Origin of the sequence: Tannerella sp., from assembly GCF_052170195.1 — a bacterium.
Classification (GTDB): domain Bacteria; phylum Bacteroidota; class Bacteroidia; order Bacteroidales; family Tannerellaceae; genus Tannerella.
Genome location: NZ_JBQNAZ010000011.1, coordinates 1 through 57,671 on the forward strand (window position 1 = coordinate 1; position 57,671 = coordinate 57,671).

Genomic DNA, 57,671 nt, shown 5'->3' on the forward strand with positions numbered 1-57,671 from the left:
TTAATTGTTATGCGTGGTACACGCCGAATCATGTATTTAGAAAATAACCATTGACAATTAACCATTGACAATTAATTTCGTCCTTGGGCCTCGGGCGGTGAGCCGACGGAGCAGCGAGCGGGGCGAAAGAAAATCAGGCTGTCCGAGCGAAGCGAGTTACCTGATTTTCCGACCTGCGAGCGTCGCGAAGGCGTGTGAAGCGCACGAAGCCTTGACCTTTTGGTTACTTTTGGGTCAAGCCAAAAGTAACGGAAAGAGCGCTCTGAATGACAAATGTCCCGAACGCCGAGGGACATCCCCCCTCCCCCCCTTCAAAGGGGGGAATGCGGAAGCGAAGCGTTGGGAAAACAGGGCGCCCCCCTCGGCGGAGGGCTGAAAGCCTGAATGAATATGGATTTGGATATTGAACAATAATTATACGAATAAAACATTTACTAGCTAATTTAAAACATTAATAATCATGAAACAAGTAAAACATTTTTCAATTTGGATCATCACCCTATTCCTTGGGCTGATGGGAAGCACTGTCAGCGCATGGGCGCAACAGTATGATTTTACACAGGGAGGCCTGTATTACAAGATTCATGGATCAGATGTCCACATCGTATCCGAGAATGCCACTTCCCCCTATAACACCCAGGGAGGGAGCAATTTCACTATCGAGAAGACGATAACTCACGGCGGAAACACGTACAACGTGACCCAAATCGGAGCGCATGCTTTTGAAGGTCGAAACATAATGTCTGTCATGATACTTGCGGACATCACCGAAATCGGTGAAGGAGCTTTTGCCGGCAATTACCTTTTATGGTCATGCTACTTTAGAGGAAACGGGCTGACAAGCATCGGAAAAAAGGCTTTCTACAGTTGCCAATCTCTGAGGAGCCTCGACATCCCTGAGAGTGTAACGAGCATTGGAGAGAAAGCATTCGGGAAGTGCTTTGCTTTAGAGCCGCGGGTGCATTGGATGAATTCCGGTTCCATCCCGCCGATCCAAGAAAACGTATTTGAAGATATAAGCATCAGCCCTGAATACAGTGTTTTATATGTTCCGGAAGGTACGATGTTAGAGTATCTCAATAGAAATGTATGGAATAAATTTTTTATTGTGGAAGACGTACTGTTATCGTTCAGGCCCAACGTAGTGGTCGTAGAAGCTGCCGGCGGAACAATACAGAGCGGCATCTCCTCTTACTCTCACTATACATTATCCACTACAGATTCATGGATAACAAACCCTTATTTTGGATCTTCGGATAATGGCAGCCAGGTTTTCTCCGCCAAAGTGGCTCCCAATACAGGCCCCTTACGCACCGGAAAGGTGACGGCTACAATGCTCTCCGGAGAGGTCTACACCCTGACTATTGTACAGAAGGGCACCGGCGGCGGCGCCGCCTCACTCTCGGCCACGCCGCTGATCACCGCCACCCACGCCGCCGAGACGGGTAAGACGGTCACTGTCACAGCCTCGGGCTCTTGGACAACGGCCACCACAGCGGCATGGATCACCGGCCTGCCCACGAGTCCGACCACGGGCAACGGCACGTTCACCTTCAACGTGGCCGCCAATCCGGGTAGCGCTCACCGCATCGGAGAGATCACTGTCACCGACGGTACGCTGACACAAAAAGTCATCGTTGTGCAGGACGGCACCGGCGGCAGCGCCACCTCACTCTCGGCCACGCCGCTGATCACCGCCACCCACGCCGCCGAGACGGGCAAGACGGTCACTGTCACAGCCACGGGCTCTTGGACACCCACCACCACTGACACATGGATCACCGGCCTGCCCACCTCCCCGGCCATGGGCAACGGTACGTTCACCTTCGACGTGGCTGCCAATCCGGGTAGCACTCACCGCATCGGAGAGATCACCCTCACCGACGGCACGCTGACGCAAAAGGTCATCGTCGTGCAGGACGGCGCAGGAGGCCCTTCGCTCTCCGCCACGCCGCCGCTGATTCATGTCAGCAACGCAGCCCATACGGGCAAGACCGTTACCGTCACGGCCACAAGCTCATGGACAACTGCCACCACCGAGTCATGGATCACCGGCCTGCCTACCTCCGCGACCACAGGCAACGGTACGTTCACCTTCAACGTGAAAGCCAATCCGGGCGACTACCGTATCGGGGAGATCACCCTCACCGACGGCACGCTGACGCAAAAGGTCTTCGTCGTGCAGGACGGCACGGTCAGCACACCACCGCCCACGGTGATCGAAAAAATCGTGGAGAAGATTGTGGAGAAGGAAGTGCCCGCCAAGAAAGTGCCGGTGAGCGGTGTGACGTTAGACAAACCTTCGCTCATGCTGGAGAATGTCAAAACGGCTCAGCTGAAAGCCACGGTCACTCCCGCCAACGCCACGAATCCGTTCCTCTACTGGCAGTCGAGCGATCCGTTCATTGCCTCCGTCGACGGCAGCGGCTTAGTGACGATCCATAAGAAAGGCAAAGCGACGATCACGGTCAAGGCCACCGACGGCAGCGGCAAGTCAGCCTCGTGCGAGATAGAAGTCCTCTCGGCCGTAGCCAACGAAACGATCGACGGCCTGCGCGTCTACGCCGCCGGCGGCGCACTGCACCTCACCCTGCCCAAGGCCGAAACGACACATATATATAATGTAAACGGCGCGATGGTGAAAATGCTCGCCCTGCCCTCAGGCGATCATGTACAGCCGCTTCCGTCAGGCGTATATGTGGTACGTGTAGGAGAACGCGTAACCAAGGTGATGGTGAAGTGAAGAGTAAAAAGTAGTCAGCATTCAGCAGAATGACAAAAGACTGAACGCAGAGGCGTTCGGATGTGTCCATTCGCGAAATTCGCGTTCGGACAAACAGCAAAATTAAGTAAATTACTCATCAAAATTGAGTAATTTACTCATTGCGTAACTTGGAGAGGCTATTGTATCTTTGTACCGTTAAGAACAATAAACAAGAACGGTCATAAAACAAAGAGGCAGACAAACGCAGCCGATAACACCTCGAACAAGCGTGTTCGAGAAGACATTAACGGTTAAATAATCGGTCCGGTATATTAGGGCGTCTAATAAGCACGTATTAAGGTACCTAATAAGCACGTATTAGGATGCCTAATAAACACGTATTAGGGTGCCTAATAAGCACGTATTAGGGCGGCGCATACGTGGCTGTCATAATGATGTCAGGCTTTCAGCCCTTGTACCTCATGCGAGCGTTGATAATGGTTAATGGTCAATGGTTAATGGTTATGCGTGGTACACGCCGAATCATGTACCTGAAAAATAACCATTAACAACTAACAATTGGAAAACAGCCCTGAAAGGGCGCGTTAATTCAGCCCAATGTGCAGCGAAGCGAAGCGTTGGGAAACAGGGTGACCCCTCGGCGAAGGGCTGTAAGCCTGACGTAATTCAGTTGTTAATTGTCAATTGTCAATTGTTATGCCGGGTACACGGTATCCGAGCGCAGAGGTACATCCCCCCAGCCCCCCCCTTCAAAGGGAGAATGCAGGGGGCTGACGGCTGAATGCTGAATGACAAAAAAAGTGAAGAGTGAAAAACGAAAAATGACTTGAACAACAGAAAAGGAGCAATCAATATAAACAATCTAAATATGTAACATTATGGCCTACACGGAAACAACAAACACAAGTTACGGACAACGGTTGTCCGGTTCAATGAAAGGAATCGTAAGCGGTTTGCTGATGTTCATCATCGGTACATGCCTGCTTTGGTGGAATGAAGGTCGCGCCGTGAAAACCTCGAAAGCGATCAAGGAAGCGGAATCGGTGGCGGTACATGTCGACGACGTCTCGACAGTCGATGCGTCGCTTAATGGCAAGCTGATTCATGCCTCAGCCTTTGCCGATACGAAAGATACGCTTTCGGACGAGCTATTCGGCGTACGGGCACTGGCCATCAAGTTGAATCGCAAGGTCGAATACTATCAGTGGGTGGAAACTTCGAAGAGCGAAACGCGCGACAAAATCGGCGGCGGACAGGAAACGGTCACCACCTATACATACGAATCGAAATGGGTAGACAAGCCTGTTAAGTCGTCGGAATTTAAAGACCCTGAATATAAGAGTCTTAACTTTTCACTGACTACTATAGAAGAAAAAGATCAGTTGGCAGACAACGTGACCTTCGGAGCCTACACGCTGCCGGAGTTCATCAAACGATCGATCAGCGGAAACGTGCCGGCGGATGTACAGATGACCGACGAGCAGGTGCGCGAATGGAACAAGGCGTTGCACACGTCCGTATCGGTGAGAGACAGCGTGTCGCTCGTACATTCAGATAAAAATACGGTCTATTTCGGGCAATCGCCCAACAGTCCGCGCATTGGCGACGTCCGCATCACCTTCTACAAAGTAATGCCGGCTGATATTTCACTTATTGCCAAAGTAAACGGTGAGACGTTTGAAGACTATAAAACCCAAAACGGAGAATCATTCTCACGGGTCGAAATGGGTACGGTAAGCGCCGATAATATGTTTCAGAATGCACAAGACGAGAATAATATGCTGACGTGGATTCTGCGTATCGTAGGATTATTGCTTGTCGTTTTCGGAGTAAAATCGATGTTCAGCCTTTTGCCGACACTCTTTAAAGTGCTGCCCTTCCTCGGTAACATCGTCGATGCAGGCGTAGGACTTGTATGTTGGATTTTCGGCTTGGCATGGTCACTGATCGTCATCGCTATTGCATGGCTCGTTTATCGACCCGTCATCGGCATCCTGTTATTGGTGGTGGCCGTAGCGGGAATTATCTTCCTCAAGAGCAGAAGTAAAAAGACCGTACCTCAATCATAAGTTTAATTATAAAAATCAAATCATGATGAAACGTTTTTATTTATCCTTACTTGCTGCCGTTGCACTGACCGCGTCGGCACAGACAAAAGAAATAACCATTCTTTCCGTAAACGACATCCATGCGGCCATAGAACGGTTTCCTCAATTCGCGGCACTGGTAGACAGCGTGCGACAGGTACACCCCGATTTGCTGCTGCTCTCCGGAGGCGACAACCGTACCGGTAATCCGCTCAACGACATGTATCCCGTCACCAGCTATCCGATGGTTGCACTGATGAACAGCGTACGATTCGACCTCTCGGCCGTAGGTAACCACGAGTTCGATTCCAAGCCCGCCGGACTGCGCGAAGTTATCAACTTGGCGAACTTCCGTCACGTGTGCGCCAACATGTATCCGGCAGATACGCTACGGATGCATGTCGAACCGTATAAAATGTTTGAACGCAACGGCGTACGCATCGGCATACTCGGGTTGATACAAGTCAATTCGCAAGGGATTCCCGACGCTCATCCCCTTGCCGTGAAAGGCATTGCGTTCCGTCCGCCGGAAGAAGTAGCCCGCGAGTATGCATGGCTGCGCGAACGGTGTGACGTACTGATTCTGCTGACCCACAACGGCTACGAAGCGGATATACAATTGGCGAAAGCCTTTCCCGAAGCCGATGTCATCATCGGCGGACATTCGCATACGGCCGTCCACGGTTCCAAGATTCACAGCGGCGTGCTCATCACACAAGCCGAACGCTGGCTTAAATACGTGACGGAGGTAACCCTCAAGCTGGAGAACGGCAAAGTGGTCGACAAGCAAGCTCACCTGATAAAAGTAACCGATTTTCCGCGTAAAGACGAAAAAGTGCAGGCGCTGGTCGATGAGTTCAGCCGGAACGAAACACTCACCCGTGTTGTGACACGGGCCGACGACGACTTCACGTGCAAGCAGGAGCTGGGCTGTATGATGGCCGATGCGCAACGCGCTGCAGCCGAAGCCGACATCGCCGTGCAAAACAACGGAGGGGTACGATTTGAATCCCTGCCCAAAGGAAACATCACGGTGAACGACATCTACCGTCTCGATCCTTTCGGCAACGAACTGGTCGTATACAACCTCACCGGCGAAGAGGTTAAACGCCTGCTTGCCGCTATATGCCGCGCTGATGATTACGGACCGGCTTTCGTGTCAGGAATCCAGTATAAGATCGCACTCGGAAAGGACAACAAAGAAGTAAAAAAGGTAGAAGTAAAGATGCCCGACGGCTCGAAGTTCGACGAAAAACGAACGTATAAAGTCGTTGTGAACAGCTACGTTGCCTCTGTCAGCGACTACGAAAAAGCCGATGAAGGGCAAAACCTTTTTGTTACCAGTGCCGACGAGATGATCAAATATCTCGAGAAGCAACCGTCGGTCAATTACAGGAATGTTGTCCGTATGACCTACACCGGAGGCGAGAATATTGAAAAGTAACCGGGGCTCTATGAAATAAAAATAAAAACATGAACATATAAAAAAGTAATGATATGAAACAAAATCTATTCAAAGTATTAGTTCTTGCAGTGATGATCGGTTCCCTCTCTTTTCCGAATGCCGAAGCGCAGAAAAAAGAAAAAATAATTCTCGACACAGACATGGTCGAAGTCTTTGACGACGGCATAGCCATGATGATGCTTGCCAACACGCCAAGTATCGATTTGTTAGGGGTTACCATCGTCGTCGGTAACACATGGGTACCCGAAGGCACGGCTTATGCCATTCGTCAACTCGAAAGCATTGGAAAGGCCTCCATCCCCGTTATCCCGGGCATTCGCCAACCGATCTATCCCAATCGCTTCGAGACGATTAAAAACGAACGTATCTTGTTCGGCATCGGCGATGCCTATGTCGGGGCGGCAGGATATGAAGAGCCCAAATCGTGGCAAGCCGTCTATCTGCAGAAATACGGCAGCGAACCGACGGTACGGCCGCTCGATATAAAAGCGGTCAACTTCATCATCGACCAGGTGAAAGCCCATCCGGGCGAGATCACGGTCATCGCCATCGGTACATGTGTCAATCTGGCTACCGCCGTGCGTATTGCACCGGAAATCGTACCGTTGATTAAGCGAGTCATCTACATGGGTGGGTCGTTCTTCAGACCCGGAAACACTACGCCAACGGCTGAGTTCAACTGGTGGCTCGATCCTGAAGCTGCCAAAATCTGCGTCCGTACGCCATTCAAAGAACAAATCATTATCGGATTAGATGTTTGTGAAAAAATCTCATTCCGCAAAGATCGTTACAAAGAAATGACCGATATCATCAAAAATGAAAACATCAAGAGCATGATGAAGCGCAACTATCTAAATGTGAAATTTATAGAAAATCCGAATTACGTACACTACATCTGGGATGTGATTGCGGCAGCCATCATGATAGACCCGACGCTTATCAAAGAAGAGGTGACACGTTATGTCGATGTCAATTCACAATTCGGATTCTCGTACGGACAAGCCGTTGCGTTCGATGTCAATCAGCCCATAGGCTGTCGGCAAGCGCGTATCCTGCTGACGATAGACGAAGACCGGCTTTGGGCGATGATTCGGAAATACTGCTCGGAGTTTTAATCTTATCTTAATGGTAAGAGAATATGAAAGTTTTTGTAAACGACATCGAAGTAGACATCTTTCGAGGCGGACGGGCCAAAGATGCCATTCTGAAATATTACAGTCAATCAGGTAAACGTTTCAAAAAACGGAACCTTGATATTCGTGATGAATGGCAAAATACGATAGCCGAAGACAGTCCGATGAGCGAAAACAGGAAGATTTATCTCAAACAAGCAACGTCCGGAAATAAAAAAACGACCTGATGAAACGATGGGGTTTCATATCGACTCTGCTCCTGCTATCGGCTTCGCTGTCGGTAGCGCAAGAGACGCTTGTACACGATGTTGATATCACCGTGCGGCTCGACCGCTCCGGCACGGCTCATATCACCGAGATATGGGACGTGGACGTGCAGACGGGCACCGAATGGTATCTTGTGCAGGGCAACCTCGGCGCCATAGAGATACGAGACCTGGCCATCAGCGACGAGACCGGCAAGACTTATCTCCGCGAAGACGTCTGGGACACCCACCGCACGATCGAAGCAAAAGCCGGCCGCTGCGGACTGATCCGCATCTCCCAACGGCCGGACGAAAAGCGCCCCACCCTCTCGTTTGGCGACGAGAAGCCCTCCGAGATGGTCAAACAGTATTCCGAACATGAATATCAGACCTTGACCGACGTCATTTCCATGCGTCGGGATTTGGAACCCACCGCGTCGGCACAAGACGTCGAAGAGCAGGAAGGACTTATCGGCAAATTAGTCGGCCGCATCAACATGTTAAGCGAAACATACCCCAACCTTAAAGCCGACCGGATTTACCTCTCGACGATGAACGACATGAAACAGTATGAAGAAAACGTGCGCCACAGCCGAATGATTTACAATGACTCGGTGACGCGCTTCAACCGCGCCGTGCGTCAGATGCCCAACAATCTCGTAGCGGGAATGTTCGGGTTCCGCATCCGCGAATACTTGGAGGAAGACGCCAAGAAGCGGAACTTCCCGACAGTATAAACAAAGTAAAAAAACAATACCAATCAATATTATGTATAACAATTTAAATTAAAAAGACATGAAAAAGATTTTTTGGATGACAAGAATAGCGCTACTGGCTATTGTAGGTGTATTATGCTGCACAGCGTGCGACAAAGATGAACCAACCCCGACTCCCGGAGGTAGCGGTGGCTCAGGCGGAAGTGGTGGTACTGGCGGTAGCGGCGGTAGCGGCGGCGGTGGTGGAGTTGCCGTCACAGCCGTCAAACTTGACAAGACGACGCTCGAACTGCAAATCAACGGACGCGAAACGCTTACGGCCACGGTAGAGCCGGCCAACGCATCCGTTAAGATTGTCAGCTGGAGCAGCAGTAACGAAGGTGTAGCCAAAGTATCGACCGCGGGCGAAGTCACCGGTGTTGCTGCCGGTACAGCCACCATCACGGCCAAAGCCGGAGGCGCTTCGGCCACCTGTGCTGTCACAGTCAAGAAAGAGGAAAAACCGTTAGTCGCCCTCGATGTAAAGATTACCGGTAAAATCGACCATACCAACTACACCAAAGGGCAGAGCGGAACGGTCGAGTTCAACCGATTCCCTGCCACGGTCGATGAATTCAAGACCGTGCGTCAAAAGATCGGCGGCGAGCCGCACGGCGCGGTAGCTCTGCAAGTGATGGCTATGGAAATGTACCGCCGCGACCGAAGCATCGGCCTCGAATGTATCAAACTCAACAATACATCATCGAATGTGGGCGAGGTCGTCAGCCGACTCAAAGAACTCTTCGGGGGAGATATCAAGTACAATCGTCCATACCAGATGGCCGCATACCTCAAAGGCGCCGAGCCGGGCAACGGATACAATCCGACCAAACCCTATACGGTCGAAGTCATCGTGGATCCGGCAAAGCCATATCAGCATTCGGGTATATTCCAGAGCAAATATCTGTTCCTGAGAATAAAGACCAAGGGCCGGGATAACGGTTCCAGCGGCCAGAATGGCACTACCGACGGAGTGTGGGTACTCAAGACCAAAGATCCGGGAGAACCGGGAGAAAAAGGCAAATTCTTTCTCGTCAATAACAGCTCCAGTATGCATACGCAGGTGAAGCCTATTTCGTTCGATCACGAGTTCAAAGGACTCGATTAAACGGAATAACTCATATTGAAACAACATTGTCTCTTTTTCATTTTCCTCCTCTCCCGCACAGACTTCCCCGTAGCAGCGCGGAAACCAAGGGAGAGGGGGTTTTTAAAGAGCAAGTATATTTTGATTCGATTGGATCGGCGGAATTATCGCTGACACTCTGAATGACAAATTAATTGTTAATGGTCAATTGTTATGCCGAACGCCCCCCTTTGTCATTCCGAACACCGTGAGGAATCTCGCGGAGAAAAGGGAAGAGATTCTTCGCTTACGCTCTGAATGACAAATGTCCGAACGCAGAGGAACATCCCCCCTCCCCCCCTTCAAAGGGGGGAAGAGCGAAGCGAAGCGTTGGGAAAACAGGCGCCCCCCTCGGTGGAGGGCTGAAAGCCTGACGTAATTCAGTTGTTAATTGTCAATTGTTAATGGTTATGCGTGGTACACGCCGAATCATGTACCTGGAAAATAACCATTGACAATTAACCATTGACAATTAAAATCAGGCTGTCCGAAGCGAAGCGAGTTTCGTGATTTTCCGACCTGCAAGCGTCGCGAAGGCGTGCGAAGCGCACGAAGCCTTGACCTTTGGGTTACTTTTGGGTCAAGCCAAAAGTAACAGAAAAGAGCGCTCTGAATGATAGAGAATGCGAACGCCGCCTCTTCGGCACCGACTGAATCATATCATTCATATTTTATTCATATAAGTATTATATTAAAAACAAGTAACAAGATGAAAGTAAGCATTTTTATGATGACCGCGCTGGCACTGATCCTGACGATCGGTAGCGCAAGTTGCAACGAGAAAGAGGGCAAAGGCGAAACGCCTGCCGGAATGCACGAAGTGACCTATCAAGGCTTCGCTTTCCTCTGTCCCGATGTGCTGAAACCCGCCAAAAAACTTGACAGCGGTGAAACGGTACCCAATATCTTTATGCTCGAAAAGATGGACGTATCGAACACCCTCATGTGTGAAGTCTCGGACACAGACGCAGAGTTTACTCCTGAAACGGGCGAGCTATTTGCCAAAGAGATGCAATCCCAAAACCCGAACGTCAAGGTAGAATGTAAAGTGCTCAAAGACGGCCTTCTGGTAAAAACGGTATCGAACGACCCGAGCTTCAGCTCCGAAACGATCTATACCGCCATGCGCATGTTTTTCAAAGGGAAAAAGATGATTTCCGTCACTTTCATGTATTCCGAGAAGAACAAAGCTACGCTCGGCAAGTATGCCGACGCGGTGATGAACTCCGTCAGAGCCACGGAATAAACAGCCTAAACACATTTACAAACATTAAATTCAATCAATTATGAACAGAAAAATTTTAATAATGACCATCATGACCGGCGCCTTGATCATGAGCGCGGCATGCAGTGGGAAGAAAGGCGGCGAGACAGCCGATAAGACCGCAGAGGACAAGACCGAGATGGCGCAAGGCACGCCCAAAGCCTTCCCGTGGGACTTCCCCGAAGGCATTGCCCTCGAGAATCCCGAGGTGGGACAGTACGTGCTGTCGCCCTACACCTTCTATCCGAACGAAATCGTTGAATCGGACAATCCGGAAGATGAGAGCTACATCTTCTATTCAACCCGGCTCAACAAATACGAAGAGACACACTCGATAGTCGGAGAGGCAGAGATGCCCAACTCACTCATTATCCTGCTGCCCAAAGGGAAAAAGGCTAAAGTCGGCGATGTGCTGCTCACTTGGTGGCAGTCCGGATCGGGTATGAAGCGAGCCATCGTCACCGACGCCTCCGACCCCGAAGCGCCTAAAGTCGATTACTTAGACCTTGACTACAGCGATGATCCCGATAAGCCCTCGATGGCAAACAAATACAGTAACGAGCAGCTGAAAGTCTCCTCGTTCGATGTCATCGAAGACGGAAAATGGCAACCCGGAGCAACCATCGCCGCTTTCGACGAAAACAAGTGGAAAGAGTGTATCCTCATCCATGCCACCGACAACAAGGTACTGGCACTCGGATTCGCCAGCACAATATACGCCTTCGAGCGTTCCGCCTGCAAGCTGATCCCCCTTCATCAGGACATTAAAGTAGGCGACAACGTCATGGCTGTATGGGTAGGCAGCTTCAAGGAAGGCTACAAAGTGACCAAGATCGACCGCAAGATCGGACGCGTCTGGGTCGAAAGAGACGGCAAGAAAGAAATTGTAAACATCCTGCAAGTAGTCAAGTCGCTCTAAACCGTGCGACTTGCAACGTGTAACAAGTGAAGCGCGAACCGAGGCGGGGTCGAACCCGCGCGTTTGCCCCGCCCCGGCTTCTTGTCATTCCGTACATAGTGAGGAATCTCAAAAACAAAGAAGAAGAAACTATTTAACAACAACTTTAATAAAGAACAATGATGAAACGAAGTATTATCACACCGATCCTGTTGATGATCGCCGGTCTGCGAGCCGACGCTGCCTTGCCGCCGATATCGCCCGACTTTACCCAAACCTGCCTGTCGGCGGAAGAGATCGTCGTTTCCTCCTTCAAAGAAGTGCCTTCGGATAGAGCCAGGGCTTATCGAACATCCCCCCAATACCCGGCCGTGAAAGAACGACTCCGCGAGTTTGAAGGCAAACAGTGGACCAACGGATTCGACTTCTTCATCGCAACACCTACAGACGGTTACATCAACTTCAGCGGCGGATCGCTGCACGAAGGAGGCTCGAGCTTCGGCTTGACGCCTGAAGACGATCATTACCGTCTGCGCGGAGGCTTTTTCGTAATCGACGAAGATACACCTGAAGGCGATGGCTACATTGCCATTAACGGTTCCGTAGGCGACAGGGTCGAAGTCCGGCAACTCGGAGAGGCCGGAGTATTCATGGTGGTTTACAATGCAAAAGACATACCGACCGAGGTGCTTCATCCGACAAACGACCTGCGCGAAACGATCGAAACAGACATCGTGACGTATTGTCTCGCCGGCGAATACCGGACAGAAGACGGCCGCACCTTTACTTTCTTCCCCGACCGGAAAGAAGTAAAAGGCTTTGCCGAAGACGGAAAATCCCAGTCTTATACGTTTGGAAACGAATACGAAACACCCGTAAATATCATCATCCTCGACGATGGTCGCTCGTTCCGCGTCGAAAAGTCCGACAATGGTCTCCTGATCCGGAAATGCACCTATTACAGCAGTGAAGATCTCTGGACAGACGGCAACACCTATGCCACCCCTCAGCGAATCCGCTACCTGTTCGAGGCCGGAAACATTTCAGGCGATTTCCCCTTCACAGCCCTGCAGCCGATGACATGCGGACAGATCGAGCACTTCACCCGTAAGGAACTGCGCCTGATGCGTAACGAAATCTATGCCCGACACGGTATGCGCTTCCGATCGGCCGATCTGCAAAAACATTTCGAAGCCAAAGCGTGGTATACCCCCACGACCGACGACGTCAGCGAGCAGCTGAGCGAAATCGAACGTATCAACATCGAAATGATTCGACAAATAGAAAAAAGACACGATGAAAACAGATAAATTTAAAAAGAATACAATGCAACAGCCTATCATTATCTTTCTGATTACCGCACTGCTCGCAGGTTGTGGCAGCAGAACCAACCCAACGTCGTCCGACACGAATATCCGATGGAACGAACAAGATGTGGCAGCAGTAGCCTTCGTCGGCTACTTCACCTATGCCTCCGACTTCCTCGCCTCGTCGACTTACAAAATGTATACGGAACAGTACGGGCTGCAAGACGTACAGCTCGTTGAGAACAAGGGCGATGAAATATACCTCGTCATCCCGCGCGACCCGAAAGCTTCCGTAGCGGTGAACGACCATCCGGAAGCATTGCTGACCGACCCCGATAGCGACGACTACGGCCAAATCCTTTACAAAAGCGAAGACGGCAAACCCTTCTTCATCAAATGCAGCAGTGCGGAAGGAAGGGTCAACACCGAACTCCTTCTTATCGACAGCGAAGGGAAAGGCTTGACCTATCATCCGCAGATCAGTACAACGGACGGGACGCTGGCCTGTCCTTCCGCCATGCCCGAAGGTGAAGGAACGGTTATCGACATTACGCTGCCCGTACCCGCCTCCCAATTGCCACAGGAGACGAACCGGCCGGACGACAACCTCTCGGCCTTCATCCGAAACGGACGCGTCATGGTCTCTGTGAAGCAGGCCGCAGGATCACGCAACAACGGCACCTATGCCGTAGAAGGCATCAACGGTAAGTGCATCGGACTCTTTACGGGCGACATCGGACAGGAGACCAATCCCTTCCTCTGCATGCTCATGGACGACGGCGGTGTGGAACTGCTCAACTACCACAGTGTCATGGGATGGAGCGACATCGAACCCGGACACCTGCTCAGCAGCGGACGACTGCCGGAGATGACCGATATCGTGTCGTTCGTTCAGAAACCTGTCTTCGATGTATTTGAAGGCGACACCATTGGCGGATACATCACCATCTTCGCTGTCGATAAAGATGGTAAAGAGCACGAAATACAAGAATGTGCCCGCTCCTTCCCCTCCCTCTATCATTTCAATCCGTCCGGCGACGGCAGCACCGAAGAGCATGTGCTGACGATCTGGCCGGACTGGAAAATCGAATATCATAACGGCTGGCACGAAAGCGAACGCAACGAAGATTACTTCGGACGTATCCGGCCGCTGAAGATGAACTACGAAAACGAAACATACGAATACCAATACGAAATGCTGACACATACCCAATACCTCTCCGTCGAAGAAGATCCGGTGACGAAAAACGTATCCATCACCGGCTCGTTCCGCCTCAAAGAACGCCCCGGCGAATCCGGCTATGAGCTGACGGTACTGTCCGGCCCTCTCACCTTCGGCGCACCTGAAGATGGCAGCGTTTACTACGGACGAAATCCCGAACCGGACGAAACGTGCTGCCTCATATCTCCCGTCCGACAAGCATGGTTTTTTAGAATAAAAAACCTATCTTTGTGGCATGAATTTGATTTATTAAACAGAGGCTAAATAACACAAAACAAAAAAAATTACACATGGAAACAGAGCTGCTCAAAAGCGGACGCAAGCCGCTTATCCGGATCGCCGTCGTCATCATCCTCGTACTCCTTGGAGTATACTCCTACTTCGCGGGAACCTACAACAAAATGGTCCGGCTCGACGAAAACGTGCAAAGCGCATGGGGACAGGTCGAGAATCAATACCAACGGCGTGCCGACCTGATCCCGAACCTCGTGAACACCGTCAAGGGCTACGCCGCGCACGAGCAGGCGACGTTTACCGCCGTCCTCGAGGCGCGTGCCAAAGCCACGCAAGTCGTCATTGACGCTGATCATCTCGACGCGGCATCGCTCAAGCGCTTTTCAGCGGCGCAAAGCGAACTCTCCTCCGCCCTGTCGCGCCTGATGGCCGTGTCGGAAAGCTATCCCGACCTGAAATCCAGCGAAAATTTCGTCATGCTGCAATCTCAGCTCGAAGGGACGGAAAACCGCATCGCCGTTGAGCGCAAGCGTTTCAACGAAGAGATCAACACCTACAACAGTTACATCCGCGGCTTCCCCAAGAATATCATCGCACAGTACCACGGCTTTGAACGCCGCAACTATTTCGAGGCGGAGAAAGAGGCGGAAAAAGCACCGAACGTCAGCTTCTAACAACAATGCTTCCCCTGCGTTACCTACTCATTGCCTGCATGATCGGCCTGATATCCACAGACATGTCGGCACAGATTACTTACCGTGTAGAAGATGTTCCGAACGTACAGTTGATCGACAGCACACGCTTCGTCACCGATCCGGGCGATATTATCAACGAAGCCGACGAGGCGGCATTGAATCACCGTCTGGCAGTCTTTCGTGATTCGCTACAGGTGGAGATAGCCGTCGTGGTGCTGCCCGCTTACGACGATGACGCATACGGATCGGCACGCGAGTTTGCCCACGAGCTCTTCAACACCTGGGGCATCGGCGACAGGGAGACCAACCGCGGCCTGCTGATCCAACTCATCACCTGCGATGAGCAGCGCGAGATCACCTTCGAGACAGGCTACGGCCTCGAGGGCGAATTGACCGACGGGCTGTGCAAACTGATTCAGACGCGCCGCATGATCCCCCTTATGAAAAACGGCGGCTATGGCCCGGGCCTCCTCTCTGGCCTCGAAGAGGTACGCAAGGTACTGACTAAGGAATCGACCCTCGAAGCCGAAGAGGCCGATGAGAAAGCCCAGAAGATTGCGGAGAACGATCGCCTTATCAAAACGATCGCCTTCATCTGGTGGGCGCTCGGTTTGGCCGTGGCCGTTTTCCTGCTCTTTATGGAGTGTAGTGAAGCCAGGCATGCCAGGTCGTTCTCCGAAGTGAAGCAAACCGGTCAGGATCTCAACTTCGCCGTGATCGGCGCCGGGCTGCTCTTCTGCCAGCTCCCGGTGGCGCTGCTCTACTTCCTCCTAAAGCTCATCTTCTGGCGGCAACTCAGACCTCGGGTCAAGTGCGATAAGTGCGGCGCCGTAGGGCATTTCAAGCAGGAAAAGGGCTACCCGATCAAGCGGCAGGAGAACTATGGCACACTCAAGATCTACCACTACGTCTGTCGCGACTGCGGCCGGATAAAGGCGGAGAAGGTCTTCAAGCAGAAAGAGAACTGGGGGAGCGGAGGAGGAGGTGGCAGCTCGCATGGCAGAGACAGCAGCAGCCGTTCCTCTTGGAGCAGCGGCAGCAGCAGTAGCAGTCGCGGTGGTTCGTGGGGTGGCGGAAGCAGTGGAGGTGGCGGTGCCAGCTCACGCTTCTGAATGCATCTCTTCCTCGTCCGTCTCGTAATGCTGGAAAAGAAAATCGTTATAGGGGAAACGCGTGATATGAATGGCCTTGACACGCTCGTAAAGGATTGCCTTCAGGGCATCGATATTTGTACGGCCTTTGGCTGAGATAAAAATGGCATTGCCCGACAGTTTATTCATCCATGTCTCTTTCAGTTCGCTGAGGGAGATGTTCTCGCGTTGGCGCGGCGTCAGGTCATCCTCGTCTTTCGGAACGAACGAAAACGCATCGACCTTATTGAAAATCATGATCACCGGTTTCGATTCGCAGCCGATTTCAGCCAGTGTTCTGTCGACGACTTCGATCTGCTCTTCGAACGTAGGATGCGAAACATCGACCATGTGCAGCAGCAGGTCGGCTTCGCGCACTTCATCAAGCGTCGATTTGAACGACTCGACGAGTTCGACCGGCAACTTGCGAATAAAGCCGACCGTGTCGGACAGCAGAAACGGAAGGTTCTCAATGATCACCTTGCGTACCGTCGTGTCGAGTGTGGCAAAGAGCTTATTCTCGGCAAACACCTCGCTTTTGCTCAACAGATTCATCAAGGTCGATTTACCCACATTCGTATAGCCAACGAGCGCCACTCTCACCATCTTACCACGGTTCTTGCGTTGCGATGATTTCTGTTTATCGATCTCCGTCAATTCACGTTTGAGCTTCGATATTTTATCCAAAATGATTCGCTTGTCCGTCTCTAACTGCGTTTCTCCCGGTCCACGCATGCCGACGCCTCCGCGCTGCCGTTCGAGGTGTGTCCAGAGCCGTGTCAGACGGGGCAACATGTACCGGTATTGCGCCAGTTCGACTTGAGTCTTGGCATGTGCCGTCTGCGCCCGTTTGGCAAAGATATCGAGGATCAGATTTGTACGGTCGAGAATACGCACTTGCAATGCTTTTTCGATGTTTCGAAGTTGCTTGGCCGACAGTTCATCGTCAAAAACAACGATACCGATCTCGTGCTCAACGACGTACTCTTTGATCTGTTGCAGCTTACCCGCACCGACGAACGTCACGGAATGGGGCATGTCCAGCTTCTGCGTAAACCGTTTGACGGGACGGATACCGGCCGTATCGGCCAAAAAATCGAGTTCGTCGAGATATTCCTTTACCTGACGTTCGTTCTGATCGGGAGTAACGAGCCCTACCAGCACCGCTTTTTCCGTTTGTTCCTGCGTAATGATAAATTCTTTCATACGTATGCAAAGATAGTTAATTTCCGCTACCTGCACATGGCCTTATTGTACGGTCGAGCGAAATTCCTTCGGCGTCTTGCCAGTCTTCCGCCTGAAATATTGCGTAAAGAACGAGGGGTTCGGAAAGTTCAGCCGGTCGGAAACCTGCTGAACGGTTAATGGTGAAGACAACAGCATCAGCTTGGCCTGTCGAACGACAAAATCATCAATCCACTGTGCCGCCGTTTTCTGCGAGAGTTTCTTGGTGACTTGAGACAGGTATTTGGATGTAATACAAAGTTTTTCCGCATAGAAATCAACACGCCTCTCCTGCTCGTAATGTTCAGTGACCAGACGAATAAACCTTCGGAACAGCTTTTCCTGATAGGTATCCGAAGGAATCGCAACTTGCTCTCCGTTTTGATAGATCGCTGCAATCTCATGACACAGCACAAGCAACAACTGCTGCGTAACATCAATCCGGTAAGGGAAGTCTTTGCGTTCGTAGTTCATACGGATATAATCAAAATGCGCGAGCATCATCTCCTTTTCCCGACCCGAAAGAGAGATACACGGCATTTTAGAAATCATCAGGTAGAGCATAGAGGCGTGAGTCGCCGGAAAATTGCGGATAAATTCAAGATCGCTGGCCAGCACGATACAGTCCATGTCTTCACTTCGTTTAAGAGTCTGTACCATCGTATTGGGAAAAATAACACACATATCATCAGACTGAATGGAATATACCTGTTCGTTCAGTTTCAGACTCAGTTTACCTTTAAGACAAAGAACCACACAGCCAGCCGTTAAGATGGCAGGGATATGTTCAAGCTGTAATACATTCGCCCGATTCCCCTCAAACCGGAAGAACTTCAGCAACAACTCCCGTTCCATCGCTTCGGGATCATTGACAAAGTGACGTATATTCAGATTATTTGCTTTCATCGTTAGAAAAGAATCCGGATACAAAAATAACGATTAACAGATAAAACGGTTGGAAAGAAGTAAAAAAAGCATCCTTTCCGGATAGGTATCTTACGACTATATCCACCGTCCTTACTTCGAACGAAGCCCTAAAAAGGACAACAAGATATAAAGCAGAATCGTCATGGCTATACCGACGATACCGAGCCATATCGTAAGAACGATCGCGGCAAGAATCAGCAGATAGCGCTGTTCGTTCCCTTTCCATGCCAGCGATTTGACCTTCAGCGAAAACATCGGAATCTCAGACACGAGCAGCAAAGAGGTAGCAATAGCCATGACAGCCATGACCGTCAGGAGAATCGTCGGTGACAGATCGGTAGTAAGAACAGACAATACAGAATCGCAATCAGGCGTGAGCGTGCAGATCAACGATGACCAGAAGATGGCATGCGCCGGTACGGGCAAACCGATGAAGCTCGTCGTTTGCCGGGTATCGTTGTTGAACTTGGCAAGGCGCAAGGCAGAGCAGACTGGAATGGCCAGCGCCGCGATGTAAAACAGGTAGAGAAGACAGGGATAGACGGTGATCGACGGGTCGGTAATCCGTTCATGAATAAACCGAAAAAGCATCAACCCCGGAGCTACTCCAAAACTGACCATATCGGCCAACGAATCCAGATCTTTTCCGATTGGAGAATAAGCCTTTAACAGACGAGCAGCCAGTCCATCGGTAAAATCGAACACGACAGCGACAAAGATATACGTCATCGCATGAAGACTGTATCCTTCGAGCGCCGCGGTACATGCCATACATCCGAATATCAGATTGCAGCATGTCAATGTATTGGGAATATACCGACCGATACGATTCATAAACCTATGGATAGATGATTTTACCTAACCGGGCAACAGGCGTCTGATTAGCGGTTACTTTTTGTCCGAGTCGAACGAGCACATCCGCATTCAGCGGAAGATACGTATCGACACGCGACCCAAACTTGATGAATCCCATCTGATCATCGACACCGCATGACTCGCCTTCCTGTGCATACGTCACAATGCGACGAGCCAATGCTCCCGCCACTTGTCGTGTCAGGATATCTACTCCGTAACCCGTCGTAATCACGATGGTCGATCGTTCATTGTCTGTGCTGCTCTTCGGCAAATAAGCCGCCTGAAAACGCCCGGGCTGATGAGAAACATGTTTTACGGTTCCATTCACCGGAAACCAGTTGGCATGCACATTGAACACAGACATAAAAATAGAAACCTGCAATCGCTTTTCGTGAAAATATTCGTTTTCCATCACCTCTTCGATCGCAACGACCGTACCGTCGGCCGGTGCAATTACGAGTCCCTCGGAGTCATATGGGAAATGGCGGTTTGGACTGCGAAAAAAATTCAGTACCAACAGGAAAAGAACGGTAGAAAGGGATAATACAGCATAAAAGACAACATCCTTGTTTATCGCGTAATATATTCCTACATTGACGATAAATAAAAAAGTAAATAGTGACAACAACAGTCCTGTTCCTTCTCTGTGAACTTTCATTCTTTCTTCAATAAACGTGGCAAAAGTAGTTTTTTTTATTGAATATTAAAAACGTCAATCGGAAACGGCCTCCATTTCTCCGAGTTCGACATACCAGAGATAACCTTCGACAGGAGCGAATCCCATCTGACGGAGTAATTTGATATACCTACTCATCTGACGGATATAACGCCTGTCTTTTCGGGTTCCGAACTTATAATCGACACCTATTGCCCGTTTCCCGTCGAGCATGATACGGTCGGGACGACTTGAATGTCCGTTACCGACAAGGATATCCGTCTCATTCAAGATTTGCATCGTGCCGTCAAACCAGTGCCGTACGGACGGTTCGTTTAACAGGATTTGCAATTTTTCGATCAGGCCGGATGCCTCCTCCCGACTGATTTCACCGGCCGCTTCTTTGGCAGCAACGGCTGCGGAAATATCGGCCGTTGTGCGGATACGGCTCAGCAAGTCGTGCATCAAGATACCGTAGCGTCGCGCCGTGTCATCGAAAAAGTCACCTTGGCGATGTAAATGAAGGAACATTCGTTCGTCGGGCCTAACGGACGGGATACGTTTCATCGGAAGCTCTTCCGTGCCGGATGCCGAGGTACTGTCCGGTTGCCACGCGTCCCCCCATTCGAAGAGGTTTTCATCCGGCCGGAAGCCTTCGGCAAGCGAACGCAATGGGTTACCTTCCGCCGTCAAGCAGTCGGAAGTCAAGGCCGCACGAAGCAAATGCGAGATCACCTGCGTTCTGGGCGCTTTATCGTCTGGAGTAAAGATAATCAGTTCTTCTTTTGCCCGGGTCAAAGCGACGTAGAGAGTATTCAGTCCATCGATATAAGCATGCAGCTTTTCATGATAATACGCCTCGGCAAATAACGTACAACAGAGGTCTTTCGTATAGTTCACCGGCACGACCTGTAAACGGTTGAACGGTGGAGATGAAGGATGACACCACAGCATTGTACTGCTTTTCGAATCTATTTCCCAGTCGCCGAAAGGGAGAATGACCGCCTTGAATCCAAGGCCTTTCGACTTGTGTATAGTCAGAATCCGGATCGCATTCTGTGTGTCCGGTGTAGCAATTTTCGACTGACATCCGGTTTCTTTCCACCATTTCAGAAAACGGTCGATATCGGCTGTTTCACGCTCCCCGTACTCGGCCGTCAAATCAAGAAAAGCCTGTACAAAGACTTGTTCGTTCTCAGGAAAATCGGCTTTGAAAAGACGGTAAAGTCCCTCGACTGTTTCATAAAACGAGTGGTGCGAAAGTCGTTGCAGCTCGGCAAGTATTTCCGGTGCAAACGCCGTTTCCGGCTCCTTCCGGATTGTTTGTACGGATGCTTCGGCCGACGTTTTCATTTGCATCACGGCGTGTACAGCCTCGACCGTACGAGCGGCTGTCCCATCGTCCGGCCGGTTCAGATATTGAAGCATGCCGATCATAAAGCGGACGGACGACGCTTGCCCGATCAGCAAAGCATCTTCGGAGATGATATCATACCGAAACGGCGTATCGGCATGCGTTTCCTTATAATTAAGCAATGTGTCGGCTACCCGGATGCCTTCGCTACGGGTACGGACGAGCACGGCAATATCTCTCAATTGATATCCGTTCTTCTGCAAGCGCTCAATAACCATCGGCAGCCGTTGCATGGCTTCGTCTTTCCACGAATGTTCGTCCTCATCGGGTAACAGCTCGATGCGGACATGTCCCTCCTTTGCTCGAAACGGTGGCGCGACGTTCTGATAGCTCCGACTGTAAGCCGATACGATCTTGCCGGCATACTGTTCGCGGCTCTCCTGCGAGAGCGCGGCCTGATCGATCCCATCATTATATAATACTTGAAGCAGCTGAGGTACAACGGTAAACAGAGCATTGTTAAATTCAACAATATTCCGACAGCTTCGCCAGTTTTCGGCCAATGTTTTCTCCGTGAGCTGAGACGCGGGAAAATCACGCCCAATCTGCTCGTCGAGCAGTGTCCAGTCCGAATTGCGAAAACGGTAGATACTTTGCTTAATGTCTCCCACTATCAGGTTGGCGCGTCGATAAGCGAGGCTTTCTTTGAGCAACGGCCGGAAGTTACGCCATTGCATGGCACTTGTGTCTTGAAATTCATCAATCATGTAATGTTCGATACGTGTTCCTGTCTTTTCGTAAACAAACGGAATATCACTACCGTCGATAATTTTGCTCAGCAACTCGGTCGTATCGGCAATCAGCATGCGATTTTTTTCTTCGCGCCACTGCCGGATCTGTTGTTCGATATCGTTTAATATCCCCAACGTATAAAGATTACGACTGATGGCCAACGCAGTATAGTAATTCGTCAGTCCTTCGAAGAAACGGCAGACGTCATGCACACATTCGTTCAGTCCGCCGCCATAAGCCTGTTCAATGGCCTGTCGGCGTTCGGGCGACGTAGTTTTGGTGTACCAGCTCTCCACATGGTCAGGCAATGCTTTGAACGTGGCGGACGGCTCTTTCATGCTCCCCTTCGCCAGACGATCGAACAGGAAAAAAGCGGAACGCGCCCCACCTTTAAAGTCCGACGGCTGTAAACCATGCTGTTCCATGACGCGCTGTCCCTTCTCCCCTATTTGCACAGCTTGACTTTCGGTAGTGCGTATGATGGCATAAAGCATATTTTTGTACTCCGCCAGCACTGTCCGGTCTGCAATATCGCGGTTTACTTCGGAGCGAAAAGCCTTGTAACTCTCTTTGAACAATTCGTTGCTGAGCTTACGGATTTCGGTACGCAAGTCCCAAGTCTCACCTTTCTCCACTTTTTCTTCACTGAAACGAAGCAGCCATTCGAGCAGGTCTTTGTGTTCGTCTTTATCGAGGTCGGAGAGCAGACTATCAATCGCTTCGGAGAGCACGAGGTCTCTATCCATCTCGATGCGGTAATTCCCCTGCAACCCGATCTCGCGGACGAATGCACGCATCGTCTGCTGAAAAAAATGGTCAATGGTGCTGATGTTAAATGCCGAGTAGTCGTGGAGGATGCGGATCAGAGCCGCACGTGCACGGCTTCGCAATTGTTCTTCCGTCAGACGATGAGCCTCAGTGAGCATGCCGGTATAGTCGGACGATTGTCCCGAAGCCAACAGATACAACTCGCTTAATATACGGTTTTTCATTTCCTCCGTGGCTTTGTTGGTGAATGTCACCGCAAGGATATGACGATATGCGTCAGGGGCGGAAAAGAGCATGTGCAGGTAATCGCCCGTAAGCGTATGTGTCTTACCTGTTCCGGCCGAAGCACGGTAAATAGTCAGCATACCCTGTATCCCTCTTTCGTAAGAATATCGGCTACCTTCTGTCGCCAATCACCCTGTATGATGATTTCGCCGTCTTTGGTCGAGCCGCCCACGCCACAACGCGTCTTGAGCAGCTTACCGAGCGCGGCCAGATCATTGCCCGTACCGCGAAAACCGCTGACCAGTGTCACCACCTTGCCTCCACGATTCCGCTTGTCGAGCGTGATACGCAGCCGTTGTTTATCCTTCGGCAGTGTCTCTTCTTCCGCTTCCTTGTCAGTCTGATACTCATAATCGGGATTAGTCGAATACATCACCCCGAGACGGCTCTTCCAATCGTTCTGTTTCATCTTATTCTGCTTTTCTCCGGGGCAAAGGTAGGAGTTTTCGAGCAGGATATTTCTCTCTGCATGAAAAAAGCGTTGCTCCATATATGACCGATACGCATTCAGAAAAAAATCCGTCGTCAAAATATACGCTTTTGCCTTTTTCTTCGTTATACTTGGGTATAGATATCTAAACGAGTTAGGGAATGATCGAATATATAAGAGGCGAAATCGTTGAACTGTCTCCCGCACAGATGGTCATCGAATGCGCAGGGATCGGCTACGGGCTGAATATCTCTCTCACGACGTACAGTGCGTTCGACAAACGCCATGAAGGGAAAGTGTACGTGCACGAAGTGATTCGGGAAGATGCGCACCTGCTGTTCGGCTTTGCCAGTCGTGAAGAACGCGAATTGTTCTTACTCCTGACATCCGTTTCGGGCGTAGGACCGAATACGGCGCGTATGATTCTCTCGTCCCTCAAACCCTCCGATCTGATTGATGTCATCGCCTCGGGCGATGATGTGAGTCTGACAGCCATCAAAGGCATTGGGAGCAAGACGGCACAACGCATCGTCGTCGATCTGAAAAATAAAGTCAGACCCGTTGAAGGACTCGACGAACGGAAAGCCGCCACAAGAACGGGGCGCTCCGATACGGCCGAAGAAGCTGTAGCCGCCCTTGTGATGCTCGGTTTCCAGAAAGCAGCTTCACAAAAAGCCGTAGACTCCCTGCTGAAAGGAACGCCCGACATGACGGTGGAACAACTGATCAAGACTTCCCTTAAAATGCTTTAATGAAGAAAGGTTTGAGACATAATATCCGGTTATTTTACGTATGGCTCGGCTTGAGTATCTGTACGCTCGGCCATGGCTTTGCACAGCAGACAACGACACAGGCAGCACCGAACGATACGCTGCCGAGAAGCCGGTACCCAATCTCGAAAACCGTCCCGCAGGAATATAAAGAGCTAACCCGACAATCGCCCGCCGATCTGCGCGATCCCGAAAACCTGAAAACATCGGTCGAATACGATCTGCATACAGGTATGTACATCATCCGTACCAAGGTGGGCGATATGGAATTGGGAACACCGATGACTCTGACACCCGAAGAATATCAGGACTACAGTATGCAGGAGTCCATGCGTGCCTACTACCGACAGAAGAACGAAGAATCGTTTCGTGAATCGGTTAACGGACAGTTCAATTTCATGGACATGCAGTTCAATATCGGAGCAGCCGACAAAATCTTCGGGCCGGGAGGTGTCCGCGTACGGTCGCAAGGAACGGCCGAACTGAAATTAGGCCTCAAATCGAGCGGCACGAAAAACCCGTCACTCCCCGAACGTTCACGTAGCCGCACCTTCTTCAATTTCGACAACAACGTGCAGCTTAACATGCAGGCCACGGTGGGGACGAAAGTCAATTTCGGTCTGAATTACAACACTCAGTCGTCGTTTGATTTCGACGCCTCACGCCTGAACCTCGCCTATGCCGGTGATGAGGATGAAATCATCAAAAACATCGAAGCCGGAAACGTCAGCCTCAATACCGGGAACTCGCTCATACGCGGCGGTGCGGCCCTCTTCGGTATCAAAACCGAACTGCAATTCGGTAAACTGCATATCAATGCACTGCTGGCACAGCAAAACTCCGAATCGAGAACCGTCTCATCGAAGGGGGGCGCTCAGATGACTGACTTCGAAATTAATATCGATGATTACGACGAGAATCGCCACTTCTTCCTCGCACATTATTTTCGCGACCATTACGACGAAGCCATGTCTCAATTGCCGTATATCTCATCCAGCGTCAGCATCAAACGTATCGAGGTATGGGTGCTCAACAAACGCAGCAACTACAACGATGCACGTAATGTCGTGGCTTTTTCCGATTTAGGCGAACACAACCATATTTTCAACTCCAAAGTGCAACCGTCAGGATCCATCTCGGCCCCATACAACAAAGCGAACACGCTCTATAACGATCTGATCGAAAACTACAAGGAGGCCCGCAACATCAACAAAGTCGGGCAAACACTCGAAGGATTCCTCGAAGGCGGAACAGACTTCGTCAAAATGGAAAGTGCCCGTAAGCTGAGTCCGTCGGAATACAAGCTGAACGAGCAGTTAGGATATATTTCGCTGCAATCGCAATTACAACAGGACGAATGTCTTGCCGTAGCTTTCGAATACATGTACGGTGGCACCACTTATCAAGTCGGCGAAATGTCGACCGACGATAAGGAAAACACAAGCCAGTGCCTATATGTCAAGCTACTGCGAGGTGTCAACATGTCGCCCAACATGCCGTTCTGGAATCTGATGATGCGAAACGTTTACTGGCTCAACGCTTCGGCCATCCAAAAAGATAAATTCAAGCTGGATATCGTCTATCAAAGCGATACGGCCGGCACCTATGTATACAACATTCAGGAAGGTAACATCGCCGACAAAACCCTATTGCAAGTGATGAATCTCGACCGGCTTGATGCCAATAACGAACCCGACCCGAACGGTAGCGGTAACGGATACTTCGATTTCGTCGAAGGTTATACGATCAACTCCTTCAACGGCCGCATCTTTTTTCCCGTCGTCGAGCCATTCGGTTCGCACCTGCGAAAGGCTATCGGCAACGATGCCATCGCCGACAAATATGTTTTCCAAGAACTGTACTCCTCGACGAAAACAGCGGCACAGCAGATTGCCGAGAAAAATAAATTCAAATTGCGGGGTAAATACCGTGCATCTTCCTCGTCCGAGATTAGCCTCGGCGCAACAAATGTGGCGCGCGGCTCGGTCGTTGTCACGGCAGGAGGTGTCAAACTCACCGAAAATGTGGATTATACGGTCGATTATGCCTCCGGTACGGTAAGAATCCTGAACGAAAGCGTCATCGCCAGCAACAGTCCGATTAATGTTTCGCTCGAAAACCAGTCTGTCTATAACATGCAGCGAAAAACGATGATGGGAGTCGATCTGAACTACGAGTTTTCCAAAAACTTCACCTTGGGAGGTACCCTGATGCACCTCTCCGAAATGCCTCTGACCACAAAAACGGCGATTGGCGACGAATCCATCAAAAACACATTGTGGGGCGCCAACCTCGCGTACAAAGGGGAAAGCCAGTGGCTCACCAACATGGTAGACAAACTGCCGCTGCTGAATCTGACCAAGCCCAGCCAAATCTCGTTCAATGCCGAATTTGCGCACTTGATCGCCGGGCATTATGAAAATCAAAACACGGGTAAACATTCTTATCTCGACGATTTCGAATCGACACAAAGCAGCTTCGACCTGCTCAACCCCTACCCATGGGCATTGGCCAGCGTACCCTACGATAATACAGCTAACGCACTCTTCCCCGAAGCATCGTTAGTCAATAACGTTGAATATGGTAAAAACCGTGCGCTTTTTGCCTGGTACTATATCGACGGTATCTTTACACGACCAAGCTCCTCCTTGCGCCCGCGCCACATCAGCGATGACGATATCTCGAACCATTATGTACGCGCCATCAGCTACTCCGAAATCTATCCAAACAAAGAGTTGGCATACAACGAAAACAGCACACTCTACGCCCTGAACCTCGCCTACTATCCGAACGAACGTGGCCCGTATAACCTCGATGCCGATGGTATCAACCCGGACGGTACATTGGCTAACCCGCAGAAACGATGGGGAGGTATGATGCGTAAACTCGACCATACCGATTTCGAAGCGGCCAATATCGAATACATTGAGTTCTGGCTCATGGATCCGTTTATCTATAACCGAGAAACGGCAAACGGAGGCGATCTTTACTTCAACCTCGGAGAACTGTCCGAAGATATCCTCAAAGACGAAAAGAAATTCTTTGAAAACGGTCTGCCGATCAACGGTGACCGGTCGCAGGTCGACACGACCGTCTGGGGAAAGATTCCCATTCAGCAGAGTACGGTCTATGCGTTTGACAATACCGCCGGAGCACGGAAGTTGCAAGACGTCGGTCTCAATGGTCTAACAACCGAAGAAGAGAAAGTATTTCCGACGTACCAAAAATACGTCGAAAAAGTGAAACGTAAAGTCTCTGCCGAAACGTTGCTCTCGTGGGAAAATAACCCGTTCTCCCCCATTAACGACCCCGCCGGCGACAATTATCACTATTTCCGCGGATCGGACTACGATCGCGATGAAGTCGACATCCTCACGCGTTACAAACGTTATAACGGCACCGAAGGAAACTCGACGGCAGCCGAAGATTCACCGGAACGATATGATATATCGTCTAAAACGACCCCTGACGTAGAAGACCTGAATAACGACAATACCCTGAACGATCAGAACGAGAAGTACTATGAATATAAGGTATCGATTCGTCCGAAAGATATGGTTGTAGGCAGTAATTATATTGTCAACCAACGTAGAGTCAAAGTAAAATTGCCAAACGGAAAATCAGATACGGCATCCACAGCAGTCACCTGGTATCAGTTTAAGATTCCGGTCAAAGAATACCAACGCAAGATCGGTTCGATTCAGGATTTCAGGAGCATCCGCTTCATGCGTGTTTACATGACCGGTTTTCAGGAGCGAACCATCCTGCGTCTCGGCACATTCGAGCTGGTTCGCGGCGAATGGCGCACCTACCTGCAGGATTTGTCGAACCCCAACGCGCCGCCTTCCATCAACGGCACGTTAGACATCACCTCGGTCAATATCGAAGAAAACGGAGACCGCCAGCCGGTCAACTACATCTTACCGCCGGGCATCACCCGAATGACCGACCCGAGTCAGCCTCAGCTGCGCCAGCAAAACGAACAGGCGCTCTCGATGAAGGTAACAAACCTCGGCTCGCAAGACGCACGCGCCATTTATCAGAAAAAGAACTATGATATGCGCCGTTATAAACGGATACAGCTCTTCGTTCATGCCGAAAAGTTCATCAACGACGTCACGGCTCTGAGCAACGGCGAACTCTCAGTCTTCCTGCGGCTCGGATCGGACTACAAAAGTAATTATTATGAATATGAAGTGCCGCTGAATCTGACTCCGCCCGGACACTATAATAACAACAGCGAGAACGACCGTCTGGCCGTCTGGCCCGCGGAAAATATGATCGACTTCGACATGGAAGTGCTGACCAACCTGAAGATGCGACGTAACCGTGCCCGACGAGAAGGACAGAGCGACGTGAACTTCACAACGCTCTACTCGGAATACGATCCCAATCGCCAATTGAACAAAATCAGTGTCATCGGTAACCCGAGCCTGGCCGAAGTGAAAACAATCATGATCGGAGTGCGCAACAACTCCAAAGACATCAAAAGCGGGGAGATATGGGTGAACGAATTACGCTTGACCGATTTCGACGAAAAAGGAGGTTGGGCAGCCAACGGGGCGTTGAGTGTAGCCTTATCGGACTTCGGAACCTTCAATGCGACCGGACGTGTCGAAACAGCCGGCTTTGGACGAATCGATCAATCCATTGGCGAACGAAACATAGACGACTACATGCAGTACGCCGTCTCCACCTCCATGCAGCTGGGCAAATTTTTCCCCGAAAAGGCACAAGTTAGTCTGCCGCTTCATTATGCCTATTCGCGTGAGACGGTATCGCCACAATATAATCCGCTCGATCAGGACGTTAAGCTCAACGATGCACTCAATCTCCTGGATTCAAAAGCAGAAAAAGATTCATTGAAAAGCTTGTCTCAACGACAAGTCACGACGAAAAGTCTTGCCTTGAATAATGTACAGGTGAACATCAGAAGTAAAAATCCGATGCCTTACGACCCTGCCAACTTTTCGATGGGCTATGCGTACAACGAAAGCAAGCGCACCGATCCGGAAACCGTCTACGAAACGACGACGAATTATCAGGGTAATCTGAGTTATATCTATACCCCGTATGCCAAACCTTTCCAGCCTTTTAGCAACATTGAGAAGGATAACGGATTCACCCGATATTTCAAGCAGTTTGCCCTCAACTATTTGCCATCCAACATCAGTTTTCAGACTTCGATGCTGCGAAACTATTACGAGATTCAGTTGCGTAACCTTGATCCGCTCAGTACCAGCAATATCCCGGTATCATTCAGCCAGCAATTTTACTGGGATCGCTCGTTCAGTATCCGACTGAATCCGCTCAACAATTTGAATATCGATTTCAGCGCCGGTACAAACGCAAGAATCGAAGAACCCCATGTGCAAGTCAACAGAAAACTGAATCCCCACGCATATGAAGTATGGAAGGACAGTGTTAAAAGGAGTATCGCCGAATTAGGTACGCCGCTCCTTTACGATCAGACATTCAATGTTACTTATTCCTTGCCGCTTCAGTACATTCCCGTGCTCGACTGGATGGGAGGAAGCATGTCGTATAACGCTACATACAATTGGGAGCGCGGACCATTTGTAGGCGCTCATATCAAAACCGGTAACAGCATCAAAAATCAGCGGCAGATGAACTTGCAGGGAAGCATGAACTTCCAGTCGTTCTATAACAAAAACAGACTGCTGAGAAGAATCAATCAAAAGTACGGTTCGGCAGCAGAAAGCAGTCGTCGCTCACAGGAAAACAGAAGTCAGAAAAAACAAAAGAGAAAGTTCGAAACGACGGTACAGCTCAATCCCGATAGCGGAACGATCGTTAACCACGGACTGATGATCCGGAAATTTACCCGTATCGTAGCACGACGTACCGATGACAGTACGCTGTATAAGATCGACTATAAAGCGATCGATTATGGGCGTATCCGCATCAACAACCGCGACTCCGTCGAGCTGCAACTAACCATATATCCGGTGCCTCCGAGAGAAGAAACGCCGGCATACAAAGCCTTAGAATATACGACACGCTTCCTGATGATGACACGACGTGTCAACATTCAGTACGGACTCAGCGACGGCATGTATATCCCCGGCTTCAGCCCGATGATCGGAGACTGGATCGGTCAAGCGAATACGGCTTTCGGAAATGCGCCGGGATGGGGATTTGCTTTCGGCGATGTACGCGAAAGCTACATCCGGGAAGCCGTCAATAACAACTGGTTGATTATGGATGAGAATAACATCAAACCAGCCCTGATCAACAGCAGCAAAACCCTGACAGCCAATGCCACGCTCGAACCAGCCGTCGGACTCAAAATCGACCTGAATGCCACCCGTGTCGACTCGCGCGATACGGAAATAAGTTACATGTTCGATGGCATGCCGACTCTTTACGGTGGTACGTTTACTATGACGACTGTCGCCCTTGGAAATGCCTTTGCCAGTATCGGAAACGCATCCAACGGCTATGAATCGCAAACCTTCCGCGAATTCCTGAATCATCGTGAAGTGATTGCATCGAGGCTCGAAAAAGAGTATGCGGCAACGACATATCCGAATGCCGGCTTCCTGGCCAATAGCTCGTTAGCCAATCAACCGTACAACCCCGAAAAAGGCAGTGTCAGCCCAAACTCGTCGGATGTGCTGATTCCGGCATTCCTTGCGGCATATACCGGAAAAAATCCGAAAAAAGTCGAGCTGACAGCTTTTCCCAAAGCGCTTACAAACCTCCTGCCGAACTGGCGGATATCGTACGACGGACTGATTCAGATCCCTCTGATAAAGAAACACTTCAAAAGCATGGTACTTAACCATCAGTACCGATGCGTGTACAGCGTAGGCGGTTATCAGTCTTATCCGAAATGGGTGAGTGCCGGCAGCGATCATCTCGGTTTTACTCCGGACACACGAACCGATGATCCGATCCCTTCTTCGGCATATGCAATCACCTCAGTGAGCATCACCGAAGGATTCAATCCGTTGCTCGGTATTGATGCCACTTTCCTGAATGATGTCACGGCCGGACTGAAATATCAAAAAACTCGCAACCTGAATTTAAATGTATCATCTTATCAGATCGTTGAGGCACATTCCAACGAGTTGATGATAAGTCTGGGATATAAATACGCCGACTTTAACAAAGTATTGAAAATGCGGAAAAAGAACGACTTCAACAACGATCTGACCGTACGCTTTGATTATGCACGGCGGAAAACACAGGCCTTGATTCGCAAAATAACGGACGGATATACGCAGATGACAAGCGGAGCTATGACACAAAGCCTGCAATTTTCTGCCGACTATGCACTCAGCAAATCGATTACACTGCGCGCTTACTATGATCTGCAAATCAATACTCCGCTCGTTTCCAGCGCCTCTTACCCTACTTCGAACTCGGATTACGGCATCAGCATCCGCTTGTCGCTGAATCAATAAAATCAAACGAGGAGAAAAGATTGTCTTTTTTTGTTATTTTTTCCTTCAAACAAAGCCTAAAGTCAAAAAAAATAGTTTACTTTGTACCATTAGAGAATAATGTATGGGAAAAGCCCCGTAAAAAAATAGTGTAATGGAATTGACAAAAGACACAAACGTAACAGGCCAACCGGAAACACCCCAGACGCCTGATGCCCTTTCTGCCCAGTCGTCTGAAAACGTCGCAGAGAGTGCTGCCTCCATGCAAGAGCAAGCAAATGCCATGGAAGAAAAACCGGCAGAATCTATGCATGAGATCACCATTGATGAAGCATCGGTACAAAAAGAGCCCGAAATGAAGGAACTGCCGACAACCCCGGACGATTTCTGTGGCGAACTGCAGGAAGCAATCGAGGTGGGAGCCATCAGTATGATCGACAAACAGGACATTTTGGAAGGGTTGAAGAAATTGGTAGAACATGCCGAAGAAGCACCGCGTGAACAACTGGAAAAGCTGAAAGAGGCATACTTCCGCACGGTAAAGGCTGAGGTTGAGGAGCTGAAACGTATCTTCATTGAAAACGGCGGAGAAGAAAAAGACTTTGAGACGCCCGAAGACGATACGGCTGTCACATACAGAAATCTGCTCGATCAATATAAGGAAAAGAGAATGGCCGTGCAAAAAGAGCAGACGCGTGTCAAAGAAGAAAACTATGTCAAGAAGTTACAGCTCATCGACCGGATGGGAGCCTTGGTCGACAGTAACGACGATTTCAACCAACGATATAAAGAATTCAAGGAAATCCAGCAAGAATGGAAGGAGCACAATCCCGTACCGCAGGAATACGCGAGGGATTTATGGCGGAATTTCCAGCTCCAGAGCGAGCGTTTCTATGATCTGGTGAAAATCAACAACCAGCTTCGAGACTACGACTTCAAAAAGAATCTGGAGATAAAAACGGCACTCTGCGAAGCGGCAGAAAATCTGATCAACGAACCGGATATTGTTTCGGCCTATCATCAGATGCAGACGCTGTTCCAGCAATGGCGGGAAATCGGACCTGTATCGCGTGAGTTCCGTGAAGAATTATGGGCACGTTTCAAAGCCGCCTCTACCGTGATTAATAAGCGTCATCACGGACATTTTGAGATTCTGAAGGAGCAGGAAGAGGTGAATCTGAAAGAAAAGACAAGCCTCTGCGAAATCGTCGAAGCCATCGTATATGACGATTTAAAATCATTCAAAGATTGGGAGAAAAAGACACAGGAGGTTCTGGATCTTCAACAGAAATGGCGTACCATCGGCTTCGCTTCGAAGAAGAAAAATACGAAGATTTTCGAACGTTTCCGCGGTGCCTGCGACGAATATTTCCAAAGACGAAGTGAATTCCTCAAAAGCACCAAAAAAGAGATGGAAGCCAACTACCATCTGAAAAAGGCGTTGGCCGAAAAAGCCGAAGAACTGAAAGAGAGCACAGACTGGAAAGAAACGACAAAAGCCATGATTAAGCTTCAGGAAGAATGGAAGAAAATCGGGCCGGTCAACCGCAAACAATCCGATATGATCTGGAAACGTTTTATCGGAGCATGCGATTATTTCTTTGAACAAAAAAATAAAGCCTTCGCTTCACAAAAAGGCGAAGAAACAACAAATTTAGAAGCAAAGAAAGCACTGATCGAGCGAATCAAAGCGCTGGACGAAAATTTGTCGGAATCGGAAGCCGTGGCCACATTGAAAACGCTGATTGCCGAGTGGAATATGATAGGCTACGTTCCGTTCAAGAGTAAAGATAAAATCTACAAGGCATTCCGTGAAGCCGTAGATCAACAGTTCGACCGTCTGAATGTAGCTCAGGCCGATCGCCGAATGCAGCAATTCCGTTCTACTCTGACCGAAATGAGCGGACAAGGTGAAAATAAGCTGCATGACGAACGGGATAAACTGATGCGGATGTATGAGCGCATGAAAAACGAAGTGCAAACATACGAAAACAACATCGGATTCCTGAATGTATCATCCAAAGGCGGAAGCGGTCTGCTGAAAGAAATGGAACGTAAAATCGAACGTTTAAAAGACGAAATGGCATTGATCGTTAAGAAAATCGACGCGATCGATGAAAACCTCGAATAAGGCGCTCCATCTTTTTAATCCGGGACATGAAACGGCTATTGCGTCGGGGGTACGTAACTATACTCCCGACGCAGTCGTTCAAAAAATGATGTCCGACCTCTCTCTTCTCCCGTTATGGTATGGAAATGAGGGTGACTATGTTCTCACTTCCGAAGCAGAAACCGCCAGACGTTTCATCGAATCACTGCCTCCGGATTTACAACCATCCCTGCATCCCGTCTCCGACAAAGAAATCTGCCGGCTGACCGTATCTCTCGACGCTTCTCCGTGGGGGCTTTCACCGCATAGCCTCCATCTTTTTGAAAAGCTTCAAAAACGAGGAACTCCTCTTTCCATTCCTGCCTGGAAGGAGATATACCGCACGTTAACACATCGCCGCGCGGCGGCATACGGTCTCCGGGAAACGTTACGACGACTGCCCGGACCACCTTCCATCTCGATTCCCTGTTTCTATGAAACCGGCGCGGCCGTCAAAACACATATCGAAACCCATTCCCCACCCTTCTTGCTGAAAACACCCTTTTCCTGCTCCGGACAAGGTGTTTATCCGATCATGGACATAACAGCCGACACGAAGGCCATGCAATGGATCGAAGGAGCTTTGAGAAGACAAGGGGCTGTCAGCATCGAACCGATGCAGGAAAAAGTCTGTGATTTCGCGATGGAATTTTATGCTGACGGCGCGAAGGGAATCACTTACGAGGGATTGTCGGTATTTCAAACTCAAACGAAAGGTGCTTTTTCCGGCGGACGACTCGGGCGTCCCAATATCTTGCAGGAATACTTGACAACATACATCCCGGCAGAAACGTTAACAGCAGTACGGGAAGCGGTTACGCTGACATTAAAAGAGATACTCGGCAATGTCTACCGGGGGTATCTCGGCGTAGATATGCTTATATTCAGACACAACGAGGGATATGCTGTTCATCCTTTCATCGAAATGAATCTGCGTTATACGATGGGGTTAGTGGCCTGCGAGTTAAGTCGTCGACTGATCCATCCGGCATCGCAGGGACGGTTCATGATCTCCTACGAAAAGAAGGGAGCCGCCTTACGTACCGACGGGCTTTTAAGGCAGCAATACCCTTTGCAGCTTTCCGACGGACGAATCCGATCCGGCTATTTCTCACTCTGTCCCGTTACCGCCGAGACAAGCTATCGTGCCGGCGTGCTGATCCATGCAGAATAATATCTGCCAGGCTGCTTCTATGGAAATCATCAGAACGGTTAGTTGATAGATTGGATATTTTTCCGGTTCAGAATAACGTATATGATAACGGGTGCGCCAAGTACCGGCGTTACCGCGTTGAGGGGAAAGACTGTCCCCATGCCGGGAACAACCGTGAGCAGGTTGCAGAGCAGCGCCATACACGAGCCGATCAACATCGTTACCGGAAGCAACATGCGGTGATTCTCCATCCCCAAAGTCAGCCGGGCGATATGGGGCACAGCCAACCCGATAAACGAAACAGGCCCGCAGAAAGCGGTTGCCGTAGCCGTCAGCAGCCCCGTACAAAGTAAAATCAGGATACGGGTGCGTTTGATCTTTACGCCGAGATTGGCAGCATAACGCTCACCGAGCAGCAAAGCGTTAAGTGGCTTGATCAGCAGCAGAGCACATGTCAGTCCGATAAGCGTACAGAGGATAAAAAAAGGCAGGCGTTCGTTCGATACACTCGAAAAGTCACCCATGCCCCACATCACGTAGGCATGGATACGGTCGGACGAAGCGTAGTAATTCAGCATCGAGATCAGTGATGAAGCGATATAGCCGACCATGATCCCAATAATCAGCAACATGACATTGCTTCTGACTTTCGTCGAAAAGTAGATAATCAAACCCAAGACGGAGCAGGCTCCTGCAAAAGCAGCCACGATCAGAGCCAGCGATCCGCCGACCGAAAAAATGGAAGATAAACCGACCGCACCACCTCCCAAAAGCATCACGAGAGCAACCCCGAGATTGGCCCCGTCACTGATGCCCAAAATTGAAGGACCGGCCAACGGATTCCTGAAAAGCGTCTGCAACAACAAGCCACTGACAGCCAACGACGCTCCCACAAGCAACGCCGTCACGGCCTGCGGCAACCGCGATTGCAACACGATATGCTGCCATGCTGCCTGCTCAACAGGCTCACCCGATAAGATACGAATCACCTCACCGAGTGGAATCGATACCGTGCCATATGCCAAATTGCCAGCCCATAACAAAACCAACAGCAGCAAAAGCACCGGATAGAACAATTTGCTTTTTCCGTTCATACGACAAATGTACGGTTTTTCCCGCAAAAGAAACCTTCGCCCTAAAAAGCGAAAAGACGAAGTCATCACGACTTCGTCTTTCCATTGAGAGATTAACCTAAGTATTTAAACCCTATCAACCACACTTTACATATATGACGTATAACACCCCAAAAACCCTTAACCAAAAGTGTTAAAAAAAATCATTTACCCTTCTTTTATTCGTGGTAATGAATTTTTTTTATCGATACAGCAAAATAAAAACAAGTCTATTTTATTAGAAATAAGCACAAAACAGAAAAACATATCTAATTATAAGCAAAACACGCTTTACGGCTTATTTTATATAGGAAAACACACGTTTTGCTTTCCATTTGCAAAAACACTCCTTTTAAAAAAGCAAGCTATTTTGAAAGCTTTCTAACCGAATATATGCCTACTGCTAAAATTAATCCGTATAGAATCAAATGCTACCACCCGAAATATTATCAGAAACACATAAGAAAATTAGATGTAGCGTTTGCACTACAAAACAGACAAAGTTTGTATATTTGTGCATTATACACAAGTATATCGTATATATTTAAAACGGATTAGATGAACGTAAAATTAATAATTGGATTAATTCTCCTTTTTAACTGCTCTCAGAACCTTGTAATAGCAGAGGATAAAAGATTTCCTTTAATTGTTAAATCGGGACATTTATTGTCCGAATGGAAATTAAATGATTCCATACAAGCAAAAGTAATGTTGGAAACAGGTTTCCCTAAAATTGTAATAAGCGAGAATTTTGCTCTTAAACATCTAAAGCACCTTGTAAAGTTCGAAACAGCAGCTAAAAATACTTCGATAAGATTATGGGGAACAGCAAACAAGATCAAAGTTTCCTATTTAATACGAGACACACTCTATTTATTTGGAAGAGATATTGCCATAGATGCATTAGTGGTCGATGTTGCGAATATAGATGCGTGGAAAGATCATGACATGATTTTTCCCTTAAAAGACTTACCCGGGATAACAGAGATCAATATCAACGGAAAGTATATGATCATAGACAGAAAACAAGAAGAGTTACAGAAAACCTATCACTCATTCGACGTTGAATACGATGAAAATGTAAAAGGCCTTTTCCTAAGCGGCTCGTTAATCGTTCGCGACACATTAGAAATGGAAGAAAAACTCGATGGAAATTTTTTATTGGATTTAGGTGCTCCAAATGCCTTATTTGTAAATCGGGATTTAGAAAATGTGGAAAACTTTATCATTCGATCAGAGAGGATGTTATTAAAAGATACCACCCAATTCAAGCCCGACCCTCACACTAAATTGGGAATAATCATGCCCAACAAATTTTATCTGAACAATATTTCCTGCAAAGATGAATACATTGTAGCGATGAGAATGTTTAAAGGTCATGCTCAAGAATATTCAGGAATAATCGGTAATCGTTTCTTCTCACACTTTATCATCGCTTTTGATTTTGAAAAAAAGAAAATCTTTATCAGAGTAAATTCAGACAAAGTGAAAGTAAGTGATAAATTTTAATCCGCAGACCCTACATGTTAGTTGTTTTCATTTTGATGTTGTGCGCCTACATAGGTGCCAATAGTTATATTTTCATCCGTGGATTGCAGACCATGTCCTCTTTTCCGACTGTCTTCAAATGGGCATTCGGTATCTTCTACTGGCTGTCTGCCCTCTCCATCCTCCTGCTCTTCGCGCTTCGCAACCGCGAAAAAGCAGATGTCTGGGGACATGTTTTCTTTCAGTATGCTACCGGATGGCTCGTCTTCACACTCTACATGACGATGGCTTTGCTGTGCTTCGATTTTTACCGGCTCTTTAACCGCTCGTTTGCACAAGGCTTTGGTATCTCCCTACTCCTAACGGCTGGAGTGCTTGTCTACGGATATATCTGTTACCTCAACCCGGTGGTACGCCACCTGCATATCGATATTCCCAAGATGCCGACCGACTCAACAGTCACCTCCCTCAAGGTCGTTGCCGTCAGCGACATCCATCTCGGACTCGGTACTCCTAAGGTGCGTTTGCAAGACTATGTCGCAAGGATTAACGCCGAGCATCCTGACCTCGTGCTCATCAGCGGCGACCTGGTCGACCATAGCATACACCCTCTGCGCGAGGCACACATGGATGAAGAGTTGAAACAAATCAAGGCGCCTCTTGGCGTTTATCTGGCACCGGGCAACCACGAATACATCAGCGGCATCGACGCATGCGTCAGGTATATCAGACAGACAAACGTACGTTTGCTGCGCGACTCGGTAGCGACTCTTCCCTGTGGTATACAGATCGTAGGACGTGACGACCGCAGCAACCGGCAGCGCCTTGCGGCCGGAGAACTGATGCGCCTTATCGACCCGCGCCGACCGGTCATCGTACTGGATCATCAGCCTGTCGAGCTGCTGCAAGCGCAACAGGCCGGCGCCGACCTGCTCTTCTGCGGACATACGCACCGCGGACAAGTATGGCCCCTCACGTGGTTTACCGACCGACTGTTTGAACGCAGTTACGGCTACGAGCAGCGCGGAACGATGCACCTCTATGTCTCGTCCGGTCTCTCCCTCTGGGGACCGCCCTTCCGGATCGGAACACGCGGAGAGTTGGTAGTCTTTCACCTTTCATTTCGCCGGCCATGAAAGTGTTTCTGCAAGCCATCGTCGGACAAATCCTCTTCAACCTCTATATTTTTTACCGGGGTAAACAGGCGCTGCCGTCGCAAAAAAAGTGGCGCATTCCTTTTGTGCTCTTTTTCCTGATCGAATGGACAACGTATTTCTATGGATTCTTCTTTCACGAAGACCTGCCGGATCACGTCATGATTCCGATCCTGTACTTCTGCGGCACATGGTACGTTGCATCCATCTATCTGATGCTCGGACTGCTGACCGCCGATCTCCTCCGGCTGACAAACCGTATCAGACCGTGGATTCCCGCATTTATCACCACCCGAAGCCTGCGTCTGAAACGCTTTTACTACGTGTTCCTGCTGGTCGTCACCGCCGGACTGATGATGCGCGGATATTATAATGTAACGCATCCCGTAGTGACCTATCAGGACATACACATCCCGAAAAACGTGGAGGGACGCGACAGCCTCACCATCGCTCTGATAAGCGACACTCATTTCGGCGAAATCATCGGCAAAAAGAGCGCGGAACGCTTTGTGGCGCTCTGCAATGCGCAACGACCTGATATCATAATTATTAACGGAGATATCATGGATTACGAGTCACGTTTTGCCGAACGCGCACATATTGAAGATGACCTGCGAAAGCTCCACGCTCCGTTAGGCGTTTATATCACGTTAGGTAATCACGAATACCGCGCCAACCGCTTCGCCAAACTGCGCTGGTTGCAGAAAACGGGTGGGGTACTGCTCGTCGATTCGGTCGTCATGCCCGACGACAGTACGTTCTACCTCGTCGGCCGTGACGATGCCACAAATAAAGGACGAAAGCCGTTGAGCCGTCTACTCGATGGCGTGGACAAGAGGAAGCCTGTGATTGTAGCCGATCATCAGCCGCGTTTCGACGAGATCGTGATGAACCGCTGCGACCTGGGACTTCACGGCCACACACACAACGGTCAGTTCTGGCCTTACAGCTGGATCATCAAACTGGTCTACCGTTGCTCGTACGGTTACTACAAAGAAGGCGCTTCGCAGTTTTATATCTCGTCCGGCATCGGTTTTGCCGGGCCACCCTACCGCATCGGCACAAAATCGGAATTGGCCGTGATCCGAGTGATCTTTCATCGCAATTAAACATTAAGACGGTGTGCCAAACGTTTCGTTTCAACACACCGTCTTCTATTTGAATCGGACTTAATCGCCCCTCTTAAAAAACTCTTCGTGGAAAAATACGGTAGCCCCCCGTATCAGTCAATCAGTTCAAATCCTGTATAAGGAATGAGCGCTTGAGGAATCCGGATACCGTTCGGTGTCTGATTATTCTCCAGCAAAGCCGCGACGATACGAGGTAAGGCCAAGGCGCTTCCGTTAAGCGTATGACAGAGCTGAACCTTTTTATTGGCATCGCGATAGCGACATTTCAGGCGGTTGGCCTGATAATTCTCGAAGTTAGACACCGAACTGACTTCGAGCCACCGTTTCTGTGCAGCGGAATACACTTCGAAATCAAACGTCAGCGATGAGGTAAAACTGAGATCACCGCCACACAACCGCAGGATGCGCCACGGGAGTTCTAACTTTTCAACGAGCGTCTGAACATAATCGAGCATCTCCTGCAAGGATTGATACGAGTGTTCGGGCTTATCGATACGGATGATCTCGACCTTGTCGAATTGATGCAAGCGGTTTAAGCCCCGCACATCTTTTCCGTACGAACCGGCCTCGCGACGGAAGCAAGCCGAATAAGCCGTATTTTTGATGGGAAGATCAGCCTCATTTAAAATCACATCTCTGTAAATATTCGTAACCGGCACCTCTGCGGTCGGGATCAGATACAAATCGTCCAGACCGACATGATACATCTGACCTTCTTTGTCGGGCAACTGCCCCGTTCCGTAGCCGGATTCCGTATTTACGACGTATGGCGGTTCAATCTCAAGATAGCCGGCCTCACGTGCGTTGTCTAAGAAGAAATTGATGAGTGAACGCTGCAACCGTGCCCCCTTTCCCTTATAAACGGGAAAGCCCGAACCGGTGATTTTAACGCCAAGTTCAAAATCAATAATGTCGTATTTTTTTGCCAATTCCCAGTGAGGCAGAGCATCGGCAGGAAGTTCGGGTACCACGCCTCCTTTCTTTTCACACACGTTATCTTCAGCACCTTTACCCTCAGGCACAGATTCATGCGGCATGTTGGGTATAGAAACTAAATATTCATGGATTTCATCCTCGGCCTGTGTCTTCGTTGCTTCTAACTCTTTATTGGTATCTTTCAGCCGGGCTACCTCGTTCTTAGCCTCTTCGGATTCAGCCGTTTTTCCGTCTTTCATCAGCAAACCGATCATTTTTGAAATCCGGTTGACCTCGGTCAGGTTTGCGTCTAAAGTTGTTTGTGCATTGCGCCGTATTTTATCCGCAGCGATAATCTTATCGGTGATTTCCTTGGCATCGTAATGCTTGACGGCCAGCCGGCGAATGACTTCGTCCTGATTTTCTGTGATAACTTTTATTGTCAACATATTCCTTCTCGTTTTTTTACAGACAACAAAGATACATAAGTTTACGGAATGTTGATTCGCCTGCCCCAAAAAACTACCGCACCACCCCTCCGGTAATCCAGCGTTTTTTGTAATAAGGCTCGTCTAAACTGCTAATGATAACTCCTTTTGAGGTGCTCGAATGAGCGAACTTTCCATCTTTCAAGTAAATGCCGACATGCGACGGGCGCTTCGATTTTCGGCGGGTATAGAAAAAGACCAGATCTCCTTCGCACAAACTTTTTTTGTTGATGCGCTCACAATTCGCAGCCAACATGGCAGCCGAAGAACGTGCAAGAGTTTTGCCGTAGATCTTCTTGTAAATGTTCGTAACGAATCCCGAACAATCGGTTCCTTTCTTCGTGCTCCTCCCCATCTGGTGCGGAGTACCGATCCACAGCGCAACCATCCGGTAAAGTTCCAGATTATCCTCATCCGTCAATGGTATTCCTAACCGGTACGAAATATCTTCCGTAGCCTCCGAGACAGCGATCGTAGCCATTCCCCTGTGTGCCGCGCACGACAAAACCATAATGTTCATCAAACACAAGGCAAGCCACACGATCCTCTTTTGCCTAATACACCTGAAATAATTCATTGATTGATCTGTTTTAAGAAATATGTAAACAACAAACAGAGGCTGTCCTTCCGAGTTTATGACTCTTCTGGGCAGCCCCGATCTTTTTTTGTACGGAAGAATCTGTCTATTCTTCTCGCTTACTGCAACTCAGCAGCCTCCTCTCGCCACTTACGAATTCTCAGCTACTGTTTCTGAGGTACTCTTGACCGAGATATACGAACGATTTTCCCTGCCTTTGCTGAAAACAACGACCCCGTCGATCAATGCGTAAATCGTATGGTCTTTGCCCATGCCTACGTTTTTACCCGGATGAAACTCCGTACCCCGTTGGCGTGCAATAATATTTCCGGCTTTTGCCATTTCGCCACCGAACAGCTTAACACCTAACCGTTTGCTTTCCGATTCGCGACCGTTCTTCGAACTTCCGACTCCTTTTTTATGTGCCATTTTCTTCTACTTTTTAAACGTTAAGCAATAATTTGTTTGATATTCAACTCGGTAAACTGCTGACGATGACCGTTCAACTTGCGATGTCCTTTTCTTCTCTTCTTGTGGAATACCAGAACCTTATCTCCCTTTACCAACGGAGAAATGACTTCGCATACAACCTTTGCTCCTTCAATCGTAGGCGTACCTACCTGAACTTTACCGTCGGTATCGACCAACAACACTTTGTCGAACTCTACCGTTGCCCCACTTTCCGCATGACGCATGTGGTGAACAAATAATTTTTTTCCTTCCTCAGCCTTAAACTGCTGACCGTTAATTTCTACAATTACGTACATCTGTCTTCTTAATTATTAACAGGTTATTTCCCGGGGGTGGACGCCTTTTTACGCCTCTTGTTCTACCCTCTGCAGATTTTTTAGGGTGCAAAAATACGCATTTTTTTCGAACCGGACAAATTATCTATTTTTCAACTGCTGTATTTTCCGAATGGTAAGCACAACTAACGGATAAAAACAGGTAGGAACAATGCGGATTTCGATTTCGATAATTTTATTCGAATATCCATAATTGCTGATTTTATGCTACCTTTGCGACATATTAAAAATTTGCAAATACAATGACATTGATTAAATCGATTTCCGGTATCCGCGGGACGATCGGCGGTGCACCGGACGACGGACTTAATCCGTTGGCTATCGTAAAATTTACGGCGGCTTATGCCACGTTTATTCGTAAAAACACATCGGTAACGACGAACCGGATTGTCGTAGGGCGGGATGCCCGTATGTCGGGACTGATGGTAAAAAACATCGTGATTGGAACCTTGACGGGAATGGGCTTCGATGTGGTCGATATCGATCTGGCTACGACACCTACCACCGAACTGGCCGTAACGATGGAACAAGCTTGTGGCGGAATTATCCTGACGGCCAGCCACAATCCTAAGCAGTGGAACGCCTTGAAACTGCTGAATGAAAGAGGAGAATTTCTCAATGCCGAAGAGGGGGGCGAGGTTCTACGGATCGCCGAAGCCGAAGATTTCACATTTGCTCCGGTCGATGCGTTAGGTAAAGTAATTACGGACAACCGCTACAAGGAACGCCATATTAAGCATGTGCTCGGACTTGAATTAGTCGATGTCGAAGCGATTCGTGCAGCCAATTTCCGCGTCGCCATCGACTGTGTCAATTCGGTCGGCGGCATCGTTATCCCCGAGCTGCTGTATGCGTTAGGGATCAAGGAAATTTGCAAATTACACTGTAATCCGCACGGGAATTTTTCGCATAATCCCGAACCCATTCCGGAACATCTGACCGAGCTTGCGCAATTGACGAAGCAGGCCAAAGCCAATGTAGGCTTCGCAGTCGACCCCGATGTAGACCGCCTGGCCATTGTCTGTGAAAACGGTGATATGTTTGGTGAAGAATACACGCTGGTCGCCGTCAGCGACTATGTGCTTTCACATACGCCGGGCAATACGGTGAGCAACCTGAGCTCGAGCCGGGCGTTGCGTGATGTTACCCGCAAACACGGTATGGAATATCATGCGGCAGCCGTCGGCGAAGTGAATGTCGTATCGAAGATGAAAGAAACAAATGCCGTGATCGGAGGAGAGGGCAACGGCGGCGTGATTTACCCTGCCAGTCATTACGGGCGCGACGCGCTTATCGGAATCGCATTGTTCCTTACTCATCTGGCAAAGAAAAAGATGAAAGCAAGCGAATTGCGAGCTACATACCCCAACTATTTCATTTCAAAGCAACGCGTAGACCTGAGTCCGTCGATTGATGTGGACGCCATACTGGCTAAGGTAAAAGAAAAATTCTCGCAGTACGACCTTACCGATATTGACGGAGTAAAGATCGACTTCCCCGATAAATGGGTACATCTGCGCAAGAGTAATACGGAGCCGATTATCCGTATCTATGCAGAGGCACATACGATGGAGGAAGCCGATGCGTTAGGCCGTGAGCTGATAGACATTATCAAAGAATGTGCGTCATAAACGGGAGATACTTGCATCTCATCCGTTTCCGAATATACCGGAGAGGCTGGACACAAAGATGATTTGGATGCAGCCTCTCTTTTTCGTTCCTAAAAAAGCGTTTTTCTTTGTCCCTCAAATATTCGATTTATGCGCAAATTGAAAATAACCGAACTGAATCGTCTGACGGCCGATGAATATAAAACCGTCGCTAAACTGCCTGTGGTAGTAGTACTTGATGAAGTAAGAAGCCTGAACAATGTAGGCTCCGTATTCCGTACAGCCGACGCATTTCGTATGGAGGCCGTTTACCTGTGTGGCATTACGGCGACGCCTCCGAATGCGGAGATTCATAAAACGGCATTAGGAGCTGAAGAAACGGTCGAATGGCGTTACTATAAGGATACGGCCGATGCCGTTGCTGAACTTAAGCGGCAAGGATATATGCTTTGTGCGCTCGAACAGGCTGAAGGAAGTATTTCTCTTCAAGACCTTTCACTTGATATCAATCAAAAATATGCAATTGTTGTAGGACATGAGGTAAAAGGGGTGCGACAAGCTGTGGTTGATACCTGCGATATGTGTATCGAAATTCCTCAATGTGGCACGAAACACTCGCTGAATGTATCTGTTGCGACAGGGATGGTACTATGGGAGATATTCAAGCAGTTAGATCGCCCCGCACTCCACTAACAAAACTACACGTTCGGTCATGGCGTCTTTGCCTTGGGGATCGTACTCCGATTTCAGGCTGGCCCCAAACATACCGGCAAAAATATTCCAAAAACCGGCACGAAAACTGCCGAGAAAAGCCTTGGCCAACTCATAGCTCGTCTGATTGCATTCGCGGTCGACAAGCCTGATCAACAACTTGCCCTGCGAGAGGCTCATCTTTTTCAGTTCGGGTTTATACTCGTTGAACAGTTCTTTTTCCATCCGTTTGAGGTGCGCTTTCTTTGTCTTCTCGTCCGGAAGGGTTTCGATGTACTCGTATGTTTCGATCAACGTCTCGTAGATCAGTTTAGCGTAAGGAAGTGTGCGTTTGACATCACGCACAAGTTTATTGTATTTCTGCCGCTCCTTCTCGTTCCGGAATTTCAGCTCGGGGAAGACGTACACATGCGGCAAGCGAACCAATGGAATCGTATCTTTGCCGTCTAAGACCCCTCTCACATACCCATCGGGAACAGTCAGACGGATATCGGACGTTGCCGGAGCTTGCGCGAATCCGCTCACACAACCCCAAAGAAGCAACCCTGCAATCAGATATCCGTACCGTTTCATAGTCTCATTCGTCAAGGATTTTCATAGACCGTATCGCGATATTTTTCAACGGACGGTCGTTCGTGTCGGTCGGTACGAACTGAATTTTATCGACCACTTTCATGCCTTTTACCACCTCGCCGAAGACGGTATAAGCACCGTCGAGATGCGGAGCGCCTCCTTCCGTCATGTAAGCCTCGCGCTGTTCGGGGGTGAGTTGTATGTTTTTTTCACGTTCCATCTTATCCAGCTCCATGGAAGTAAAGAACTTGCCTGTCACGATATAAAACTGCGAAGCCGACGAGGCGCGTTCGGGATTGACATCGTCGCCCGTACGTGCTGCTGCCAGCTGCCCGCGTTTATGAAAATATTTCGGATAGACGATCTCAGCCGGAATAGTATATCCCAGATCACCGTCGCCAAGCTTCTTCTCGGGCGGCGCATCTTTCGATGTCACATCCCCCGCCTGAATCATAAACTGCTTGATCACCCGGTGAAACAGCAGACCATCGTACTGATGCTTATTCACTAACTTGATAAAATTGTCGCGATGTTGCGGAGTCTCGTTATATAATCTGACGGTGATTTTACCTTTGTCGGTATCAATCAGTACCATGGTTTCCTTTTCCTGCGCCTGAAGACGTATCGCACCGAACAGACACAAGCCGCATACCCAAGCGATATGGATTATTTTTTTCATTCCGATTCTTCTGCAATATTCCACTGATATAACCATTCCGGCCTGCATCCGGTTCAACCGAACAACTGAGCGGGATATTCGCCCGCATCGATCAGTGCTTGAATCTTATCAACCACTCCTTGACGATCAGCCGCATACGTTACACCAAACCATTTCGATGTCGTATCCAATACTTTAACACGCGCCTTTCCATTTGTGATCAACTCGTTAACCATCAACGGAATAAAATATTCGGCTTTCGGATTGTCGATATTTTCTTTCAGAAACTCTTTGAAGAACGCTTCCGAATACGCAAAATAATCGGGTGTAAAGCCCCACATATTCATCGATACCGGCGTATTCTCTTCCAACGTAATGATCTGCCCGTGCTCGTCCGTGAACTGAATCTTGCCGTCAATGCGCTCGATCGCTGTGCGCTCCACGACCGACGTGAGATAGTTCTCCTCGTTCGTTTCGCAAACGCCACGCGCCACTGACCCGCTTTCGCTCAGGGTATTGCCTACACGAAAACCAACCATGCAATACGTATTTTCTTTTCCTTCCGATTTCGACAATTCCTCACCGATGACCGCAAAACTGTCACGCCCGTAAAAATCGTCGGCATTAATCACCGCAAACGGTTCCCGAATAACCTCCTTACCCATCATGACCGCGTGATTCGTGCCCCACGGCTTCGTGCGTTCAGGAGGACAAGTGAAACCTTCCGGCAATTTGTCGGACGACTGGAAAACGACTTCCACCGGGATATGATTCTCGTATTTGGACAAAATTTTCGACCGGAAGTCGGCCTCAAAATCTTTCCGTATGACAAAGACCACTTTTCCGAATCCGCCACGAATCGCATCGAATATCGAATAATCCATAATCGTCTCGCCATTAGGCCCTAAACCGTCTAACTGTTTCAATCCTCCGTAGCGGCTTCCCATGCCGGCCGCCAGCACAAATAATGTTGGTTTCATATTATTCTTTTGTTTTTTTTGTGGCAAAGGTAGAAATAAAAATCGAAAGGATGAAGCGTGGTAATCAGCTGCTATGACTCAAGTGGTTTATTGTGTATTCATCAAGTTATCACGGTTTCAGGAAACAGATTCTCTGCATCGTTTTTTGGAACCGTAAAGACGTATTAATCGCATGGATTACGGGGCTATATAAACATTCTCCAGCGGAATGTGATAGTCCCCGCCATACATACGACTTCTTCTAAAGCGCTTACTCGTCGATCTCCTTCATGTTATGAAAAACATTCTGGACGTCTTCGTCTTCTTCCAGTTTCTCAATCAGCTTTTCGATACTCTCACGCTGCTCGGGAGTCACTTCTTTCACGTCGTTCGGAATACGAAGGAATTCGCTCGTTGTAATCTCGTAGCCATTCTCTTCGAGGTATTTCTGAATGGCCGAATTTTGAGAGAAATCTCCATAAAGCACAACTTCGTCTTCCTCTTCATAAACTTCGTCCACTCCAAAATCAATCAGTTCCAACTCCAACTCATCCAGTGACATTCCTTCCTTTTTGGTGATATGAAACACACATTTATGATCGAAAAGAAACTCCAACGATCCGCTTGTGCCCAGCGATCCGCCGGCCTTATTGAAATAGCTGCGGACGTTGGCCACGGTACGCGTCGTGTTATCGGTTGCCGTTTCCACAAAAATCGCAATCCCGAAAGGTCCGTAGCCTTCATAGTTCATCTCTTTATAATCGGTATAGTCTTTCGAGCTGGCTTTTTTAATGGCACGATCGACATTTTCTTTCGGCATATTTTCCTTCTTCGCTGTCTGTATCAACACACGAAGACGCGGGTTATTTTCCGGCTCAGGGCCACCGGCCTTAACGGCGATGGTGATTTCTTTTCCCAGCTTCGTGAATACGCGGGCCATATTTCCCCAACGTTTAAATTTCCGCGCCTTGCGGAACTCAAATGCTCTTCCCATAGCTTATATCCTTTTTTTTGATTTGTTTTTATCTTAACTGCGCGCCCAATTTCTCTTCCAAATTCTTTTGCAGGCGTGCCATAATACCATCAATTTGCTTGTCGTTAAGCGTCTTTTCCGCATCTTGCAGGTAGAAACTGACGGCATACGATTTTTTCCCCGGCAACAGCTTCGAGCCTTCGTACACATCGAACAGGGTAACTTTTTTCAGCAACTTACGCTCCGTTTCGAAAGCGATCCGCTCAATCTCCTCAAACGTCACGGACTGATCGACGAGCAAGGCCAAATCACGCTTCACTTCCGGAAATTTCGGAATCTCGACAAACACTGTTTCGGCCTTTCGTGTTTCCTTCATCAGGGTCGACCACAACAACTCGGCAAAATACACTTCATCGTCGATATCCATCTTCTTCAATATCTTCCGGCTGATTACACCGAACGTACCGAGCGTGCGTCCCGAAGCCGAGCCAATGGTCATGCCCGACGTATAAATATCATTCGAAAAAGTGCTCCACGTGAGCTTTTTCATGTTCACGCCCAGACGTCGCAAGATATTTTCGACATGCGCTTTGAGTTCATAGACCGAAGTCTTCTCGTCAGCATGCATCCAGCTGTTTTCCAATCTATAACCACTCATCCATAAGCCCAGTCGGTATTCTTCACTCAATCCGGACAAGGCCTCGCCCTCCTTTTTCTCGGCGGGCTGATAAGCATAGCAATTGCCGAACTCAAAAAAGCGAATCTGTTTTTGTTTATGATTCAAATTGTACGCGATACTTTGCAAACCTCCGAACAGCAATGTCCGACGCATCACATTCAGGTCGGCGCTGAGCGGATTCATCAATGCCACACATCCGTCGGCCGGTAGCGAGGTCAACTCTTCATAATACCCGCGTCGCGTCAGTGAGTTATTCATAATCTCATGGAAGCCTGCCCCGCAGAGCTGCTCCGAGATCAACGTCTCCATGCGGTAGCTGCGATCGGCCGGCGCCTGATAGCTCAAAGTCGATTGCAGGTGTTCACTGAATCCCACATGATTATATCCGTAAATACGAAGAATATCCTCGATCACATCGACATCGCGGCGTACATCGATACGATATACCGGCACACGTAACGACAATCCTTCAGCCGTCTCCGAGACAATCTCCATTTCAAGCGACGACAAAATACTTTTCACCGTTTCCGCGGGAATTTCCTTCCCAATTACCGTATTGATCTTCCGGTACGTAATCTCGACCGGATACGGTTCTGCTTTCGTCGGATAGACATCCTGTACCTCCCCGACGATCTTCCCTCCGGCCACTTCCTGAATCAGCAATGCCGCACGTTTAAGCACATAGAGCGTCCGGTTCGGGTCTAAACCGCGTTCGAAACGAAACGATGCATCTGTATTTAAGCCGAAGCGCCGCGCTGTTTTGCGGATCCATGTCGGATGAAAGCAGGCAGACTCAAGGAATACATCGGTCGTTTGCTCCGCCACCCCGGAATCCAGCCCGCCGAACACGCCGCCGATACACATAGCCTTCTCCGTATCACAGATCATCAGATCATTTGCGGTCAAGGTACGTTCCACTCCATCGAGCGTTACAAACTTCGCACCTTCCGGCTCGGTACGTACCACGACTTTATTTCCTTTGATTTTAGACGCATCGAACGCGTGCAGCGGTTGCCCCGTTTCATGCAACACGAAGTTCGTTACGTCTACCACGTTATTGATCGGACGCAAGCCGATGGCGGACAAACGGTTCTTCAGCCAGTCCGGACTTTCTCCGACGGTCACCCCGCGGATCGTCAGTCCCGAATAGCGCGGGCAGGCCTCCGTATTAGCCACCTCGACAGTAATAGACGGCGACGGATCGTCAACCTGAAACGCTTCGACCGAAGGGAGTCTTAACTCGGCAGGCTGTCCCTTTTGCTTAAGGTAGGCTGCCAGATCGCGTGCCACACCATAGTGCGACGTCGCATCTACGCGGTTGGGAGTAATATCCACCTCGAGCACGTAATCGCTCTCCACACGGTAATATTCTGCGGCAGGCATACCGACCCGCGCGTCGGCCGGAAGGACGATGATTCCCGCATGATCGTTGCCGACACCGATCTCGTCCGCAGCACAAATCATGCCCAACGAGACCTCACCGCGTATTTTACTTTTTTTGATGATAAACTCTTCGTCGCCGTGATACAGCTTCGTACCGACCGTCGCTACCACCACTTTCTGCCCTGCCGCCACATTCGGAGCACCGCAGACGATGGGCAACGGTTCGCCGGAACCGACATCAACCGTCGTCAGATGAAGATGATCCGAATTGGGATGCTCCGTACATGTCAACACTTCACCGATCACCAGTCCGGCCAGTCCCCCCTTGATCGACTGTACCTCTTCCACACTGCCGGTCTCAAGACCGATCGAAGTCAGCGCCTCCGCCACTTCGTCGGGAGTCAGATCAAACGGCAAATATTCTTTTAACCAATTATATGATATATTCATTTCTACGTATGAGTTTTTCTCAAAAAAAGATGTGCAAAGATAAAAATTAATAGGCAACCGCCAATCGCCAACCGCCATTTTTTCGTACCTTTGCCGTCTACAGGTCGGTAACCGAACATGCCCGACGGCATCAGGAAGCGCCTGTATCCCAAAATTTTTTATAATGCGAATAGATATTCTGACCGTACTCCCCGAAATGATTGACGGCTGCATGAACTGCTCCATTCTGAAGAGAGCGCAGGACAAGCAGCTTGCAGAGATACACCTGCATAACCTGCGAGACTACACAACGAACAAATGGCGACGGGTAGACGATTACCCGTTCGGAGGAGAAGCCGGCATGGTAATGCAGATCGAACCGGTCGACCGCGCGATCACGACGCTCAAAGCCGCACGCGATTACGACGAGGTGATCTATACTTCGCCTGACGGAAAAATGTTTGATCAGCCGATGGCCAACCGCCTGTCGCTGCAGCAAAACATCATTATTCTTTGCGGGCATTACAAGGGGATCGATTACCGCATACGTGAACACCTGATCACCCTGGAAATTTCGGTCGGCGACTACGTACTGACAGGGGGCGAGTTGGCGGCAGCCATCATCGCCGACGCGACGATCCGGCTCATACCGGGAGTCATCGGCGACGAACAGAGCGCGCTCTCCGATTCGTTTCAGGACGGACTGCTTGCGCCACCCGTCTATACGCGACCGGCGGAATACAAAGGCTGGAAGGTGCCCGATATTTTGCTCTCTGGCCACGAACGTAAAATCGCCGACTGGCGTCTCCAACAAGCACAGGAACGTACGGAACGACTACGTCCCGACTTGCTCAAATAAACAATAAACAAATGTATTATAACTCATAAACATCATAATTTATCCTTATGATTCGACTCCATTTGAACGATCATCCGCTCGTCGCGGCAGCCCGGGAAAGCCGGTTCAAACCACACCCATTGTTGCAGATACCCATTTTTATCGGCATTTACATCGCCTCACTGCTCCCTACGATTCTCCCATACGTTCTTTTCCTGCTGCTGAAAGATGCCAACGCCCCCGGTGACTCGGCGATGGATACCGAAAAGTTGATCATTCTGTTCAGTTGTGCGCTTAGCGCGCTTGTCGTTGTGCTCTACTGTCGTTTTGCCGAAGGACGCAGCTTATTCTCGATGGGATTTGTCCGTAGAGACGCATGGATACATTATTTGAGGGGAATAGCCGTCGGATTCGTCTTTTTCAGTACGGTGTACTTGGCGCTTATCGCTACCGGCTCCGTCACGTTCGACGGGCTGAACAGCAAAGCAAGCCTCGCCATGCTTTTTCTTTTCTTCTTCGGGTTTGTTATTCAAGGCGCTCAGGAAGAAATCCTGACACGCGGTTACTTTATGATGAGTCTGTCGACACGGCTGCCCGCCATTACCGCGATCCTGATCAGTTCCTTCACCTTTTCTGCGCTGCATCTCTTTAACAGCGGTTTTGGTCTTTTAGCGTTCGTCAATCTCGTGCTATATGGTGTTTTCCTTGCGGTATACATGCTCAAAACCGGCAATATATGGGGCGTATGTGCCATCCATTCGGTCTGGAACTTCAGTCAGGGTAATTTGTACGGTATGCCTGTGAGCGGAATGAACATCCTGGAGACAAGCCTCTTCTCTTCGAGCCTCGTTGAAGGGAAAGAATGGCTTAGCGGCGGAGCATTCGGACCGGAAGGGGGCGTGATCACAAGCGCCGTCTCCATCCTGGCCATCGTACTAACCCTGCTGCTCGGGAAACGTTCTTCCGAATGAAACGAAAAGGGTTAACTGTCTTTTTTTTCGCTGCCTTTCGGGCATATATCCCAAAAAGTTCTTACTTTTACAGATGAAATTTGACAGCCCCTGATGCACATGAGACGATTTTTACAGATCATCCTGCCTTTATGCTGCCTGACGCATCTCGTGCAAGCGGCAGGTTCTTTGGCCGAGCATAGCGGTCGGTTGAAGCATTTAGACCGTATGATCAGCGATCGAGGTCGCTATCATATCGAGAAGGAAAAGGAAATCGACAGCTTGAGAAACAAGCTCCGGCAAGCCGTTTCGGATCAGGAACGGTTCGAATGGTGCTGCCGGCTGTACGAAACGTACATCGTCTACCAAACCGATTCGGCGCTGAGATATGTCCTTGAGAGCGAACGTCTCCTCCGGCAATTGCCCGACGACGCTTTCCGTTACCGGGCACAACTGAACCGTGTCGGGGTGATGACCGTCACAGGGATGTATAAGGAAGCCCTCGACGCGCTGAATCAAATCCCCCGTCATGCGTTCTCGGGCGATCTGCTGCAAAGCTATTTCCATCACAGCCGTACACTTTACGGACACATGGCGGACTACGCGCTGACGAACGACGAGAAGAACGCCTATCAGCAGTCTGCCGACCGCTACCGCGACTCGCTGCTGTTCATTATGCCCCATGGAGAGATAAACACCCTGATCGTCGAGGCCGATCGCTTCAACACTCACGGGCAGTTTGATGCGACCATCGCCATGCTGAAACCGGTGACCGACACATGCCGCAACACCGAGCGCATGCGTTTTCTGGCTTACACGCTCTCCGAAGCATACGCCCTGAAAGGCGATCGCGAGAACCAGAAATACTACCTGACCCTTTCAGCCATTGCCGATCTGAAGACATCGGTAAGAGAATATATCTCGCTGCGCAAACTCGCTTTCCTGCTGTATGAGGATGGCGACATCGACCGCGCTTACGAGTACATGAAATGTTCGCTCGAAGATGCTCAGTCGTGCAACGCCCGCTCACGCACCATCGAAGTGGCCGAAATCTTCCCCGTCATCGACAAGGCGTACCGTCTGAGAAGCGAACGGAAACAACGTACCATCACCCTGCTGCTTGCCAGCGTCAGCCTGCTGGCTCTTTGTCTGGTCGCCGCCATTATCTACGTCTATCGACAGATGAAGAAGCTGGCCGTGGCTCGACAGGCGCTGGCCGATGCCAACCGGCAACTGCAAACCATCAACAACACCCTCAAAGAAACCAACCTGATTAAGGAAGAATATATCGCACAATACATTAACCGCTGCTCGGCGTATATCGACAAGCTCGACCACTACCGCCGAAGGTTGACGAAGCTGGCTTCAACCTCCAAGCTCGAAGAACTTTTCAGGGCCATCAAATCGGACGAGTTTATCGAGGCGGAGCGCAAAGAGTTTTATAACGAATTTGATCATACGTTCCTCAGTCTTTTCCCCCACTTCGTGACCGACTTCAACAAGCTGCTGAACGAGAAAGACCGCATCACTCCCAAACCGGGCGACCTGCTCAATACCGAACTGCGCATCTTCGCCCTGATCCGCCTCGGCATTACGGACAGCACACGCATCGCCGAGTTTCTGCAATACTCGTTGACAACGATTTACAACTACCGGAGTAAGGTGCGCAATAAAGCCGTCGGAGATAAAAACGAGTTCGAAGCCGCCGTGATGCGGATCGGTTGAAGGGGAAACGTTATCGGCGCTTACGGAAGAAAGCCTGCATCTCGGCCGCGCATTCTTCTTCCAGAACTCCGCCGCGCACTTCCGTTTTGGGATGGAAAGCCTGCGGAGCATAGCGTGAAAAGCCGCGTTTCTCGTCCGGCGTACCGTAAACGACTACGGCCAGTTGCGCCCATCCGATGGCTCCCGCGCACATCACACACGGCTCGACGGTCACATACAGCCGGCAATCCGTCAGGTACTTCGCGCCTAATGCCGACGTTGCCGACGTTACGGCAAGCATCTCGGCGTGCGCCGTCGGGTCGTTCAGTCGTTCCGTCTGATTGTGGGCACGCGCAATGATCCGGTCGCCGCAAACAATCACGGCTCCCACCGGCACTTCTCCTTCCGAGGCCGCCTCGCGCGCTTCGAGCAGCGCCTGCTTCATAAAATACACGTCATCGAACAAGTTCATTACCGGCGCATTTCGTTTTCGTTGAAAAGCGTCGGATAATCTTCTTCCATCACACGGAGGACATGGCTCAGAATCGTCTTCCGATACCAGTTCGATTTGTTCGTAATCTTGTATTTCGACAGATGACGTTCCACGGCCTTATACTCGTCTTCGTTGAGCAAAAACGAAATACGGTGTATCCGATGATTCTTTTCGTGCGTTTCTGTTTCTTTACGACGCGTTTTCATTCGGGCAAAGATAGAAAGAATCGGGCATTATCACAAAGACGCGTCGAGCCATTTCTCGAAGGCTTCTTCCTCAACAGGAGCCTGATCGACAAAAGACGGGTCCATGTGCATCAGGAAATGCCAATCGCCGCCTTCGTTGTTTTGGTAGACGATCGCTTCGCCGTCTTCCGAACCATGAAACGAACGGTCTACCCGATAGCCTCGCTTTTCAAGAAGCGTTTTCACCCGCCGGAACGTGTCTTCCCTTTTGGTGATATACGCTTTCAACTCATGATTTCCTATGACGTACGCATCGACAAGCGTCTGACTGTCTACAAGTCCCTGACCGGGTTGATCGAGAGAAGGAATCTCGCGCCAGATAATCTCCACATCGTCTTCGTCGCGGAACATAAACTTCGTAATCGGCACACGGTTTCCGTTATACGAAAGTTCCATATAATCAGGCAATCCCGCAGGGCTGAAAGCCTCGTATTCCCATCGCGCATCGTCCGATACCTCTTCCCACCTCCGATAACCGGGGATGGATTGCACAAATTTTCGCCCATCCTCTATCCGTTCAAACAACGCCAACGGTGTTTCGTCGTTATTCTGAATCAATACAAGCAAATACATCTTATCCGTCTTTTTTTGATGACGCAAAAATAGAAATAAATTTCTCAAACGCTATGTTATATACACGAAATGAAACTCTTTTCTCGATAGATACATCACCAAGACCAAGGCGAATATTTATATTTGATGTTGATACTATCTAAAAGCATTCAGAAATATTGTTCTTAAATGAAGACTGGTTAAACGAGTGAATTTATAACTTAAGGATAATCCACACATCTCTATATCACTGGAAGGCCTAATCTTTTTTAAAGACCAATCTCTTTTCATTACCTTCATTTCCTATTGCTTGATAACAATACCAAGGTTTATTTAATCCGAAAAACACTTGTCTTTCGATAAATAACTCTTCACCGTGCAATTGTTTTTTATACGTATTATCTCTATGGTCAAAATATATATTGCAATCTATTTCCGGCTCATAAAAGATAAGTTCTAATCTAAAAGCATTATTAAACTTAAATACTCTCCAAATACCTTTTCCATCTATTCTTTTGGTTTTATCATCAACTGTATTAATAATAAAATTCTTAGCAATAAAAGAACTATCAGAATTTATATACAATTCCGTTTCATAATCGGACGAGGTCCACCTACCTATAAAATACTCTCTATATGGCTCTTTGCATGCAGATATCAAAAAGAGTATTAGCATAAAACATAGTGCATAAATAATTACCAACGGATTGTCTTGCTTCATATGCATATTTGTTTTATTGACGACAGCGAATTTAAAAGGTAATTGTTATTTTATTAGAGTAAAAATTGCCGGAATATAATGTATATCCTCCCACGATTTGAGGTAATAAAACCTTTCTTTCAGCATATTGCGATTGATGACTGTCCCAAATCGGAGCAGTATAGACATAGGGCGGCAAATGTGGACGTACATAGAAAGTAAAAGAGCCTTTTAACAATTTAAATCCGATAAGATTATACGTATCCGTATAGCTCTCTCCCGGTTTCAAAAAAACAAATTTGTTTTTATACTTAGTTAATATGACCTCCGGCGCCATATCCGATATCGTGTAATACAATTTGAACTCGTCGCGAGCATCCATTGGCTTGTAATTCTCACGATATATATATTCATAAATATTCTGCAATGCAGAGTTTATCACGTCAATTTCGTGTTCAACTTCTATATTACATGTGTCATTTATAGCAATCCAACCTTTAGAAAATAAATTATCTCCAATTTCTACTTTGTAATGTTCACCTGTGTAATCACCATGCATTTTTGCCCTTTTGAAATAATTAGGATTCAAAAATTCTTCAATTGGGTATTGTAATAACCCAGCTGCAGGCAAAGAGGGTAATCTATAACGACTATCCGAGACTTTCTGAAAATAAAAACTCGTATCTGATATATTTCTATACGTGATCATTAGTTCAGGAAAGTATATGATCGAATCTTTCTTGAAAATATCGTATCCTTTGATCCATTTTGCCGATAATTCAATACTTACACTCTGTGATGATACAAGTGCATTAAAGCCTAAAAACATGCACAAACCAATATATAACCTTATCGCTTTCATATTAAAACGGACAAATAAAAATGTATCGTTTCAACGCACAAATGCAACACTTGAACGCAAATTAAAGAAAAAGATTTCATTCATTAGTTGAAACCACACCGCTATCTATCCAAAACGAGAATTTATATTTCTCAGAATTTCTTGAATAATACTTTTGTATTCAATAGGAAAATAGACCTTAAACTCTAAGACATCGGGATGTTTTGCCCAAAATTCACACACATCGTATAGTACAGAAATATAGATTTTAAAATCTTTTTCTCCTAGCTGAGGAAGTTTCTTATGAATGACAATAATCTTTTTTTCTAACAACCAAGCATCTAAATAACACAAAGAATCCGTCAACGCATCCCAATTAAATCCAAAATAATCGGGGAACTTAAAAGATTGATAATATAGACTGAGAATCTCCGTCTTATTTTTTATATCATCCACATACATAGAACAAGAATTACTTGAGTCAATTTCAGAAAGGCAGCTGTGGTACAAAAAGTATTCATTTTTCTTCATTATATTTCAAGGCTCAAATCGAATAAAAGTTTTATAATGATCAGGAGAGGTCGATCAAATGAAGTATATCTTATCGACAGCTCTCTCGGAGGGACTACTTTATTTGTGCCTATAT

The 57,671-nt window shown here is 48.8% G+C and carries 48 protein-coding genes (1 of these 48 running past the window's edge); 25 read left to right on the forward strand and 23 right to left on the reverse strand.

Going from position 1 to position 57,671, the window contains the following annotated elements; all coding sequences use genetic code 11:
• Positions 1-460 precede the first annotated feature (460 nt).
• The 13 genes from ACTTKA_RS04655 to ACTTKA_RS04715 all read left to right on the forward strand — a co-directional run bounded on the left by ACTTKA_RS04655 (position 461) and on the right by ACTTKA_RS04715 (position 16,268).
• Entirely contained in the window at positions 461-2,743 is a 2,283-nt protein-coding gene (locus ACTTKA_RS04655) for a BACON domain-containing protein (RefSeq protein ID WP_442724157.1), read from the forward strand.
• A gap of 914 nt (positions 2,744-3,657) precedes the next feature.
• A complete protein-coding gene (locus ACTTKA_RS04660) occupies positions 3,658-4,794 on the forward strand; it encodes a TMEM43 family protein (protein ID WP_442724158.1) in 1,137 nt (378 codons plus the stop codon).
• Between the two features lie 22 nt (positions 4,795-4,816).
• Positions 4,817-6,256 carry a bifunctional metallophosphatase/5'-nucleotidase gene (locus ACTTKA_RS04665; RefSeq protein WP_442724159.1) on the forward strand — a complete coding sequence of 480 codons (1,440 nt, stop codon included), beginning with the start codon at positions 4,817-4,819 and terminating at the stop codon, positions 6,254-6,256.
• 53 nt (positions 6,257-6,309) lie between these two features.
• Positions 6,310-7,392 (forward strand): nucleoside hydrolase, encoded by a 1,083-nt coding sequence (locus ACTTKA_RS04670; protein ID WP_442714989.1) that lies wholly within the window; start codon positions 6,310-6,312, stop codon positions 7,390-7,392.
• 23 nt (positions 7,393-7,415) lie between these two features.
• The gene (locus ACTTKA_RS04675; RefSeq protein WP_442724160.1) at positions 7,416-7,637 is read left to right on the forward strand and encodes a hypothetical protein; all 222 of its coding nucleotides are present in this window, start codon (positions 7,416-7,418) and stop codon (positions 7,635-7,637) included.
• Positions 7,637-8,392 carry a LemA family protein gene (locus ACTTKA_RS04680; protein WP_442724161.1) on the forward strand — a complete coding sequence of 252 codons (756 nt, stop codon included), beginning with the start codon at positions 7,637-7,639 and terminating at the stop codon, positions 8,390-8,392. The genes ACTTKA_RS04675 and ACTTKA_RS04680 overlap by 1 nt, the downstream gene beginning before the upstream one ends.
• A gap of 58 nt (positions 8,393-8,450) precedes the next feature.
• Positions 8,451-9,518, forward strand: a complete 1,068-nt coding sequence (locus ACTTKA_RS04685) for an Ig-like domain-containing protein (protein ID WP_442714986.1) — start codon at positions 8,451-8,453, stop codon at positions 9,516-9,518.
• A gap of 727 nt (positions 9,519-10,245) precedes the next feature.
• A complete protein-coding gene (locus ACTTKA_RS04690) occupies positions 10,246-10,782 on the forward strand; it encodes a hypothetical protein (RefSeq protein ID WP_442714151.1) in 537 nt (178 codons plus the stop codon).
• Positions 10,783-10,822: 40 nt separating this feature from the next.
• Entirely contained in the window at positions 10,823-11,719 is an 897-nt protein-coding gene (locus ACTTKA_RS04695; RefSeq protein WP_442714152.1) for a hypothetical protein, read from the forward strand.
• A gap of 158 nt (positions 11,720-11,877) precedes the next feature.
• Positions 11,878-13,008 carry a YARHG domain-containing protein gene (locus ACTTKA_RS04700; protein ID WP_442724162.1) on the forward strand — a complete coding sequence of 377 codons (1,131 nt, stop codon included), beginning with the start codon at positions 11,878-11,880 and terminating at the stop codon, positions 13,006-13,008.
• Entirely contained in the window at positions 12,995-14,491 is a 1,497-nt protein-coding gene (locus ACTTKA_RS04705; RefSeq protein ID WP_442724163.1) for a hypothetical protein, read from the forward strand. Before ACTTKA_RS04700 ends, ACTTKA_RS04705 begins: the two co-directional genes overlap by 14 nt.
• A gap of 26 nt (positions 14,492-14,517) precedes the next feature.
• Entirely contained in the window at positions 14,518-15,135 is a 618-nt protein-coding gene (locus ACTTKA_RS04710; RefSeq protein WP_442714155.1) for a LemA family protein, read from the forward strand.
• A gap of 62 nt (positions 15,136-15,197) precedes the next feature.
• The gene (locus ACTTKA_RS04715) at positions 15,198-16,268 is read left to right on the forward strand and encodes a TPM domain-containing protein (RefSeq protein ID WP_442724164.1); all 1,071 of its coding nucleotides are present in this window, start codon (positions 15,198-15,200) and stop codon (positions 16,266-16,268) included.
• On the opposite strand, the gene hflX is transcribed toward ACTTKA_RS04715, so the two are convergent.
• From hflX to ACTTKA_RS04745, 6 genes are all read right to left on the reverse strand, one after another.
• Entirely contained in the window at positions 16,257-17,492 is a 1,236-nt protein-coding gene (hflX, locus tag ACTTKA_RS04720) for a GTPase HflX (RefSeq protein WP_442724165.1), read from the reverse strand. The genes ACTTKA_RS04715 and hflX overlap by 12 nt on opposite strands.
• Before the next feature lie 42 nt (positions 17,493-17,534).
• The gene (locus tag ACTTKA_RS04725) at positions 17,535-18,416 is read right to left on the reverse strand and encodes a helix-turn-helix domain-containing protein (protein WP_442724166.1); all 882 of its coding nucleotides are present in this window, start codon (positions 18,414-18,416) and stop codon (positions 17,535-17,537) included.
• Between the two features lie 111 nt (positions 18,417-18,527).
• Positions 18,528-19,271 (reverse strand): CDP-alcohol phosphatidyltransferase family protein, encoded by a 744-nt coding sequence (locus ACTTKA_RS04730; protein WP_442724167.1) that lies wholly within the window; start codon positions 19,269-19,271, stop codon positions 18,528-18,530.
• A gap of 4 nt (positions 19,272-19,275) precedes the next feature.
• Positions 19,276-19,950 (reverse strand): phosphatidylserine decarboxylase family protein, encoded by a 675-nt coding sequence (locus tag ACTTKA_RS04735; protein ID WP_442714161.1) that lies wholly within the window; start codon positions 19,948-19,950, stop codon positions 19,276-19,278.
• A 54-nt stretch (positions 19,951-20,004) separates the two neighbouring features.
• Positions 20,005-23,226 (reverse strand): UvrD-helicase domain-containing protein, encoded by a 3,222-nt coding sequence (locus ACTTKA_RS04740; RefSeq protein ID WP_442724168.1) that lies wholly within the window; start codon positions 23,224-23,226, stop codon positions 20,005-20,007.
• A complete protein-coding gene (locus ACTTKA_RS04745) occupies positions 23,220-23,555 on the reverse strand; it encodes a translation initiation factor (RefSeq protein WP_442724169.1) in 336 nt (111 codons plus the stop codon). The genes ACTTKA_RS04740 and ACTTKA_RS04745 overlap by 7 nt, the downstream gene beginning before the upstream one ends.
• Positions 23,556-23,737: 182 nt before the next feature.
• Here ACTTKA_RS04745 and ruvA point away from each other — a divergent pair, with 182 nt between their 5' ends.
• The 4 genes from ruvA (at position 23,738) to ACTTKA_RS04765 (ending at position 35,078) form a co-directional block, all read left to right on the forward strand.
• Positions 23,738-24,328, forward strand: coding sequence for a Holliday junction branch migration protein RuvA (gene ruvA / locus ACTTKA_RS04750; RefSeq protein WP_442724170.1), 591 nt, complete (start codon positions 23,738-23,740; stop codon positions 24,326-24,328).
• Positions 24,328-31,776, forward strand: a complete 7,449-nt coding sequence (gene sprA / locus ACTTKA_RS04755) for a cell surface protein SprA (protein ID WP_442724171.1) — start codon at positions 24,328-24,330, stop codon at positions 31,774-31,776. Before ruvA ends, sprA begins: the two co-directional genes overlap by 1 nt.
• Before the next feature lie 262 nt (positions 31,777-32,038).
• On the forward strand, positions 32,039-33,886 hold the full coding sequence (locus ACTTKA_RS04760; RefSeq protein WP_442724203.1) for a DUF349 domain-containing protein: 1,848 nt from the start codon (positions 32,039-32,041) through the stop codon (positions 33,884-33,886).
• Positions 33,870-35,078 carry a hypothetical protein gene (locus tag ACTTKA_RS04765; RefSeq protein WP_442724172.1) on the forward strand — a complete coding sequence of 403 codons (1,209 nt, stop codon included), beginning with the start codon at positions 33,870-33,872 and terminating at the stop codon, positions 35,076-35,078. The genes ACTTKA_RS04760 and ACTTKA_RS04765 overlap by 17 nt, the downstream gene beginning before the upstream one ends.
• Positions 35,079-35,116: 38 nt before the next feature.
• Here ACTTKA_RS04765 and ACTTKA_RS04770 read toward each other — a convergent pair whose 3' ends face one another.
• A complete protein-coding gene (locus tag ACTTKA_RS04770) occupies positions 35,117-36,151 on the reverse strand; it encodes a FecCD family ABC transporter permease (RefSeq protein ID WP_442714167.1) in 1,035 nt (344 codons plus the stop codon).
• Between the two features lie 576 nt (positions 36,152-36,727).
• Between ACTTKA_RS04770 and ACTTKA_RS04775 the strand changes: the two genes are divergently transcribed.
• Genes ACTTKA_RS04775 through ACTTKA_RS04785 form a run of 3 tightly spaced genes read left to right on the forward strand, consistent with a single transcriptional unit; the run spans position 36,728 to position 39,920 of the window.
• A complete protein-coding gene (locus ACTTKA_RS04775) occupies positions 36,728-37,678 on the forward strand; it encodes a hypothetical protein (protein ID WP_442714168.1) in 951 nt (316 codons plus the stop codon).
• 14 nt (positions 37,679-37,692) lie between these two features.
• Positions 37,693-38,793 (forward strand): metallophosphoesterase, encoded by a 1,101-nt coding sequence (locus tag ACTTKA_RS04780; protein WP_442724173.1) that lies wholly within the window; start codon positions 37,693-37,695, stop codon positions 38,791-38,793.
• Entirely contained in the window at positions 38,790-39,920 is a 1,131-nt protein-coding gene (locus tag ACTTKA_RS04785) for a metallophosphoesterase (RefSeq protein ID WP_442724174.1), read from the forward strand. Before ACTTKA_RS04780 ends, ACTTKA_RS04785 begins: the two co-directional genes overlap by 4 nt.
• Positions 39,921-40,033: 113 nt before the next feature.
• On the opposite strand, the gene serS is transcribed toward ACTTKA_RS04785, so the two are convergent.
• The 4 genes from serS to rplU form a co-directional block, all read right to left on the reverse strand.
• Complete coding sequence (gene serS, locus ACTTKA_RS04790; RefSeq protein WP_442724175.1) at positions 40,034-41,305, reverse strand: serine--tRNA ligase; 1,272 nt, start codon at positions 41,303-41,305, stop codon at positions 40,034-40,036.
• Between the two features lie 73 nt (positions 41,306-41,378).
• Positions 41,379-41,855, reverse strand: a complete 477-nt coding sequence (locus ACTTKA_RS04795; protein WP_442724176.1) for a C40 family peptidase — start codon at positions 41,853-41,855, stop codon at positions 41,379-41,381.
• A gap of 216 nt (positions 41,856-42,071) precedes the next feature.
• Positions 42,072-42,350 (reverse strand): 50S ribosomal protein L27, encoded by a 279-nt coding sequence (rpmA, locus tag ACTTKA_RS04800; protein WP_014225219.1) that lies wholly within the window; start codon positions 42,348-42,350, stop codon positions 42,072-42,074.
• 20 nt (positions 42,351-42,370) lie between these two features.
• The gene (gene rplU, locus ACTTKA_RS04805; RefSeq protein WP_014225218.1) at positions 42,371-42,688 is read right to left on the reverse strand and encodes a 50S ribosomal protein L21; all 318 of its coding nucleotides are present in this window, start codon (positions 42,686-42,688) and stop codon (positions 42,371-42,373) included.
• Positions 42,689-42,969: 281 nt separating this feature from the next.
• On the opposite strand from rplU, the gene glmM reads away from it, so the two are divergent.
• A complete protein-coding gene (glmM, locus tag ACTTKA_RS04810; RefSeq protein WP_442724177.1) occupies positions 42,970-44,358 on the forward strand; it encodes a phosphoglucosamine mutase in 1,389 nt (462 codons plus the stop codon).
• Between the two features lie 129 nt (positions 44,359-44,487).
• Positions 44,488-45,030, forward strand: coding sequence for an RNA methyltransferase (locus tag ACTTKA_RS04815; protein WP_442714174.1), 543 nt, complete (start codon positions 44,488-44,490; stop codon positions 45,028-45,030).
• On the opposite strand, the gene ACTTKA_RS04820 is transcribed toward ACTTKA_RS04815, so the two are convergent.
• From ACTTKA_RS04820 to pheT, 5 genes are all read right to left on the reverse strand, one after another.
• The gene (locus ACTTKA_RS04820; RefSeq protein WP_442724178.1) at positions 45,007-45,621 is read right to left on the reverse strand and encodes a DUF4294 domain-containing protein; all 615 of its coding nucleotides are present in this window, start codon (positions 45,619-45,621) and stop codon (positions 45,007-45,009) included. The genes ACTTKA_RS04815 and ACTTKA_RS04820 overlap by 24 nt on opposite strands.
• Positions 45,622-45,625: 4 nt before the next feature.
• Positions 45,626-46,300 (reverse strand): peptidylprolyl isomerase, encoded by a 675-nt coding sequence (locus ACTTKA_RS04825; protein WP_442724179.1) that lies wholly within the window; start codon positions 46,298-46,300, stop codon positions 45,626-45,628.
• A gap of 53 nt (positions 46,301-46,353) precedes the next feature.
• Entirely contained in the window at positions 46,354-47,259 is a 906-nt protein-coding gene (locus tag ACTTKA_RS04830; RefSeq protein ID WP_442724180.1) for a nucleotidyltransferase, read from the reverse strand.
• Positions 47,260-47,509: 250 nt separating this feature from the next.
• Positions 47,510-48,232 (reverse strand): YebC/PmpR family DNA-binding transcriptional regulator, encoded by a 723-nt coding sequence (locus tag ACTTKA_RS04835; protein WP_014225212.1) that lies wholly within the window; start codon positions 48,230-48,232, stop codon positions 47,510-47,512.
• A 28-nt stretch (positions 48,233-48,260) separates the two neighbouring features.
• Positions 48,261-50,723 carry a phenylalanine--tRNA ligase subunit beta gene (gene pheT / locus ACTTKA_RS04840; RefSeq protein ID WP_442724181.1) on the reverse strand — a complete coding sequence of 821 codons (2,463 nt, stop codon included), beginning with the start codon at positions 50,721-50,723 and terminating at the stop codon, positions 48,261-48,263.
• Positions 50,724-50,886: 163 nt separating this feature from the next.
• Between pheT and trmD the strand changes: the two genes are divergently transcribed.
• The 3 genes from trmD to ACTTKA_RS04855 all read left to right on the forward strand — a co-directional run bounded on the left by trmD (position 50,887) and on the right by ACTTKA_RS04855 (position 54,215).
• Entirely contained in the window at positions 50,887-51,561 is a 675-nt protein-coding gene (gene trmD, locus ACTTKA_RS04845; RefSeq protein ID WP_442724182.1) for a tRNA (guanosine(37)-N1)-methyltransferase TrmD, read from the forward strand.
• A gap of 47 nt (positions 51,562-51,608) precedes the next feature.
• Entirely contained in the window at positions 51,609-52,511 is a 903-nt protein-coding gene (locus ACTTKA_RS04850) for a CPBP family intramembrane glutamic endopeptidase (RefSeq protein WP_442724183.1), read from the forward strand.
• 93 nt (positions 52,512-52,604) lie between these two features.
• Positions 52,605-54,215, forward strand: coding sequence for a DUF6377 domain-containing protein (locus ACTTKA_RS04855; RefSeq protein ID WP_442724184.1), 1,611 nt, complete (start codon positions 52,605-52,607; stop codon positions 54,213-54,215).
• Positions 54,216-54,225: 10 nt separating this feature from the next.
• On the opposite strand, the gene ACTTKA_RS04860 is transcribed toward ACTTKA_RS04855, so the two are convergent.
• The 7 genes from ACTTKA_RS04860 to ACTTKA_RS04890 all read right to left on the reverse strand — a co-directional run.
• Positions 54,226-54,666, reverse strand: coding sequence for a nucleoside deaminase (locus ACTTKA_RS04860; RefSeq protein WP_442724185.1), 441 nt, complete (start codon positions 54,664-54,666; stop codon positions 54,226-54,228).
• Positions 54,666-54,893, reverse strand: a complete 228-nt coding sequence (locus tag ACTTKA_RS04865) for a hypothetical protein (protein WP_014225205.1) — start codon at positions 54,891-54,893, stop codon at positions 54,666-54,668. Before ACTTKA_RS04865 ends, ACTTKA_RS04860 begins: the two co-directional genes overlap by 1 nt.
• Positions 54,894-54,923: 30 nt before the next feature.
• Positions 54,924-55,505, reverse strand: coding sequence for a hypothetical protein (locus tag ACTTKA_RS04870; protein ID WP_442724186.1), 582 nt, complete (start codon positions 55,503-55,505; stop codon positions 54,924-54,926).
• A gap of 238 nt (positions 55,506-55,743) precedes the next feature.
• Positions 55,744-56,205, reverse strand: coding sequence for a hypothetical protein (locus ACTTKA_RS04875; protein ID WP_314695331.1), 462 nt, complete (start codon positions 56,203-56,205; stop codon positions 55,744-55,746).
• A 31-nt stretch (positions 56,206-56,236) separates the two neighbouring features.
• A complete protein-coding gene (locus ACTTKA_RS04880) occupies positions 56,237-57,046 on the reverse strand; it encodes a hypothetical protein (protein WP_442724187.1) in 810 nt (269 codons plus the stop codon).
• A gap of 105 nt (positions 57,047-57,151) precedes the next feature.
• On the reverse strand, positions 57,152-57,556 hold the full coding sequence (locus ACTTKA_RS04885; RefSeq protein WP_442724188.1) for a barstar family protein: 405 nt from the start codon (positions 57,554-57,556) through the stop codon (positions 57,152-57,154).
• A protein-coding gene (locus ACTTKA_RS04890) for a hypothetical protein (protein ID WP_442724189.1) crosses the window boundary here: on the reverse strand, positions 57,556-57,671 show its end. The gene runs 202 nt beyond the window's last position; only the last 116 of its 318 coding nucleotides appear in the window; its start codon lies off the right edge, out of view; it ends in the stop codon at positions 57,556-57,558. Before ACTTKA_RS04890 ends, ACTTKA_RS04885 begins: the two co-directional genes overlap by 1 nt.

What these genes read in the sequence shown, in the direction of transcription:
- trmD (WP_442724182.1), top strand. Translation starts at nt 50,887, where the DNA reads ATGCGAATAGATATTCTGACCGTACTCCCCGAAATGATTGACGGCTGC.
- ACTTKA_RS04865 (WP_014225205.1), bottom strand. Translation starts at nt 54,893, where the DNA reads ATGAAAACGCGTCGTAAAGAAACAGAAACGCACGAAAAGAATCATCGG.
- ACTTKA_RS04710 (WP_442714155.1), top strand. Translation starts at nt 14,518, where the DNA reads ATGGAAACAGAGCTGCTCAAAAGCGGACGCAAGCCGCTTATCCGGATC.
- ACTTKA_RS04660 (WP_442724158.1), top strand. Translation starts at nt 3,658, where the DNA reads ATGAAAGGAATCGTAAGCGGTTTGCTGATGTTCATCATCGGTACATGC.
- ACTTKA_RS04740 (WP_442724168.1), bottom strand. Translation starts at nt 23,226, where the DNA reads ATGCTGACTATTTACCGTGCTTCGGCCGGAACAGGTAAGACACATACG.
- ruvA (WP_442724170.1), top strand. Translation starts at nt 23,738, where the DNA reads ATGATCGAATATATAAGAGGCGAAATCGTTGAACTGTCTCCCGCACAG.
- ACTTKA_RS04715 (WP_442724164.1), top strand. Translation starts at nt 15,198, where the DNA reads ATGTCGGCACAGATTACTTACCGTGTAGAAGATGTTCCGAACGTACAG.
- pheT (WP_442724181.1), bottom strand. Translation starts at nt 50,723, where the DNA reads ATGAATATATCATATAATTGGTTAAAAGAATATTTGCCGTTTGATCTG.
- ACTTKA_RS04705 (WP_442724163.1), top strand. Translation starts at nt 12,995, where the DNA reads ATGAAAACAGATAAATTTAAAAAGAATACAATGCAACAGCCTATCATT.
- ACTTKA_RS04820 (WP_442724178.1), bottom strand. Translation starts at nt 45,621, where the DNA reads ATGAAACGGTACGGATATCTGATTGCAGGGTTGCTTCTTTGGGGTTGT.
- ACTTKA_RS04870 (WP_442724186.1), bottom strand. Translation starts at nt 55,505, where the DNA reads ATGTATTTGCTTGTATTGATTCAGAATAACGACGAAACACCGTTGGCG.
- ACTTKA_RS04875 (WP_314695331.1), bottom strand. Translation starts at nt 56,205, where the DNA reads ATGAAGCAAGACAATCCGTTGGTAATTATTTATGCACTATGTTTTATG.
- ACTTKA_RS04760 (WP_442724203.1), top strand. Translation starts at nt 32,039, where the DNA reads ATGGAAGAAAAACCGGCAGAATCTATGCATGAGATCACCATTGATGAA.
- ACTTKA_RS04690 (WP_442714151.1), top strand. Translation starts at nt 10,246, where the DNA reads ATGAAAGTAAGCATTTTTATGATGACCGCGCTGGCACTGATCCTGACG.
- rpmA (WP_014225219.1), bottom strand. Translation starts at nt 42,350, where the DNA reads ATGGCACATAAAAAAGGAGTCGGAAGTTCGAAGAACGGTCGCGAATCG.
- ACTTKA_RS04735 (WP_442714161.1), bottom strand. Translation starts at nt 19,950, where the DNA reads ATGAAAGTTCACAGAGAAGGAACAGGACTGTTGTTGTCACTATTTACT.
- ACTTKA_RS04670 (WP_442714989.1), top strand. Translation starts at nt 6,310, where the DNA reads ATGAAACAAAATCTATTCAAAGTATTAGTTCTTGCAGTGATGATCGGT.
- ACTTKA_RS04855 (WP_442724184.1), top strand. Translation starts at nt 52,605, where the DNA reads ATGCACATGAGACGATTTTTACAGATCATCCTGCCTTTATGCTGCCTG.
- ACTTKA_RS04780 (WP_442724173.1), top strand. Translation starts at nt 37,693, where the DNA reads ATGTTAGTTGTTTTCATTTTGATGTTGTGCGCCTACATAGGTGCCAAT.
- ACTTKA_RS04745 (WP_442724169.1), bottom strand. Translation starts at nt 23,555, where the DNA reads ATGAAACAGAACGATTGGAAGAGCCGTCTCGGGGTGATGTATTCGACT.
- ACTTKA_RS04885 (WP_442724188.1), bottom strand. Translation starts at nt 57,556, where the DNA reads ATGAAGAAAAATGAATACTTTTTGTACCACAGCTGCCTTTCTGAAATT.
- ACTTKA_RS04665 (WP_442724159.1), top strand. Translation starts at nt 4,817, where the DNA reads ATGATGAAACGTTTTTATTTATCCTTACTTGCTGCCGTTGCACTGACC.
- ACTTKA_RS04835 (WP_014225212.1), bottom strand. Translation starts at nt 48,232, where the DNA reads ATGGGAAGAGCATTTGAGTTCCGCAAGGCGCGGAAATTTAAACGTTGG.
- ACTTKA_RS04770 (WP_442714167.1), bottom strand. Translation starts at nt 36,151, where the DNA reads ATGAACGGAAAAAGCAAATTGTTCTATCCGGTGCTTTTGCTGCTGTTG.
- ACTTKA_RS04785 (WP_442724174.1), top strand. Translation starts at nt 38,790, where the DNA reads ATGAAAGTGTTTCTGCAAGCCATCGTCGGACAAATCCTCTTCAACCTC.
- ACTTKA_RS04680 (WP_442724161.1), top strand. Translation starts at nt 7,637, where the DNA reads ATGAAACGATGGGGTTTCATATCGACTCTGCTCCTGCTATCGGCTTCG.
- serS (WP_442724175.1), bottom strand. Translation starts at nt 41,305, where the DNA reads ATGTTGACAATAAAAGTTATCACAGAAAATCAGGACGAAGTCATTCGC.
- ACTTKA_RS04655 (WP_442724157.1), top strand. Translation starts at nt 461, where the DNA reads ATGAAACAAGTAAAACATTTTTCAATTTGGATCATCACCCTATTCCTT.
- ACTTKA_RS04775 (WP_442714168.1), top strand. Translation starts at nt 36,728, where the DNA reads ATGAACGTAAAATTAATAATTGGATTAATTCTCCTTTTTAACTGCTCT.
- ACTTKA_RS04725 (WP_442724166.1), bottom strand. Translation starts at nt 18,416, where the DNA reads ATGAAAGCAAATAATCTGAATATACGTCACTTTGTCAATGATCCCGAA.
- ACTTKA_RS04795 (WP_442724176.1), bottom strand. Translation starts at nt 41,855, where the DNA reads ATGGTTTTGTCGTGCGCGGCACACAGGGGAATGGCTACGATCGCTGTC.
- sprA (WP_442724171.1), top strand. Translation starts at nt 24,328, where the DNA reads ATGAAGAAAGGTTTGAGACATAATATCCGGTTATTTTACGTATGGCTC.
- glmM (WP_442724177.1), top strand. Translation starts at nt 42,970, where the DNA reads ATGACATTGATTAAATCGATTTCCGGTATCCGCGGGACGATCGGCGGT.
- ACTTKA_RS04730 (WP_442724167.1), bottom strand. Translation starts at nt 19,271, where the DNA reads ATGAATCGTATCGGTCGGTATATTCCCAATACATTGACATGCTGCAAT.
- ACTTKA_RS04860 (WP_442724185.1), bottom strand. Translation starts at nt 54,666, where the DNA reads ATGAACTTGTTCGATGACGTGTATTTTATGAAGCAGGCGCTGCTCGAA.
- ACTTKA_RS04700 (WP_442724162.1), top strand. Translation starts at nt 11,878, where the DNA reads ATGATGAAACGAAGTATTATCACACCGATCCTGTTGATGATCGCCGGT.
- ACTTKA_RS04675 (WP_442724160.1), top strand. Translation starts at nt 7,416, where the DNA reads ATGAAAGTTTTTGTAAACGACATCGAAGTAGACATCTTTCGAGGCGGA.
- ACTTKA_RS04850 (WP_442724183.1), top strand. Translation starts at nt 51,609, where the DNA reads ATGATTCGACTCCATTTGAACGATCATCCGCTCGTCGCGGCAGCCCGG.
- ACTTKA_RS04765 (WP_442724172.1), top strand. Translation starts at nt 33,870, where the DNA reads ATGAAAACCTCGAATAAGGCGCTCCATCTTTTTAATCCGGGACATGAA.
- ACTTKA_RS04830 (WP_442724180.1), bottom strand. Translation starts at nt 47,259, where the DNA reads ATGAAACCAACATTATTTGTGCTGGCGGCCGGCATGGGAAGCCGCTAC.
- ACTTKA_RS04695 (WP_442714152.1), top strand. Translation starts at nt 10,823, where the DNA reads ATGAACAGAAAAATTTTAATAATGACCATCATGACCGGCGCCTTGATC.
- ACTTKA_RS04825 (WP_442724179.1), bottom strand. Translation starts at nt 46,300, where the DNA reads ATGAAAAAAATAATCCATATCGCTTGGGTATGCGGCTTGTGTCTGTTC.
- ACTTKA_RS04815 (WP_442714174.1), top strand. Translation starts at nt 44,488, where the DNA reads ATGCGCAAATTGAAAATAACCGAACTGAATCGTCTGACGGCCGATGAA.
- ACTTKA_RS04880 (WP_442724187.1), bottom strand. Translation starts at nt 57,046, where the DNA reads ATGAAAGCGATAAGGTTATATATTGGTTTGTGCATGTTTTTAGGCTTT.
- rplU (WP_014225218.1), bottom strand. Translation starts at nt 42,688, where the DNA reads ATGTACGTAATTGTAGAAATTAACGGTCAGCAGTTTAAGGCTGAGGAA.
- ACTTKA_RS04685 (WP_442714986.1), top strand. Translation starts at nt 8,451, where the DNA reads ATGAAAAAGATTTTTTGGATGACAAGAATAGCGCTACTGGCTATTGTA.
- hflX (WP_442724165.1), bottom strand. Translation starts at nt 17,492, where the DNA reads ATGAAAGAATTTATCATTACGCAGGAACAAACGGAAAAAGCGGTGCTG.